This is a genomic window from Marseilla massiliensis (assembly GCF_016899855.1).
Lineage (GTDB): Bacteria > Bacteroidota > Bacteroidia > Bacteroidales > Bacteroidaceae > Prevotella.
Window position 1 is genome coordinate 1 of sequence record NZ_JACJJG010000004.1, and the last position, 57,671, is coordinate 57,671.

The 57,671-nt window shown below is 46.2% G+C and carries 44 protein-coding genes, 6 tRNA genes and 1 pseudogene (1 of these 51 running past the window's edge); 22 read left to right on the forward strand and 29 right to left on the reverse strand.

Annotated elements, in window-relative coordinates; all coding sequences use genetic code 11:
- The 4 genes from hisF to purU all read right to left on the reverse strand — a co-directional run.
- Window positions 1-694: imidazole glycerol phosphate synthase subunit HisF (gene hisF, locus H6A34_RS01755; protein ID WP_205103093.1), on the reverse strand; the 694-nt coding region annotated here is incomplete at its 3' end.
- A gap of 1 nt (window position 695) precedes the next feature.
- Window positions 696-1,412, reverse strand: a complete 717-nt coding sequence (gene hisA, locus H6A34_RS01760; protein ID WP_205103094.1) for a 1-(5-phosphoribosyl)-5-[(5-phosphoribosylamino)methylideneamino]imidazole-4-carboxamide isomerase — start codon at window positions 1,410-1,412, stop codon at window positions 696-698.
- 37 nt (window positions 1,413-1,449) lie between these two features.
- Window positions 1,450-2,043, reverse strand: coding sequence for an imidazole glycerol phosphate synthase subunit HisH (gene hisH / locus H6A34_RS01765; protein WP_205103095.1), 594 nt, complete (start codon window positions 2,041-2,043; stop codon window positions 1,450-1,452).
- Window positions 2,044-2,080: 37 nt separating this feature from the next.
- Window positions 2,081-2,944 (reverse strand): formyltetrahydrofolate deformylase, encoded by an 864-nt coding sequence (gene purU, locus H6A34_RS01770; protein ID WP_021947133.1) that lies wholly within the window; start codon window positions 2,942-2,944, stop codon window positions 2,081-2,083.
- 903 nt (window positions 2,945-3,847) lie between these two features.
- On the opposite strand from purU, the gene H6A34_RS01775 reads away from it, so the two are divergent.
- A complete protein-coding gene (locus H6A34_RS01775) occupies window positions 3,848-5,170 on the forward strand; it encodes a phenylacetate--CoA ligase family protein (protein ID WP_205103097.1) in 1,323 nt (440 codons plus the stop codon).
- A gap of 28 nt (window positions 5,171-5,198) precedes the next feature.
- On the forward strand, window positions 5,199-5,846 hold the full coding sequence (locus H6A34_RS01780; RefSeq protein WP_205103098.1) for a DUF3256 family protein: 648 nt from the start codon (window positions 5,199-5,201) through the stop codon (window positions 5,844-5,846).
- 163 nt (window positions 5,847-6,009) lie between these two features.
- Here the strand turns inward: H6A34_RS01780 and H6A34_RS01785 are convergent, their stop codons facing one another.
- From H6A34_RS01785 to H6A34_RS01810, 6 genes are all read right to left on the reverse strand, one after another.
- On the reverse strand, window positions 6,010-8,583 hold the full coding sequence (locus tag H6A34_RS01785; protein ID WP_239480720.1) for a hypothetical protein: 2,574 nt from the start codon (window positions 8,581-8,583) through the stop codon (window positions 6,010-6,012).
- A 13-nt stretch (window positions 8,584-8,596) separates the two neighbouring features.
- Window positions 8,597-8,992, reverse strand: coding sequence for a GLPGLI family protein (locus tag H6A34_RS01790; protein ID WP_205103170.1), 396 nt, complete (start codon window positions 8,990-8,992; stop codon window positions 8,597-8,599).
- A 299-nt stretch (window positions 8,993-9,291) separates the two neighbouring features.
- Window positions 9,292-9,363: transfer RNA gene (locus tag H6A34_RS01795), tRNA-Glu, on the reverse strand.
- Between the two features lie 32 nt (window positions 9,364-9,395).
- Window positions 9,396-9,483: transfer RNA gene (locus H6A34_RS01800), tRNA-Ser, on the reverse strand.
- 444 nt (window positions 9,484-9,927) lie between these two features.
- Complete coding sequence (glgP, locus tag H6A34_RS01805; protein ID WP_021948077.1) at window positions 9,928-12,483, reverse strand: alpha-glucan family phosphorylase; 2,556 nt, start codon at window positions 12,481-12,483, stop codon at window positions 9,928-9,930.
- A 115-nt stretch (window positions 12,484-12,598) separates the two neighbouring features.
- Window positions 12,599-14,266 (reverse strand): glycogen/starch synthase, encoded by a 1,668-nt coding sequence (locus H6A34_RS01810; RefSeq protein ID WP_205103099.1) that lies wholly within the window; start codon window positions 14,264-14,266, stop codon window positions 12,599-12,601.
- Between the two features lie 900 nt (window positions 14,267-15,166).
- Between H6A34_RS01810 and H6A34_RS01815 the strand changes: the two genes are divergently transcribed.
- Window positions 15,167-17,707, forward strand: coding sequence for an ATP-dependent Clp protease ATP-binding subunit (locus H6A34_RS01815; protein ID WP_021948074.1), 2,541 nt, complete (start codon window positions 15,167-15,169; stop codon window positions 17,705-17,707).
- Window positions 17,708-17,794: 87 nt separating this feature from the next.
- Here the strand turns inward: H6A34_RS01815 and H6A34_RS01820 are convergent, their stop codons facing one another.
- The gene (locus H6A34_RS01820) at window positions 17,795-18,676 is read right to left on the reverse strand and encodes a DUF5715 family protein (RefSeq protein WP_239480721.1); all 882 of its coding nucleotides are present in this window, start codon (window positions 18,674-18,676) and stop codon (window positions 17,795-17,797) included.
- Window positions 18,677-18,890: 214 nt separating this feature from the next.
- Between H6A34_RS01820 and H6A34_RS01825 the strand changes: the two genes are divergently transcribed.
- From H6A34_RS01825 to H6A34_RS01860, 8 genes are all read left to right on the forward strand, one after another.
- Window positions 18,891-19,907 carry a PhoH family protein gene (locus H6A34_RS01825; RefSeq protein WP_021948072.1) on the forward strand — a complete coding sequence of 339 codons (1,017 nt, stop codon included), beginning with the start codon at window positions 18,891-18,893 and terminating at the stop codon, window positions 19,905-19,907.
- Between the two features lie 51 nt (window positions 19,908-19,958).
- Window positions 19,959-20,921: a phosphoribosylaminoimidazolesuccinocarboxamide synthase gene (locus tag H6A34_RS01830; RefSeq protein ID WP_205103101.1), complete on the forward strand. Its 963-nt coding sequence runs from the start codon at window positions 19,959-19,961 to the stop codon at window positions 20,919-20,921.
- A 96-nt stretch (window positions 20,922-21,017) separates the two neighbouring features.
- Window positions 21,018-21,755 (forward strand): bifunctional demethylmenaquinone methyltransferase/2-methoxy-6-polyprenyl-1,4-benzoquinol methylase UbiE, encoded by a 738-nt coding sequence (ubiE, locus tag H6A34_RS01835; protein ID WP_205103102.1) that lies wholly within the window; start codon window positions 21,018-21,020, stop codon window positions 21,753-21,755.
- A 10-nt stretch (window positions 21,756-21,765) separates the two neighbouring features.
- Window positions 21,766-22,512 (forward strand): shikimate dehydrogenase family protein, encoded by a 747-nt coding sequence (locus H6A34_RS01840; protein WP_205103104.1) that lies wholly within the window; start codon window positions 21,766-21,768, stop codon window positions 22,510-22,512.
- An 83-nt stretch (window positions 22,513-22,595) separates the two neighbouring features.
- Entirely contained in the window at window positions 22,596-23,765 is a 1,170-nt protein-coding gene (locus H6A34_RS01845) for an AIR synthase-related protein (RefSeq protein WP_205103105.1), read from the forward strand.
- A gap of 21 nt (window positions 23,766-23,786) precedes the next feature.
- Entirely contained in the window at window positions 23,787-24,899 is a 1,113-nt protein-coding gene (gene prfA / locus H6A34_RS01850; RefSeq protein ID WP_205103106.1) for a peptide chain release factor 1, read from the forward strand.
- An 80-nt stretch (window positions 24,900-24,979) separates the two neighbouring features.
- Complete coding sequence (gene pyrF / locus H6A34_RS01855) at window positions 24,980-25,807, forward strand: orotidine-5'-phosphate decarboxylase (RefSeq protein ID WP_205103108.1); 828 nt, start codon at window positions 24,980-24,982, stop codon at window positions 25,805-25,807.
- Between the two features lie 5 nt (window positions 25,808-25,812).
- Entirely contained in the window at window positions 25,813-27,039 is a 1,227-nt protein-coding gene (locus H6A34_RS01860) for an HD domain-containing protein (RefSeq protein WP_205103110.1), read from the forward strand.
- A gap of 53 nt (window positions 27,040-27,092) precedes the next feature.
- Here H6A34_RS01860 and H6A34_RS01865 read toward each other — a convergent pair whose 3' ends face one another.
- The 3 genes from H6A34_RS01865 to H6A34_RS01875 all read right to left on the reverse strand — a co-directional run bounded on the left by H6A34_RS01865 (window position 27,093) and on the right by H6A34_RS01875 (window position 30,405).
- Window positions 27,093-27,893 (reverse strand): TrmH family RNA methyltransferase, encoded by an 801-nt coding sequence (locus H6A34_RS01865; protein WP_205103111.1) that lies wholly within the window; start codon window positions 27,891-27,893, stop codon window positions 27,093-27,095.
- A gap of 300 nt (window positions 27,894-28,193) precedes the next feature.
- Window positions 28,194-29,216 (reverse strand): alpha/beta hydrolase, encoded by a 1,023-nt coding sequence (locus tag H6A34_RS01870; protein WP_205103113.1) that lies wholly within the window; start codon window positions 29,214-29,216, stop codon window positions 28,194-28,196.
- A 1-nt stretch (window position 29,217) separates the two neighbouring features.
- Window positions 29,218-30,405: an aldo/keto reductase gene (locus tag H6A34_RS01875; protein ID WP_205103114.1), complete on the reverse strand. Its 1,188-nt coding sequence runs from the start codon at window positions 30,403-30,405 to the stop codon at window positions 29,218-29,220.
- A gap of 393 nt (window positions 30,406-30,798) precedes the next feature.
- On the opposite strand from H6A34_RS01875, the gene H6A34_RS01880 reads away from it, so the two are divergent.
- The 4 genes from H6A34_RS01880 to H6A34_RS01895 all read left to right on the forward strand — a co-directional run bounded on the left by H6A34_RS01880 (window position 30,799) and on the right by H6A34_RS01895 (window position 34,416).
- The gene (locus tag H6A34_RS01880; protein ID WP_205103115.1) at window positions 30,799-31,692 is read left to right on the forward strand and encodes a helix-turn-helix domain-containing protein; all 894 of its coding nucleotides are present in this window, start codon (window positions 30,799-30,801) and stop codon (window positions 31,690-31,692) included.
- A gap of 172 nt (window positions 31,693-31,864) precedes the next feature.
- Window positions 31,865-32,572 (forward strand): tRNA1(Val) (adenine(37)-N6)-methyltransferase, encoded by a 708-nt coding sequence (locus H6A34_RS01885; protein ID WP_205103116.1) that lies wholly within the window; start codon window positions 31,865-31,867, stop codon window positions 32,570-32,572.
- A 400-nt stretch (window positions 32,573-32,972) separates the two neighbouring features.
- A complete protein-coding gene (locus H6A34_RS01890; RefSeq protein WP_205103118.1) occupies window positions 32,973-33,830 on the forward strand; it encodes an AraC family transcriptional regulator in 858 nt (285 codons plus the stop codon).
- Window positions 33,823-34,416 carry a 4Fe-4S dicluster domain-containing protein gene (locus H6A34_RS01895; RefSeq protein ID WP_205103119.1) on the forward strand — a complete coding sequence of 198 codons (594 nt, stop codon included), beginning with the start codon at window positions 33,823-33,825 and terminating at the stop codon, window positions 34,414-34,416. The genes H6A34_RS01890 and H6A34_RS01895 overlap by 8 nt, the downstream gene beginning before the upstream one ends.
- Before the next feature lie 259 nt (window positions 34,417-34,675).
- Here the strand turns inward: H6A34_RS01895 and H6A34_RS01900 are convergent, their stop codons facing one another.
- The 6 genes from H6A34_RS01900 to lpxD form a co-directional block, all read right to left on the reverse strand.
- Entirely contained in the window at window positions 34,676-36,412 is a 1,737-nt protein-coding gene (locus tag H6A34_RS01900; protein WP_239480722.1) for an AAA family ATPase, read from the reverse strand.
- Window positions 36,413-36,530: 118 nt separating this feature from the next.
- Window positions 36,531-39,044 carry a transglycosylase domain-containing protein gene (locus H6A34_RS01905; protein WP_205103174.1) on the reverse strand — a complete coding sequence of 838 codons (2,514 nt, stop codon included), beginning with the start codon at window positions 39,042-39,044 and terminating at the stop codon, window positions 36,531-36,533.
- A 97-nt stretch (window positions 39,045-39,141) separates the two neighbouring features.
- Window positions 39,142-40,038, reverse strand: coding sequence for a tRNA (adenosine(37)-N6)-dimethylallyltransferase MiaA (gene miaA / locus H6A34_RS01910; RefSeq protein WP_021947125.1), 897 nt, complete (start codon window positions 40,036-40,038; stop codon window positions 39,142-39,144).
- A gap of 12 nt (window positions 40,039-40,050) precedes the next feature.
- Complete coding sequence (lpxA, locus tag H6A34_RS01915; RefSeq protein WP_021947124.1) at window positions 40,051-40,821, reverse strand: acyl-ACP--UDP-N-acetylglucosamine O-acyltransferase; 771 nt, start codon at window positions 40,819-40,821, stop codon at window positions 40,051-40,053.
- Window positions 40,822-40,877: 56 nt separating this feature from the next.
- The gene (locus H6A34_RS01920) at window positions 40,878-42,263 is read right to left on the reverse strand and encodes a bifunctional UDP-3-O-[3-hydroxymyristoyl] N-acetylglucosamine deacetylase/3-hydroxyacyl-ACP dehydratase (protein WP_021947123.1); all 1,386 of its coding nucleotides are present in this window, start codon (window positions 42,261-42,263) and stop codon (window positions 40,878-40,880) included.
- Between the two features lie 5 nt (window positions 42,264-42,268).
- The gene (gene lpxD, locus H6A34_RS01925) at window positions 42,269-43,309 is read right to left on the reverse strand and encodes a UDP-3-O-(3-hydroxymyristoyl)glucosamine N-acyltransferase (protein WP_205103122.1); all 1,041 of its coding nucleotides are present in this window, start codon (window positions 43,307-43,309) and stop codon (window positions 42,269-42,271) included.
- Window positions 43,310-44,374: 1,065 nt separating this feature from the next.
- On the opposite strand from lpxD, the gene lon reads away from it, so the two are divergent.
- From lon to H6A34_RS01945, 4 genes and pseudogenes are all read left to right on the forward strand, one after another.
- Window positions 44,375-46,822, forward strand: a complete 2,448-nt coding sequence (gene lon, locus H6A34_RS01930) for an endopeptidase La (protein WP_205103123.1) — start codon at window positions 44,375-44,377, stop codon at window positions 46,820-46,822.
- A gap of 4 nt (window positions 46,823-46,826) precedes the next feature.
- A complete protein-coding gene (gene tgt / locus H6A34_RS01935) occupies window positions 46,827-47,954 on the forward strand; it encodes a tRNA guanosine(34) transglycosylase Tgt (protein ID WP_205103125.1) in 1,128 nt (375 codons plus the stop codon).
- Between the two features lie 63 nt (window positions 47,955-48,017).
- A complete protein-coding gene (locus tag H6A34_RS01940) occupies window positions 48,018-49,193 on the forward strand; it encodes an LptF/LptG family permease (RefSeq protein ID WP_420870790.1) in 1,176 nt (391 codons plus the stop codon).
- 3 nt (window positions 49,194-49,196) lie between these two features.
- Window positions 49,197-50,352, forward strand: a pseudogene (locus tag H6A34_RS01945) (DEAD/DEAH box helicase); the annotation flags it as partial.
- 81 nt (window positions 50,353-50,433) lie between these two features.
- Here H6A34_RS01945 and H6A34_RS01950 read toward each other — a convergent pair.
- From H6A34_RS01950 to nspC, 8 genes are all read right to left on the reverse strand, one after another.
- Window positions 50,434-51,042 carry a 4'-phosphopantetheinyl transferase family protein gene (locus tag H6A34_RS01950; protein ID WP_205103129.1) on the reverse strand — a complete coding sequence of 203 codons (609 nt, stop codon included), beginning with the start codon at window positions 51,040-51,042 and terminating at the stop codon, window positions 50,434-50,436.
- 43 nt (window positions 51,043-51,085) lie between these two features.
- Window positions 51,086-51,490, reverse strand: a complete 405-nt coding sequence (locus H6A34_RS01955) for a single-stranded DNA-binding protein (RefSeq protein ID WP_021947241.1) — start codon at window positions 51,488-51,490, stop codon at window positions 51,086-51,088.
- A 66-nt stretch (window positions 51,491-51,556) separates the two neighbouring features.
- Complete coding sequence (locus tag H6A34_RS01960; RefSeq protein ID WP_021947242.1) at window positions 51,557-52,102, reverse strand: hypothetical protein; 546 nt, start codon at window positions 52,100-52,102, stop codon at window positions 51,557-51,559.
- 25 nt (window positions 52,103-52,127) lie between these two features.
- A tRNA-Gly gene (locus tag H6A34_RS01965) sits at window positions 52,128-52,200 on the reverse strand.
- A gap of 23 nt (window positions 52,201-52,223) precedes the next feature.
- Window positions 52,224-52,307 (reverse strand) — tRNA-Leu (locus H6A34_RS01970).
- Window positions 52,308-52,334: 27 nt separating this feature from the next.
- A tRNA-Leu gene (locus tag H6A34_RS01975) sits at window positions 52,335-52,416 on the reverse strand.
- Window positions 52,417-52,459: 43 nt separating this feature from the next.
- A tRNA-Gly gene (locus tag H6A34_RS01980) sits at window positions 52,460-52,532 on the reverse strand.
- Between the two features lie 110 nt (window positions 52,533-52,642).
- Window positions 52,643-53,815, reverse strand: a complete 1,173-nt coding sequence (gene nspC, locus H6A34_RS01985) for a carboxynorspermidine decarboxylase (RefSeq protein ID WP_205103131.1) — start codon at window positions 53,813-53,815, stop codon at window positions 52,643-52,645.
- Between the two features lie 499 nt (window positions 53,816-54,314).
- Between nspC and H6A34_RS01990 the strand changes: the two genes are divergently transcribed.
- Genes H6A34_RS01990 through H6A34_RS02000 form a run of 3 tightly spaced genes read left to right on the forward strand, consistent with a single transcriptional unit; the run spans window position 54,315 to window position 56,466 of the window.
- Window positions 54,315-54,902, forward strand: coding sequence for a thiamine phosphate synthase (locus H6A34_RS01990; protein WP_021948316.1), 588 nt, complete (start codon window positions 54,315-54,317; stop codon window positions 54,900-54,902).
- A gap of 32 nt (window positions 54,903-54,934) precedes the next feature.
- Entirely contained in the window at window positions 54,935-55,873 is a 939-nt protein-coding gene (locus H6A34_RS01995; RefSeq protein WP_021948317.1) for a ribose-phosphate pyrophosphokinase, read from the forward strand.
- An 11-nt stretch (window positions 55,874-55,884) separates the two neighbouring features.
- Window positions 55,885-56,466, forward strand: coding sequence for a TlpA family protein disulfide reductase (locus tag H6A34_RS02000; RefSeq protein ID WP_239480723.1), 582 nt, complete (start codon window positions 55,885-55,887; stop codon window positions 56,464-56,466).
- 89 nt (window positions 56,467-56,555) lie between these two features.
- Here the strand turns inward: H6A34_RS02000 and radA are convergent, their stop codons facing one another.
- A protein-coding gene (gene radA / locus H6A34_RS02005; protein ID WP_205103132.1) for a DNA repair protein RadA crosses the window boundary here: on the reverse strand, window positions 56,556-57,671 show its 3' portion. It continues 300 nt past the right edge of the window; only the last 1,116 of its 1,416 coding nucleotides appear in the window; its start codon lies off the right edge, out of view; it ends in the stop codon at window positions 56,556-56,558.

Below are 57,671 nucleotides of genomic sequence, written 5' to 3' on the forward strand. Positions count from 1 at the left end.
GGAATACACTTGCCGCTAACACCGCGTCGGCCTTTCCAACCGTGAATGCATCCCTGAAATGCTCACGTTTACCAGCACCTCCACTCGCGATGACAGGTATGCACAATTCATCCGCCAATTTTGCCAAAGCTTCATTAGCGTATCCACATTTCACTCCGTCATGGTTCATGCTGGTAAACAGAATTTCACCTGCGCCGCGGTCTTCAACTTCGTGAGCCCAATCGAACAAGTCTCGTTCTGTAGGTACACGTCCTCCATTAAGGAAGCATAACCAACGGCCGTCAACACACTTCGCATCAATAGCGCACACACACACCTGCGATCCGAAACGCCCCGTAATCTCATCTACAAGTGACGGCCGCCGCAACGCAGCGCTGTTCACGCTAATTTTGTCGGCGCCAGCCGCGAGCAACCGTTCGACATCTGAAATGTCATTTATCCCGCCACCTACGGTAAAGGGGATGTTTATTTCCTGAGCCACACGTGTAACCATTTCCGTAAAGGTCTTACGGCCCTCTACACTTGCCGTTATATCAAGAAACACAAGCTCGTCGGCTCCGGCAAGACTATAAGCCTTACCTAAGGCAACCGGGTCACCGGCATTCCTGAGATTTACGAAATTCGTACCCTTAACCGTCTGCCCGTCCTTAACGTCAAGACACGGTATTATTCTTTTGGCCAATCCTCCCGACATATCACAAGTTAATTAAAGAGCACAAATCTATCTTGCCTTCATATATTGCCTTACCAAAAACGACAGCAGGCACTCCGTCGCTCTCAAGACGGCGTATGTCGTCAATGCAAGAGACACCACCGCTTGCTATGAGATTTATTCCAGGAAAGGCGTTAAGTATTTCTTTGTATAAAGAGAACGCCGGCCCCTGCAAGGTTCCGTCCTTTGAGATGTCCGTACAAAGTACGTTAGTTACGCCCTTGCCTACATAATACTCCAAGAACGTTATTACATCTTCCGAAGTATCCTCACGCCATCCGTTTATACTTATTTTGCCATTACGTACATCAGCGCCAAGTATAAGCCTCTCAGGGCCAAATTTATCAAGCCAGCTAACGAACAGCTCTCTGTTCGTAACGGCTACAGAACCAACTGTCACCATTGCCGCCCCACTTTCAAAAGCCTTAATGATATCCTCCTCGGTCTTCACGCCTCCACCGAAATCTACCGTCAGCCCGGTTGTTTCCGTTATATTTCTGAGGGTCTCCAGATTCACGACATGCCTGGACTTAGCTCCGTCAAGGTCGACAACATGCAGGCGTCTGAACCCACAACGCTCGAACATTTGCGCCATTTCCGCCGGAGAGTCTCCGTATACGGTTTTAGCCGCATAATCACCTTTGGTCAGTCTGACGCATTTTCCGTCGATTATGTCTATCGCTGGTATAAGCTCTATCATTGTATTCGGTTTATGAGTAACGTTGTGCCAAGGCTCGCTACATTTCGAGGAAATTTCTCAATATAATCTCCCCCACGCTCCCGCTTTTCTCGGGATGAAACTGGGTTGCGTAAAAATTATCCTTGCCCATCGCAGCACTATATGGATGGATATAATCCGCCTTTGCCACTGTATCACCGCAAACGGGCACATAATAGCTATGCACGAAATAAACATACGCGCCTTCTGCAGGAAGCCCCTTAAACAAAGGCGAACGCAGGTCGTACAAAGAGTTCCATCCCATTGCCGGAACTTTATCCTCATGGCGCATGGGACAAAATCTCTTAACGTCTACATCGAATATTCCAAGACAATCGGTGTCGCCCTCTTCCGAATGACGGCAAAGTAGCTGTTGGCCGATGCAAATGCCGAGAACGGGCTGACTGAGGCTTTTTATCACAACGTCGAGTCCATGCGCACGCAAATACGCCATAGCGCTACCGGCCTCGCCCTGTCCGGGAAACACCACCTTGTCGGCTTTCCGGATAAGAGCAGGGTCATCGGTAAGCAAGGGGTCTACGCCCAAGCGGCGCAGCGCGTTGACAACACTGTAAACATTGCCCGCATTATATTTTACTACGACTACATCCATCTTTCATCATAAGTTGGAACGCCAATACAGCCATAAATCAGCTGAATATTATCGTCTTGTTATTGTAAGTCAGAATCTTCCGTTCTATATGTTTAGTAACAGCGCGGCTCAACACTATCTTCTCAAGGTCGCGCCCCTTAAGGACAAGGCTTTCGGGCGTATCCTTATGGGAAATGCGTACGACATCCTGCTCTATTATCGGACCGGCATCAAGCTCCATCGTCACGTAATGGCTGGTTGCCCCTACGATTTTCACTCCTCGCTCCCATGCCTGGTGATACGGCTTAGCGCCTATGAAGGCGGGCAGAAACGAGTGGTGTATGTTGATTATGTGGTGCGGATAAGCGCTGATCAGTTTCTCGCTTATAATCTGCATATAGCGCGCAAGCACAATAAACGTTACTTTCTCCTTTTTGAGCAACTCCATCTCCGCCTGCTCCACCTCGGCCTTGTTTGAGTGGTCTTTCTTTATCGACCACACATAATAAGGTATGCCAAACTGCTCTGCCACATAGCGTAAGTCTTCGTGGTTACTTACTATACACGGTATCTCAACATTCCATTCTCCGGCCTTGTAGCGTGCCAAAAGGTCGTAAAGGCAATGGCTCATCTTGCTCACGAAAATGGCCATACGCGGCTTTACGTCATTGAAATATAGATTGAAAGTCATGTCATACCTCACGGCATAAAGCGTCTGGATATAATCTTTCAGCTTCTCGCGCGGGATGATGAAGCCGTCAAGTTCCCACTCTATACGCATGAAGAACATTCCGTCCTGCCTGTCGACATACTGGTCAAGATATACGATGTTGCCGTTATTATCGGTAATGAATCGCGTAACCTCAGTGATAATGCCCTGACTGTCAGGACAATGTAGCAGTAATATAGCGGTTGGTTTCATTAGCTCAGTCTCTATATTTTACCTTAAAATGATACGTTTAAAGCGCAAATACGCACACACTTAGGCATGCAGAGCGCATAATCATTTGCAAAATTAGCTAAAAACTTCGGATTAGCAATCATCTTTTACCGATAAAATTAATAATCTTTGCAAAGTGGCACCAAAACGCTTTCAATTTGTATTCCAAAACGGCGATGAAGCAAAAAGTTGTGGCAAATATCCTCATTTGACTTACCAATATGTACTAACTGCGGCACTACAACCGTCAAGATGGTATAAAATTTGCGTCTCATGCCCTTCTTATATCTGGCTGACCGTGCGATGCGAGCGGAATGCCAAGTTATACGCCATGCCCCATCCTTTGACTATTTTTAACAAAACGGAGAACCTTTGTTTTTCCATTTACTTTACATTTATTTTTCATGAAATAGAAAGCGTCAAGGTATGTGCAGGCTAAACAAACACGGCTATACCCTATCATTAACACATTTGACGACCTTTAAACATGCCATTAACGGCCTTTGGACTGACAATCAACGGCATTTTACATTGCAAATAACGGCTAAACGAACAGCATAAAACATGCTTATTATGCCACGAAAAAGGCTTGTTTTACATAAAAAGCAGCTTATTTCAGTTTGCCATACTCGACAAGTCATTGACACACAGGCATTTATCTTAACGCCAAATAATTGGCGGATTTCTGTCAAAACTATTACATTTTTTCGGCAACGGCCATCCAGACACCTTAACCATTACATACAGGCTGATGCGCATTAACATTATTTTAATGTTTTACAATTATCTTTATTTGAATAAATTCCTGAAGATTTAATTGGCTATGTCGAAATAAAAGTGTAATATTGCAAGCTGAAAAAACATCAAAAAGAAAGGACAAGCAGCATGAACGGAGAATATTGGCAACCTGAAATAGAAACTATGCCACGCGAAAAGCTCAGGCAACTTCAAACGGAAAAACTCAGGCGAACCATCGAAACTGCGCTTAACTCTCCATTTTATGGACACAGGCTCGGCAAACTCGGTATAACCCCTCAATCCATAAACAGCGTTGACGACATCAGGAAAATACCGTTCACGACAAAACAAGACCTCAGGGACAATTACCCTTTCGGTCTCGTAGCAGGAAACATGAAAGACGCAATACGCATACATTCGTCAAGCGGAACAACCGGCCACCCCACTGTCGTTGTGTATTCACGTCACGACATTGACTCGTGGGCCAATATGATAGCACGCAACATGTACATGGTAGGCTGCCGAGATACCGACGTCTTCCAGAACAGTTCAGGCTACGGAATGTTTACCGGAGGACTTGGCTTCCAATACGGGGCCGAAAGGCTCGGGGCAACAACCGTACCGGCAGCCGCAGGAAACAGCAAAAGACAAATCATGTTCATATGCGACTTCGGCACAACATGCCTGCACGCCATCCCAAGCTATGCCGTAAGACTGGCTGAAGTGTTCAAGGATGAAGGCATCGACCCACGCTCGACCAGGCTCCACACCCTTTTTATTGGAGCCGAACCACACACGGACGAACAGCGCAGGCGCATAGAAAAACTGCTTGGCGTGAAAGCATACAACAGTTTCGGCATGACAGAAATGAACGGTCCGGGCGTAGCGTTCGAGTGCAAGCAACAAGACGGGATGCATCTATGGGAAGACAACTATATCGTGGAAATAGTTGACCCTGATACGCTTGAGCCTGTCCCTGACGGCGAATACGGCGAGATGGTGCTGACAACTCTTGACCGCACAATGATGCCTATACTGAGATACCGCACACGTGACCTTACAAGAATCATCCCGGGAAAATGCGCATGCGGACGCACCCACCGCCGCATAGACCGCATCAAAGGGCGTACGGACGATATGTTCATCATAAAAGGGGTAAACGTATTCCCCATGCAAGTAGAGAAAATATTGGCACAGTTCCCTGTGCTGGGAAGCAACTATCTCATCACGCTCGACACAGTGGACGACAATGACATTATGACCGTAGAAGTAGAGCTTGACGACATGCGCACGGACGTTTATCCCGAACTACAGAAAATCACAAGAAACATACAACGGACCCTGAAAGATGAAATATTGCTTACGCCAAAAATCAAGCTCGTAAACAAAGGCTCCATCCCCACAAGCGAAGGAAAAGCCGTAAGAGTAAAAGACCTGCGCGAAGGCCGCGGCCAAAACCACGCAGAATAAACACAAACCATAAACAGTATAAATCAACATGAGAAAAATATTTTTTATTACTACGCTACTATTAAGCCTGTCCTCGTCAATGGCGCAAACATCAATAAAGGATATACTTAAAACGATTCCGCAAGAAATCCTGCCATACGTAAACGATGACCAACGCAAGGAAATCAACGAGTTCGTAGGCCAAAAAGACACCATTGAAATAAAAAACGCACTCAATGGAACAACAAGAATCCACACTTCAGGCGACAACTTCGCACAGTTCGACCTAAACGAAACCACAAAACTGCAAATAAAATTACTGCCTGTAAACGACAGTACCAAGATAATATGCATTGCAAAAACAGTAATGCGGCCGATTTCAGACAGCAGCATAAGTTTCTTCTCAACAGACTGGGCTCCGATACACTCTAACTTCAATCTGCCGATTGACAATAGCGCAGAAACATTGCTCTCCATGTTTACGCAACGCCCTGACACGATGACAACAGCAAGATATAATGAACTGATAAAATGCATAGAGCCTGTGATCATAAGCGCAAACATCTCAAATAATGATTACACCATAACATTCAGGCTTGACGTACCTTTCGTACAAAAATCAGAAATTGATACATATAAGGCCATAACAAGGCAAAAAACATTTAAATGGGACGGACGTAGTTTTAAAATATGTTAGAAAATAAATATTTATCATCTGATATTTTGCAGAACAGAAAATAATCAATACCTTTGCACTGTGTTTTTCATGGTATTAGATTATTAAGGTTAATAAAAGATTGGTTGTCGTGAGACAATCAATTTTTGTTTTATATAAATCTTACAATTTATTTCACAAATAATCATAGCGTTACTGCAAGCGTGAATAATAATTCACGCCCACGTAATTTGTAATTATATGTGTAGGTATTGATTGAACTGTAAAGCGAATAACTATATGAATCTTGGTTTAACGCGTTTTGCAAACTTAGATTAAACCTGAAAGCATTTAGCAGCCAGGTTATGTCAAAATCCAATAAAGCCATCGTTTTACTCATGTTTTGGGTTAAGTCCTTTTTCACGATGTCTGATGAAGCGGAGAAAATAAGTGACTGTACCGGTGTGATTTTTAATGAGATTTTATGTACATGCGACCAATAATTCCTTTTAATGTTCTCATAACTCAAAAAAGTCTTGCTTATTTCGCCGGAATAGTTCAATTCAAAATACTTGCAGGGCTGTGAGGTCAATGTAGGTGAGATGCCGACGTTTTGCCAAATATATGTGGTAAGCAAACCGTTCTGCTCCGCCTGTTGCTGTCTCCATATATACAGTCCCTTCAATGAAATTTTTGTCTTAATTGATTCAATTTGTTTGGTAATACCCAGCTGCGCCGTTATGTTATTGGTATTGTTTGGCATGTATATAAAAGTCGATTGAATCAAGTCTGATGCCACATCTTGGGACGCCAACAGATTGTTATGCTCCCTTTGGTATATTATGTCTGCATTTACAAACCACATGTCCAATGGAATTTTATAGTCATAGTGCAGGTTTACCATCAACGATTTGTTGTCCTGCAAAATACCGGAGCTTATTTTCCGAGTCGTGTTATCAGTCTGCACAGGAAACGTCAAGAAATCCAATATGTCACCAGAGTCACGTGTATAAGCAACCCGCGCCCTAAGTACGGAACGGCTACTGGCTTTATAGTTGAAATAGATTTCAGGGCATACGGAAAAGAAACCGAAATTATCTTTAGCATTAAGAATGTGGTTATTGTTGTATATGTAATCTATCCGCATAGGCACATCGGCCCGAAAAACATATATGCGTCTCGGATGGGTGTATTCATACTTGGGAGCAAAAGCAATGCTAAGCTTGCCGCCCTTCATATCATTCTTGTTTCCAGTATTGCCCAAATCGGACTGCAATTCTGTTTGGATTTTATCTGCCGAGTAGTTCAGCGACAGTGGAAAATAAAAACGAGAATTATTGAAATCATAAACAGCAGACAAGACATTCTTGGTCAGGAGCCCCAAACTGTTTGCGCTTTGATGAATGTCATTTTCTCCGTTTGCCACAATAAGACTAACCTTGGGCGTATTGAATAACAGAACGGATGAAAACAGGCTCCAGCGCAGTTTCCCTTTGCGCCAGCTATATGAGAAATCATTTTCCACATAGTAGTCACGCATGGACTGTTGTTGCATAAGCTCTTGGCTGTTTTCCATTGTCGGCAATTCGTTTCTTAGGAACGTAGCCTTGCCAAATAAAGTGTTGTTAAGGTAGCTTGTCGCCGCATTGTTTTTATAAACGATTGAGAAACTTGGGGAATGACTTGTTGACAGTGAATTTATGCCTTGGTCGATGATTATATTCTCATAACCGTCATAAAAGTTGCGTTGGATGTCATAATCATAGCGGCTTTTGGAATAGCTGTAATCGACGTTTCCACGCAATGTGGCCGTTTCAGTTATTTTTTTGATGAAATTGACTGAAAAGAGGTGTTCATCAGGCGAGGCATACCGGTCTTTGTCTATCGGCGGAGCTGAAGCCGATATATTCCCTATAAGCTTTTCTGCCTTTGACTCTTCCTCAACGCCTCCAAAAAGAGAAGTTACTTCATTTGAAGCAAAGGATTGTATGTTTCCTATTTTCAATGTGGCAATGGTTTGGAACTTGGGCTTGAAAAGCATACCGGCTCCGCTAACTTTATACTGCCAGTCGTCACCATATCCGACAGAGCCTTCATAGGTTCCAATAGGTTTGAAACGTGCATTGTTACTCATGTTGATGTTTATAGCCACGTCATCGGAAAATATATCCTTATTCATGTTTACAGCCTGATGATTGTTCAAAACCTGAACAGAATTTACATATGAGGCAGGTATGTTTGTCGTCGCAATATTATATTTTCCGCCAAGCAAATCCAAACCGTCGATGTAAAAATTTGAGATTTCCTTTCCTAAATATTTGATATTGCCGGATTCTTCTACGTCTATGCCCGGGAGTTTTTTCAGGGCGTCTTTCAATGTATAGTCACTTTGGGTGATATATGAAGAAAGATTATATGACAGGGTGTCACCGTGCTGGTAGATAGCCGGGGCCTTCACTACGACTTCTTTTAATTCTGTCGCTTCTTCTTTCATTGTAATATTATAAGTCTGGGACACATTCATGATCTCATTTTCCACAGACTCGTATCCTATCGACTCAGCGATTAGCTTGACTTTTCTTGCATTTGTATTAAAGGCAACATTAAATTGACCCTTGTCGGAAATTGCATAGGCAATGACGGTGCTGTCAGCAGAGATTTTGACTATAGCACCGTCAATGCCTGCACCGGAAATATCTTTAAGCATTCCTTCTACACGGCTTTGAGAATAAGCAATGCTTACAATACAGAGAAACAAGATACTGAACAACAAACGCATAGTCAAAATTTTTTCATTCCAACTCCAGAGGAGTGTAACCGTTTGGACGAAGCCGCAACTGTACTCCGTTGATAAGGATAGAACCTTTCCCATTCTCATCCTTTTGCACAACCATTTCACTGATTGATTCAGGCGGAATGTTACCCATAGGGTTCTCTTCAAATTTGTTCTTGCTCTTTATAAACTTGCCCCTTTCCACTGTCACGATATTTGGTATATCAGGCAAAGCTATCGGCAATGTGCCTTTTCGGAAAGTAATGGCTTCAAAACGGTGTATGTTCTCTGTATCATAAGCCAGCATTACGAGACCGGGAAGACCGCAAAATTTCCAAGGCCCGAATGTTGTCGGTATTTCATGTGCGTACCATACGATCCATTTTCTTTCTCCGTATTCGCCCGAATTTTGAATTTGTCACCTTCGCTTAGAATAATATGAATTAGCCGTCAAAATATATTATAAACTTTTACAAGATTTTCATGAAACTGTAATATGCCACTAACGTTCCGAATGCAATGACAAAGAAATTCTCAAACGATATATATCAAGAAAGTTCAACCTACGCGATATTTTTCAATTTATTGTTTACCCCCTCTATGATTGCCATTCTTTTCAATATAAGCTTGTCAGATATACTCATAAACGCAGCCAACTGAAAATATATAAAAACAAAAGAGCTGCCTATAAGATAACTTATAGACAGCTCTTCGTAGTGGATAGGGGAATCGAACCCCTATGCCAAGATTGAGAATCTTGTATCCTAACCATTAGATGAATCCACCATATCTATCATCTTAATATTCAAGCACCTATGCGGAAGCTGGGGGATTCGAACCCCCGGTACGATAAACTCGCACGGCAGTTTAGCAAACTGCTGGTTTCAGCCACTCACCCAAACTTCCTTTCCGGTTTATTGTACCGAAGCATTATCGCTCAAATGCGGTTGCAAAGGTAAGCATATTTTTCTATACCTGCAAATTTTTCATGAGATATTTTCAAAAAAACATCTTTTTTGTTCATGTTTGCCTGTTTTCCTGCATTATATATTCCAATTAACGGCCATTTGGATTATAAAAGACGGCAAAACACATGATAAAATGCCGCATATTGCATGACAAATGGCGGCATTTCATAAACGATGAGATAAGGCTGTCAAATATAACATCCACCTATTATATATTACATTCTACTTGAATAAAGATAAAAACACATGAAATGCAAAGGAAAAAGATGTACAAAAACATAAAGAAACGGCGTACAGACGCAGATGGTCTGTACGCCGTTATAGAGAAGCGTGTTATCAACGGATACGTGATTACATTACATATATCCGTTAACCCAAAGCATTAAATCCACTTAACATAGCAGAAGTCTTGACGATGAGGCAGATTTTCGTTCTTAGGATACATCCTTATGCCTGTCTTGTATGTTCCGGCCTCTGAAGCCTCGACAACAGCCTCAAAAGTATAAAGGTTACCTTCGTTACCCAAAAGCTTGAACGGGAACACGTTTGAGATTCTCTCCTCACCGTTCTTGTCGGTTGTAACTGATACAAACTCTAATCCGATCGCATCATTGAGTCCCTGCTCGTCAACCACGATTCTGATCTTATACTCTACTCCAGTCTCCATACCCGTTGACGGCATCGTAGTCTCCTTTGATACTACTGTTATCGAATCCCAACGCTCTGCGACAGCCTCTTTCCACTGTGCAATGTCCTTAGCCAATCTGTTGTCATTAGCGGCAAGCTTCTTGAAGCGAAGCGCCTCCTTCGTGTAGAACTTGCTGTAATAATCATCAAGCTGGCGTTTCATCGTATAATGCGGGGCTATCTTTGCTATTGAATTCTTGATCACATTTATCCAGCCTTCGCTGTATCCCTTGTCATTCTTGTTATAATACAGAGGTATAATCTCGTTCTCAAGAAGTCCGTAGATTGTAGCTGCATCCAACTGGTCCTGATATCCCTGGTTCTTGTATGTACGTTTCTCGGTCAAAGCCCATCCGGCACCCTCACGGTATCCTTCAAGCCACCAGCCGTCAAGTACAGACAAATTGACCACGCCGTTCATTTCAGCCTTCTCACCAGACGTACCAGATGCCTCAAGAGGACGTGTCGGAGTATTCATCCAGATATCAACACCTGACACAAGTCGGCGTGCCAACTGCATGTCATAATCTTCAAGGAATATTATTTTGCCGAGGAACTCAGGACGTTGGCTTATCTCAAAGATCTTCTTGATAAGTCCCTGGCCTGCACCATCTGCGGGGTGTGCCTTACCGGCAAACAGGAATTGCACCGGATGTTCAGGATCGTTGACTATCTTAGAAAGACGGTCAAGATCCGTAAAGAGCAGGTGAGCTCTCTTATAAGTCGCGAAACGACGGCAGAAACCAATCATCAGCGCATTAGGATTGATTTTCTCAAGCAAGGAGACAACGCGTGCCGGGTCACCCTGATTCTTGAGCCATGTCTCACGGAACTTAACACGAATGTAGTCGGTAAGTTTCTTTTTCAATCCCATACGAGTATCCCAGATTACGTCATCCGGTACGTTATAGATGGCGTGCCAGATCTTCTCGTTGCTCTGGTCAGACATGAACGACTCGTCAAAATACTGGGCATAAAGCTTACGCCACTCGGTAGCAGCCCATGTTGGGAAGTGTACACCGTTGGTAACATATCCTACATGGTTCTCCTCCGGGTAATATCCCTTCCAAATACCGGAGAACATCTTTTGGCTAACCCATCCGTGCAGTTTGCTCACGCCGTTAACCTCCTGACAAGTGTTACATGCGAATGTCGACATGCAGAACTTCTCGTTATGGTCATCGGGGTTTGTACGACCCATACCGATGAATTCGTCCCAGCTGATTCCGAGTATGGAAGGATAACCGCCCATATACTTGCCGAACAAGCCTTCGTCAAAATAGTCATGGCCGGCAGGCACCGGAGTATGCACCGTGTAAAGAGAAGATGCACGCACAAGTTCGAGAGCCTGATTGAATGTAAGGCCTCCCTGAACATAGTCGCAAAGGCGCTGAAGGTTGCAAAGCGCAGCATGTCCCTCGTTGCAATGATATACATCTTTCTTTATTCCGAGCTTCTTCAGGGTAAGGATACCACCGATACCCAGCAGGATTTCCTGCTTCAGGCGGTTCTCCCAATCGCCTCCGTAAAGAGAGTGCGTAATAGGCTTGTCGAAGTCAGAGTTCATTTCATTGTCGGTATCGAGCAGATACAGTGAAATACGTCCAACGTTAACACGCCATACATATGCGTGAACAAGGTAATTTACGTAAGGAACATCAACGACAAGAGGATTACCATCGGCATCAAGCTGGCGCTCTATGGGCAGCGAGTTGAAATTCTGCGCCTCATAATTGGCAATCTGCTGGCCGTCCATACTGAGTGACTGCTTGAAATATCCATACCTGTAAAGGAAACCAACGGCGCACATATCCACATTGCTGTCCGAAGCCTCCTTAAGATAGTCACCGGCCAACATGCCAAGACCGCCTGAATATATTTTCAAGACCTGGTTGATACCATACTCCATGCTGAAATAAGCTACGGACGGGCGCTTGCTGTCAGGCTTTACGTCCATATATTTACGGAACATGCCGTAAACGTCCTTGACTCTCTTCATTATGGCCTTGTCGTGAACAATCTCTTCCTTGCGGTCATAACTGAGACGCTCAAGCAACAATACGGGATTGTGTCCTACTTCCTCGTACAGTTGTTCGTCAAGGCTTCTCCACAAATCTCTTGCCTCATAGTTCCAAGCCCACCACATATTATGCGCAAGCTCGTCCAGACATTTCAACTGTTCCGGCAATCTTGATTTCACGGTCAGCTCCTTCCATTGAGGGGCGTTGACATAATCAGCTTTAATCTTCATAATTTATTTTATGTTCAAGAATTATAGTTTTTGTAATTAAGAATTAAAAGTTAAGAATTAAGAGAACTGCCGCCTGGTCGTTTGCCATGCATATTTCCTTAATTCTTAACTTTTATCACTTAATTGTCTTTTTCCTCTCTTCCGCCTTTTTCAAGGCAAAATCGTAAGCCTGATAATAATATTTTATGAAATTACTCCAAAGGGCCTTATGCGATAGTTTATCAGCATTGTCACGCGACTTTTTCACATCCGCAGGCGTAAAGTTTGAATATTCAGCGACTGTATCCTTTATTTTATCAGCCACTTCGGAATAATTATAATCAGTGCGGTGTATTACCTTTACGCCATCGGTGATTTCACCGTATCTGCCGAGTTCTGAATTAACCCACAAGCCGAAACCGGCAAGGTCGGACGTTATACATGGCACCTTGAACGCTATCGCCTCAAGAGGCGTATATCCCCACGGTTCATAATATGACGGATATATACAAAGGTCGTTACCGAGCACAAGGTCATAATACTTCATGTTGAACACTCCGTCCTCTCCGTTCAGGTAGCATGGAAGGAAGATAAGTTTCACCTTGTCGTCCTTGCGATTCTGCATATCGAGGTACTTCATCATGTCAAGCACATTGTCGTGGCTCATATTATGGAGCCAATGTGTAAGCATTGGGACGTGCAATGGAGTGTCGTATTTACGTCCCGAGACAAGTCGGTCTATCAGGTCTTGCCGCGGTTCGCCAACCCATCCCGGCACCTCGATGAACGCAATAACATTCTTCTTTAGGCGATTGTCCCTCAACAGACGGTTCATCGCCTCGATATACACGTCCACGCCCTTGTTGCGGAATTCATACCTGCCGCTTGTTGATACTACAAGCGTATTCTCGTCGTCAATCTCCATTCCGAGCAAAGCGTTGGCAACATCGAAAATACGCTTGCGGGCAGCCTTGCGTTTACGTGTAAACTGCGCACCCTTTGGCACAAAATCATTCTCGAAACCATTGGGAAGTACAAAGTCCACAGGTTTGTCAAGCAGTTCTTTACACTCGTTTGCAGTAATCTCGCTTACCGTAGTGAAACAGTCAACATACTTCGCCGTCTGTTTCTCTATGGAGTGCTTGCTCTGCATGTTAAGTTCGCCGGCCATCTGGTCGCCGTTATAAGCGAACAGATAGTCATATAAAGGCTTATTGTTTCCGGCAATGCTACGGCCTATGCTCGTTGCATGCGTGGTAAACAACGTTGCCACTTGCGGTAACTTATGGTTGATATAGAGCAGTCCGAGCCCAGTCATCCATTCATTGCCGTGATATATAACTTTCTTTGTGTCGTCAAGATAATAGCCATAAAAGCTCTCCACCACCTTAGCCGCGGCATACGAGAACATCGATGCCTCGTCATAATCGCCATAGGCATGGAGGCTGTCTACGCCGTATAGTTCCCACAAGCGGGTATATATCTCGTTCTTGTCATTATAGTATTTGCTGAAATCCACGAGGACCGCCACCGGCTCTCCCGGCACCATCCACCGCCCTATCCTGACGGAGAGTCCGTCATGCTGCGCCTGCGCCTTCCAGTCATTGAAAAGCGCTTCATCTTCTTTGAAATATGGATTATCACCTTTAAAAACGTCCGGACCTATAAAAATAATTCTGTCTTTCAATACGGTTTGCAATGTCTTGGCCCTTGTCGAAAGGACCGTATATATACCTCCTACCTTATTGCAAACCTCCCAACTTGACTCAAATATATAGTCGGGCAATAAAACTCCTGTCGCCATCGTATATTTCTTAAAATAATGCGTGCAAAGATAATAATTTTTATTACAAAACAAAAAGTGCCTTATAAAAATTTTTATAAAACCCATGTTTTCTTGACATACATAAATTGCCATATCACAACTGTATAAAAGGGCGGTACATATGCCGCCACACACTCATCATGCCACAATGTCCGCATTGGGGCGGAAATGCTTTCTTTTTGATTTTCAACAAAGTCTCAGAATCGAGTTATTTTAAAAATAAAAACGACAGGACGCAAATAAGCGAAAATAGAGCGTGCACATGCTAATAGACTGCAATACAGTCCATTACATTACACAGCACAACATCTGTGCAATAAAAATCACCGTAAAAAGGGTGAAACATGACCGTTGCAAACACAAAAAGCCGTCCATTATCCCGGCAAAGACCGTAAACGACACGACAATAAACGGCCTTTTATTACTAAAAAACAACTCAATAAAGACAAAATTGACGGAAATACAGAACAAATACGGCAGCATCCAAACGTTAAAAAGAACAATCCACGGACTTTGTTTTTCCTGGTTCAGCCATTAAGGCAGACAAAGCCGATATGACAAAATGACAACAACAAGTGGCATAATGGATACAAAGTGACTACACAAAACATGCCCAAATAACGGTATCCAGCAAAACCGGCATATCCCAAAACGGCCCGTTAACCAGCAAGTAGCGCCATTCAAAAAAGCTAAATATTGACACAGCATAATAAAAATAGTCAATAATAATATTGGCACAATATTTGTATAGAATAAAATGTGTATCTTTGCACACGGGAAACGAATTACAAGCAGAAGGCGTACAAAAGCCGCCAAAAGGCGAGACAACTCCCGTAAAGGCAGGCACTATACGTAAAAAGATAAAAACAGGAGAAATACATGACCAGTCAATTTTCACCAAAAGTATCTCAAATACTGGCGTTCAGCCGCGAGGAAGCCGCACGGCTTGCCAGCAGGTCGGTAGGACCCGAGCACTTATTGCTTGGCATCCTGCGTGACAAGACAGGCCCTGTGCATGAATTATTCGTAAAATCAGACATCAATTTCCAATCAATAAAAGACGAGCTTGAGCAGAAGGTGCGTGAAGAGGACATTGCGCAACCTTTGCGCACGCATGAACTCGTACTGAACGAAAAAGCCAGCAACATCCTGAAACTGGCTGTGCTCGAAGCACGCATACAATCCAGGCAGATGGTAGACGAGCAGCATTTACTGCTCGCCATACTTCATGACCAAGTGAACAACGGCGCAAAAGAAGTACTTGAATTTAACAACATGAACTACGAGGACGCACTGACATATTTCCAGCAGGCGGCTAACATACCCAATGACGGAATCAGCATGCCCGACAAGGATGAAGATGACGAAGACGGTATGCTCAGCATAAACGGCGACAATTCACAAAAAGCAAGACAGCAAGGCACGACAACAAGCGTTCACCGCCCTACGGGCAAAACCCCCGTACTTGACAACTTCGGTACAGACCTGACAAAGGCTGCCTCGGAAGGGAAACTCGACCCCGTTGTAGGACGTGAACGCGAAATACAGCGAGTAACCGAAATCCTTTGCCGGCGCAAGAAAAACAATCCGGTATTAATTGGCGAGCCCGGCGTAGGAAAAAGCGCCATCGTAGAAGGATTGGCACAGCTGATATGCGCCCACCGCACGTCTCCGGTCCTGTTTAACAAAAGAATAATAAACCTCGACATGGCAGCCATCGTGGCAGGCACGAAATACCGAGGCCAATTCGAGGAGCGCATAAGGGCACTCGTCAAGGAAATAGAACAAAATCCGGATGTAATCATCTTCATAGACGAAATCCACACACTCGTAGGCGCAGGATCCACACCTGGCTCAATGGACGCAGCCAACATGCTGAAACCGGCACTCGCACGCGGCACCATACAGTGCATCGGCGCAACAACACTTGACGAATACAGGAATTCGATAGAGAAAGACGGAGCGCTGGAGAGACGCTTCCAGAAAGTAATGGTTGAACCGACCACCGCCGACGAGACTGTAGCCATACTCAGGAACATCAAAGACCGCTACGAACACCACCATCATGTGGAATACTCTGATGACGCCATTCTGGCGTGTGTCAAACTGACAGACAGATACGTGACAGACCGCGCCTTCCCTGACAAGGCCATCGATGCTCTCGACGAAGTCGGCGCACGCGTTCATCTTCAGCACGCCCAAATGCCTCCGGAAATAAGTGAAAAAGAGAAAGAAATCAGCTATGTCAAGGAAAAGAAGCAGGCGGCTGTGCGTAACCAGAACTTTGAATTGGCCGCAAGTTACCGCGACAAGCAGGTAGAACTTGAAAACGAGCTGAAAGAGCTGCAGGACAAATGGACTAATAACGAAATCGGCAGCCGCGACATCATTACTGACAAAGATGTAGCAGACGTCGTTTCGACGATAACAGGAGTCCCCGTACAACGCATTGCCGAGGCAGAGGGCACCCGACTGAAAAACATGGGTGAAGAACTGAAAAGCGCCGTCATAGCCCAAGACAAGGCCATTGAAAAAATGGTAAAAGCCATACAACGCAACCGCGTGGGGCTGAAAGAAGCAAACCACCCCATTGGGGCGTTCATGTTCCTTGGCCCTACAGGCGTAGGCAAAACGTATCTCGCAAAAAAGCTTGCTGAATGTATGTTTGGCAGCAGCGACGCTCTCATACGTATTGACATGAGCGAATACAGCGAGAGCTTCAACACGTCAAGGCTTGTCGGAGCGCCTCCGGGATATGTAGGATACGAGGAAGGCGGCCAACTTACGGAAAAGGTACGCCGTCACCCCTACTCTATCGTATTGCTTGACGAAATCGAGAAAGCTCACGGCAACGTGTTCAACATGCTGTTGCAAGTGCTTGACGAGGGTCGCCTTACCGACGGCAACGGACGTCTGATAGACTTCCGCAATACGGTAATCATAATGACCAGCAACGCCGGTACACGCCAACTAAAGGAATTCGGGCGTGGCGTTGGTTTCACGGCTGGCGGAAGCATGGGGCTGAGCCTGAACGAGAACGACAAGGAGTATGCACGCAGCATAATACAGAAGAGCCTGAGCAAACAATTCAGTCCAGAGTTCCTTAACCGCCTTGACGAAATAATCACGTTCGACCAGCTTGACCTCAACGCGATAAAGAAAATCATTGACCTTGAGCTTAATGGTTTGAATAAACGTGTAGAAGAGCTTGGATACAAACTCGATATAACTGACAAGGCAAAAGAGTTCGTGGCAATGAAAGGCTACGACGTGCAATTCGGCGCACGACCGTTGAAACGTGCCATCCAGAACTACATCGAGGACGGCGTATGCGAACTCCTGCTCGACGGCAAACTCACAGCCGGCGACATAATCAAAATTGACAAGAATCCGGAAAAAGAGGAACTTGTATTCAATTAAGGGTTAAGAATTAAGAGTTAAGAAAATATGACTTGGAGTTTTAATTGTAAGTGTATTTTTCTTAACTCTTAATTCTTGACTCTTAAATTATCTTACGGTTATGTGGAAGCACCCTTGCTTTACCTCGTATTTTATATAGCAACGCTTGTTCTCGCGCATATCACGCAACACTTCACTAAGCACCCATTTCAAGGTGTCATTACGTACGGCCCTACGTGGCTGGTCTGCGGAAGGGCTCACGGTTTTATAACGGTTATAACAAATATCAAAAGTCGTACCGTACATATGGCATGAGTTTTCCGTTGCGTTGCCATTATACTGTCTCAGATTTTTCACGTCTGCACGCGAGCGTAGCACGCTTGTTACTATTATCTGATGCAGAGGTATGCCCTTGATTTGCAGACTGTCATAATAAGCCCGGCCTATGTCGTTCAGCAAGACGGCCGCACGAGGTACAAGATAAGGAATACTGCTACGCAACGGATCTATATGAAAATACGGACTTGCCCCGACAAAAACCAGCTCCTTCTTACGGTGTTCGGCATCTTTTCTGTCCTCAACAGGCTTTACTCCGTAATAGTTCGCGGCCATAAGCTGTACGTCATTATTATCAGGAAAGGTACGACTAAAACCGGGCACGCTGTTTATACGGTGCTTAACAATATTGCCTTTGCCATCAAAAAACGACGGTAGAGGAAAACCAGTAGCTGCATTTACAGGCTTAATAGACACCGGAACGTGAAGAGCAGCAGTATCATCAGTTTTATCGTCAACAGACTTCCGCACTTCATTTGCCAACATCGCATTTTTAGTTCTGTCTTCTGCGACTGACGGAAAAATCAACCTGACAAACGCCAGGACAACTACAATTACGACGAAAGATGCCAAAAACTTATTCTTGGCTCCTTTTATACGAAAAGATGAAAAGCGAGCCTTCCACCGTAAAAAATCATTATAATTAAATATCATTTATTGAGTCCGCTTGAACAAATATATTGCAAAAGTAATGTAAACAAGCGGAATTTCAAAACAAATAAGGTGTTTTGTCACATTGACGAGATGATTTAATGAAATCAATATACTTATGAACAAGAACCATTCAACATTAAAAAAGAAAAGGAAAAACAGCGTAATATTAAAAATATTCAGTAATTTTGCACAATAATTTTAATTGTCGGTAAAATTGATAGAGAAGCATATCGTACTTGAAGATATTGACCCTGTTGTGTTATACGGGGCCAACAATTCACATCTGCAAATAATCAAGGCATTATATCCCAAACTTAGAATTGTTGCACGCGACAACGTGATGCGTGTACTTGGTGATGAAGAACAGATGGCTGTATTCGAGGAGAATATAGAAAAAATACGTTTGCATGTTCTGAAATACAACTCTATTAATGACGAGGATATACTGGATATCATAAAAGGGAAAAAGACCAAGGATGACACCGCAAAGGATGTTGTGGTATACAATATATCAGGAAAACCGATAAAAAGCCGTAGCGAAAATCAGCAAAAGCTTATCGATGCTTATGATAAAAACGACATGATATTCGCAATCGGGCCGGCCGGAACTGGTAAAACTTACCTTAGCATTGCTCTCGCAGTGAAAGCCCTGAAGGAAAAAACGGCGAAGAAAATCATATTGAGCCGTCCTGCTGTTGAAGCGGGGGAAAAACTGGGATTCCTGCCAGGAGACATGAAGGAAAAAATCGACCCATACCTCCAACCATTGTACGACTCTTTGGAAGACATGATTCCAGCCGTTAAGCTACAAGACATGATGGAAAAGCATGTCATACAAATAGCGCCGCTCGCATTCATGCGAGGACGGACGCTAAGTGATGCCGTAGTAATATTGGACGAAGCGCAAAACACTACCTCCGCACAGATACGCATGTTCCTTACAAGAATGGGATGGAACACCAAGATGATAATAACCGGAGACTTAACCCAGATAGACTTACCACACGGAACATTAAGCGGACTTCGTGAAGCCGTCGGCATTCTAAAAGGAGTGGAGGGAATATCATTCATAAACATGAACGAAAAAGACATTGTAAGACACAAGCTCGTAACACGAATAGTTCATGCGTATGAAAACGCGGACAAGTTGCATAACGGGAAAAGCCCCAACCATAATAAAGCCGAAAATTCAGAAGAAATACAAGTACCAGAGAAAGTGAGCGATAAATAGCCATCCATGACAATCTGTCGCCCCGCTGCTCACAAACAAAAATAAAAGACAATGAAAGCGTTAACAAGAACAGACTTCCATTTTGATGGACAAAAGAGCGTGTATCATGGTAAGGTACGCGATGTTTACAACATCAACGATGACATTATCGTTATGGTTGCAACCGACAGGATTTCGGCTTTTGACGTAATCCTGCCCAAAGGAATACCGTTCAAGGGACAAGTTCTGAACCAAATCGCATCTAAGTTCCTTGACCAGACAAAAGACATCTGTCCTAACTGGAAACTGGCAACTCCGGATCCGATGGTTACCGTTGGCTTGAAGTGCGAAGGTTTCCGTGTGGAAATGATTATCCGTTCAATCCTGACCGGCTCAGCATGGCGCGAGTATCAAAAAGGTTGCCGTGAAATTTGCGGTGTGAAATTACCTGATGGCATGAGGGAAAACCAACGCTTCCCGGAACCGATCATTACACCCACGACAAAGGCTGATGAAGGACATGACATGAATATCTCGAAAGAAGAAATCATTGCCCAGGGTATAGTCAGCAAGGAAGACTACGAAATAATGGAGGATTACACGCGCAAGATATTCGCACGAGGCCAGGAAATTGCAGCCCAGCATGGTCTAATTCTTGTTGATACAAAGTATGAATTCGGAAAGCGTGACGGTAAAGTTTACTTGATTGACGAGGTTCACACACCTGACAGTAGCCGTTATTTCTATGCTGACGGATACGAAGAAAAATTTGAGAAGGGCGAACCGCAGCGCCAGTTGTCTAAAGAGTTTGTACGTCAATGGCTTATTGAGCATAACTTCATGAATGAGCCTGGACAGGTAATGCCGGAAATAACCGACGAATACGCAGAGAGCGTAAGCGAACGTTACATTGAACTGTTCGAACACATTACTGGTGACAAATTCGACAAAGCAGCCGAAGAAGGCGATATTGCCGCACGCATAGAAAAGAATGTAAAAGAGTATCTCGAGAGTTACAAGAATACAGGCAAATAACCAACTAACCGACAAACATGGAGGGAGTATACATTTATAATACTGAGTTGGCCTCCATGTTTGTCACTTAATTATGTATTTTGCCAGCAAGCCACGATGTCATACAAGCAGGAACGCATAACCCCATACAGCAACGGGCAGGAAAAGAGCAAACAGGTAGAGGAAATGTTCGACAACATAGCCCATTCGTATGATGCCCTCAACCATCGCCTCTCATTCGGCATTGACTACTTTTGGAGAAATACGGCAATAAAACAACTAAGACGTTATAAACCGTCTTCTATATTAGACATTGCAACCGGAACGGGAGACTTTGCAATCATGTCGGCAAAAAAATTATGTCCAGAAAACATTGTCGGAATAGATATTTCTGAGGGCATGATGCGTATCGGAATGTTGAAAGTTAAAAAGGCAGGACTCGAAAATGTGATATCATTTGAAAAGGAAGATTGTGAACACCTTTCATTCAACGATAACAGTTTCGATGCCATAACAACGGCTTTCGGAATAAGAAATTTCCAAAACCTCGATGCATGCCTAAAGGAAATGTGCCGAGTATTGAAAAAGGGAGGCCATGTAAGTATTCTGGAATTAAGCAGTCCGCTACATTTCCCCATGAAACAACTCTTTTGGATATATTCACACACCCTGCTTCCTCTATATGGTAAACTTATATCAAAAGACAAAAATGCGTATAAGTACCTTATCAACACCATTGAATCATTCCCGCAAGGAGAAGAGATGGTAGGGATATTCAAGAAAGCCGGATTCTCGGAAGCCAGATTCAGGCGCCTTACATTCGGTATATGCACTTGTTATTTAGCTATCAAATAATTCAATAATTATGGATAAATACGGACTGATCGGTTACCCGCTGGGGCACTCATTCTCAATAAACTACTTCAACGAGAAATTCAAAAACGAGAATATCGATGCAGAATATATCAATTTCGAGATTCCTACCATCGATTCGCTACCAGAAGTATTAGCTTTAAACCCTGAATTAAGAGGCCTCAATGTCACAATTCCGTACAAGGAAAAAGTAATTAGCTTCCTCGACGCAGTAAGTCCCGAGGCGCGAGCCATCGGTGCCGTAAACGTAATCCGTGTAGAACACAAAGGCAACGCGACAAGACTGAAGGGATATAACAGTGACGTCATAGGTTTCACCAAGAGCATTGAACCTTTACTTGAGCGTTTTCACAAGAAAGCCCTGATACTCGGTACCGGAGGCGCATCAAAAGCAATTAATTACGGCCTTAAGTCGCTGGGGCTGGAAACGATTTTCGTCAGCAGGTATGAACGTCCTGGCACAATACAATACGACAAGATAACTCCTGATGTTGTAAAAGAATACAATGTCATCGTAAACTGCACTCCGTGCGGAATGTATCCGCACACTGACGAATGTCCTGAACTACCTTATGAGGCAATGGACAGCAAGAATCTTCTATACGACTTGTTATACAACCCTGACCAAACATTATTCATGAAAAGAGGGGCCGCCAGGGGTGCTACCGTAAAGAACGGTCTGGAAATGCTTTTATTACAAGCATTCGCAAGTTGGGAATTCTGGAATGAGGACAAATAATACAAAAAATAAGCCGTAAGCGACCGATTTAGCGCCCGGTATATACACCTGAACCGTAAACAACATAACCATAATTAAAGACAATGGACTCACATAACCGTTACATGATGCGTGGCGTCTCTGCAGCCAAGGAGGACGTCCACAACGCCATAAAGAATATAGATAAAGGAATATTCCCGCAAGCCTTCTGCAAAATAATACCTGACATACTTGGCGGCGACCCTGAATATTGCAATATCATGCATGCAGACGGCGCCGGTACAAAATCGTCATTGGCGTACACATACTGGAAAGAGACTGGTGACCTTAGTGTATGGAAAGGCATTGCGCAAGACGCGCTGATTATGAACACTGACGACTTACTGTGCGTCGGGGCTGTGGACAACATCCTGGTGTCAAGTACAATAGGGCGCAATAAAATGCTTGTTCCGGGAGAAGTAATATCAGCCATAATCAACGGAACAGACGAGCTTCTGGCCTCCATGCGGGATATGGGTATCGGTATATACGCAACTGGAGGAGAAACGGCGGACGTTGGCGACTTAGTCAGAACCATCATCGTTGACTCGACAGTAACATGTAGAATGAAACGCGCTGATGTCGTCAACAATGCCAACATACGTCCCGGGGATGTTATCGTCGGACTTGCTTCATTCGGCCAAGCTACCTATGAGCATTCTTACAATGGAGGAATGGGCAGTAATGGACTTACAAGCGCACGCCATGACGTATTTGCAAAATACATAGCTGAAAAATATCCCGAGAGCTATGACCACGCCGTTCCGGAAGAACTCGTGTACAGCGGTCATTACAAACTTACCGACCAATTGCCCGACGTACCGGTAAACGTAGGCCGGCTGGTGTTATCCCCCACCCGCACTTACGCCCCTGTTATCAAGAGAATGCTCGACAAGCTTAGGCCTGAGATACACGGCATGGTACATTGCACCGGCGGGGCTCAGACAAAAGTGCTCCACTTTGTCAACGACAATTGCCGCGTAGTCAAGGATAACATGTTCCCCGTACCTCCACTCTTCAGGATTATAAAGGAGCAGAGCGGTACTGACTGGCAGGAAATGTACAAGGTTTTCAACATGGGACACAGGATGGAAATATACGTCAGCCCAGAAACCGCGGATAAAGTGATAGAGATAAGCAACAGCTTCAACATAGCCGCCCAAGTGATAGGCCACATTGAAGAAGGCAACAAGAGCCTGACCATAAAATCAGAATTCGGAGAATTCAATTATTAAAAGTAAAGAGCAAAAGATAATATGCCCGACAACAACAGCATTCTTGAGAAACTCGAAGGGCTTGAAAGCCGATACGAGGAAATATCGACCCTGATAACCGACCCTTCAGTAATTGCCGACCAGGAAAGGTATGTCCGCCTTACACGTGAGTACAAGGACTTGGACGACATAATGAAGGCCCGTAAAAAATATATTGCTTGTCTTGAAGCAATCAAGGAAGCGAAGGATATACTTGCCAACGAGAGCGACCCCGACCTTAAGGACATGGCACGCGAGGAACTGCAGGCTAACGAGGCCTTGCAACCTAAGATAGAGGAGGAAATAAAAATCGCCCTTGTGCCGAAAGACCCAGAGGACGCAAAAAATGTGCAGATGGAGATTCGCGCCGGTACAGGAGGCGACGAGGCGGCCCTCTTCGCGGGAGACTTGTTCCAGATGTACAAAAAATTCTGCGACTCGATGGGATGGGTACTCTCCGTAACAAGCGTCAGTGAAGGGGCTGTAGGCGGATATAAGGAAATAGATTTTGCCGTAAGCGGCGACAACGTGTACGGCACGTTAAAATACGAATCGGGCGTGCACCGTGTACAACGCGTGCCAGCTACCGAGACACAGGGGCGAATGCACACAAGCGCCGCCACCGTGGCAGTACTGCCAGAAGCCGACAAGTTTGAAGTTAACATCAACGAAGGTGACATCAAATGGGACACGTTCCGCAGTTCCGGAGCTGGTGGCCAGAACGTCAACAAGGTAGAGTCTGGAGTACGCCTGCGCTATCCATGGAAAAATCCCAATACAGGCGAGGTAGAGGAAATACTAATCGAGTGTACCGAAACCCGCGACCAACCGAAGAATAAAGAGCGCGCTCTCTCACGCCTGCGCACTTTCATATATGACCGTGAACACCAAAAGTACGTCGACGACATAGCAAACAGGCGCAAGACTCTCGTCTCGACGGGCGACCGCAGCGCTAAAATCAGGACCTACAACTTTCAACAAGGTCGCGTGACCGACCACCGTATCGGATTCACCACACACGACCTGCAAGGCTTCCTCAACGGCGACATCAAGGACATGATCGACGCACTGACCGTAGCCGAGAACGCCGAAAGAATGAAGGAGGCCGAACTATAAGTACCTGACAACACAGACACAGTTACCACCTACGGTAACCGCCACTGTATAATCATTAACCACTATATCACCCACAAATCATGACAAGACAACAGCTCATCGAACACATCTTCACGAAAAAGACATTCCTCTGCGTCGGCCTCGACACAGACATCAAGAAGATACCCCAGCATTTGCTGGGTAACGACGACCCCATCTTCGACTTCAACAAAGCCATCATTGACGCTACCGCCAAATACTGCATAGCTTACAAGCCAAACCTCGCCTTTTACGAGTGCATGGGCACCAAAGGGCTGTCGGCGTTCGAGCGCACCGTAGAATATCTTAAAGAGACATATCCTGACCATCTAATCATAGCCGACGCCAAACGCGGCGACATTGGCAACACGTCGGCCATGTACGCAAGGACTTTCTTCGACGGATACGACATCGACGCGCTAACCGTAGCCCCCTACATGGGAGAGGACAGCGTAACGCCGTTCCTTGAGTACGAAAACAAATGGGTCATCCTGCTGGCACTGACGAGTAACAAGGGCTCGCACGATTTCCAGCTGACGACTGACCAGGACGGCGAGCGCTTGTTCGAGAAAGTAATACGCAAGTCGCAAGCATGGGGCACGCCCGACAACATGATGTACGTAGTCGGTGCCACCCAAGGCAAGATGTTCCAAGACATACGCATGCTCGCCCCAGACCACTTCCTCCTAGTGCCAGGCGTCGGGGCGCAAGGCGGCAGCCTGCAGGAAGTGTGCAAGTACGGCATGACCGACGACTGCGGACTTATAGTGAACAGCAGCCGCGGCATAATATACGCCTCGGGCGATACCGACTTCGCGCAAGTCGCAGCCATCAAGGCCATGGAACTGCAGCGGGAAATGGCAACCGAATTGGATAAGGTCAACAAATAGGCGGAATGGATGGAAGCAACACCGGCAAGATAATCAACGACCCCATCTTCGGGTTCATCAATATCCCTCATGGGCTGCTACTCGACATCGTCGAGCACCCGCTGATGCAGCGTCTCACGAGAATACGCCAACTCGGGCTGACGTCAATGGTCTACCCATCGGCCCAGCACACCCGCTTCCAGCATTCGCTCGGCGCCTACCACCTCATGAGCGAGGCCATCGCTACGCTGACGCAGAAAGGAGTGTTCATCTTCGACAGCGAGGCCGAGGCCGCAGGGGCAGCCATACTCATGCACGACATCGGCCATGGCCCATTCTCCCACGTGCTCGAGCGCACGCTCATAAGCGGAATAAGCCACGAGGAGATATCGCTGCTCTTGATGGAACAGGTCAACCGCGAAATGAACGGCCGACTGAACCTCGCCCTCAAGATATTCAAGGACGAATACCCCAAGAAGTACCTCCACCAGCTCATAAGTAGCCAGCTCGACATGGACCGCCTCGACTACCTGCGCCGCGACAGCTTCTTCACCGGCGTGACCGAAGGCAATATCGGCTGCGACCGCATAATAAAAATGCTCAACGTCAGCGGCGACAGGCTCGTGATAGACTCCAAGGGGCTTTACACCATCGAGAACTACCTCATGTCGCGCCGCCTTATGTACTGGCAGGTCTACCTCCACAAGACCACAGTGGCGAGCGAGAAAGTGCTCGTCAACGCCTTGCTGAGGGCCAAAAGCCTGGCCCGCCGCGGCGTAGACCTCTTTGCTACGCCCGCGCTGCGCCACTTCCTCTACAACAATGTCGACGCCGCCACTTTCCGCCATGACCCCGAGGCGCAACGCCATTACGCCCTGCTTGACGACAACGACGTATGGAGCTCGCTGAAAGCATGGACCAGCTGCAGCGACAAAGTACTGGCAACCCTCTCGGCGGACATTGTCAACCGCACACTCTTCAAGACGGAACTGACTGACACACCCGCCACACCCGCACGCATAGCCGACATTATAGCCGCCATAGCTGCCAGATACTGCATAAGTCGCGACGACGCAGCCTGCCTGACAAGCCACGGCGAAATACGCAAGGACATGTACGACGCCACACACGACCGCATAACCATGCTATATCCCAACGGGATGGAAAAAGACATATCCGAAGCCTCCGAGATATTCAACATAGCCATGCTGTCAAGAAAAATCAGGAAATACTACCTCTGCTACCAGCGGTAGCCACAGCCGGGAGAAAGGCTATGTACGGTGTATATATGGAGGAAGACGTTGGCCTAACGCACCCTTAGCTCCCAAAACGCCACGGCGGCGGCAGCCGCCGCGTTCAGCGAGTCAACACCGTGCGCCATCGGAATCCTGACCACATAGTCGGCCGCCGCGACAGTAGCGGGCGGTAGCCCGTCGCCCTCGTTGCCAATGATGATAGCCAGCCGCTCCTCGTTACGCAACAGCGGCGAGTCAAGAGGTACAGAGCTATCAGCCAAAGCCATCGCCACAGTCCTGAAACCCATCGCCCGCAAGGCATCGGGTCCCCCGTCGAACCGGGCCCATGGCACGAGAAACACCGCTCCCATCGACACCCTGACACTCCTGCGGCACAGAGGGTCACAAGCTCCTCCGGCCAGCAACACCGCATCGACTCCCAATGCCACAGCCGAACGGAATACGGCGCCGACATTCGTCGAGTCGACCACGCTATCCAGAACGGCCACACGGCGAGCCCCTCGGCACACTTCACACGCACTTCTCGCCTCAGGGCGGCGCATGGCGCAGAGCACGCCGCGCGTCAGGACATACCCCGTAAGAGCTGCCAGCACCTCCCTGTCGCCCGTATAGACCGGCACGCCGTCCAAACGGGCTATAATGCCCGCCGCCTGGCCAGCTATATGACGCCGCTCGCACAGCAGAGACACCGGCACGAGGCCGCTGTCGAGAGCCACACTAATCACCTTCGGGCTCTCTACTATAAAAATCTCGCCATCGCCGCGTAGGCCAGCCTCGGTCAGGCGGCTGTACACCTCAAGGCCAGGATGGTCCAACGACTCTATCTCTATACAGTTTACATTACCAATCATAACCTATACATTGGACGATCGAGGCCGGAATTTAACCCACCCCGCATACAAAAAATCAATACAGAACATACAAATATACTCAAAAGTGGGCGTAAATGAAAATGAAGAACGAAGTTTTTTATTGTTTTACCGAGCCACATCCTATATTCGTGAAACAATATACGGAAAATTCGGTAAAAAAGCCCATGAAATGGATATATAATTCATCTTTTCATAAACTACACCGGAAAATAAGTATTACAAAAATATAAGACTATACCTCTGCATGTTAAAAAGGACCTGTCAACCATTAATTCTACATTAGTCTAAACTCTTATCGCGTAGCCAGTCATACATCAATCTCGCCACATCGGCATTATTTAAATCAGACATAGGGAAATGGGTATTGCCCCGCAAACCTACGTCTGGCAAGTGAATAACTGTCACATCACCACCAAGACGGTTCAGCATTTCCGCCCAACGACGCATCAAATGCAGACGACGTGTCCATTCGTATATTTCAGGACGCTCGTCTGTATCAGGCAGATTGTCACCATAGAACACCACGATAGACACTTTCGTGTATTCCATAAAAACATTTGTCGGAACTTCAATTCCCTCCGTTTTATTTGAAAGGGTCAAAACACGGCCTTCTTCCGGCACTTGCCCTTCGGGAAAAGGAATACCTCCACCTGGCTCGTACGCAACTATACCTTTGATATTCTTTGTTTTTAATAATGTCTGCCAACCGACAGGGCCTCCTTGTGAATGTGTAACGAATACGGCTGGACCTATTTTGTCGAACAATGCGGCGTACGCATCGGAATATACATCAAAATCTACAGAGCCAAGCGTTGGCGTCATCTGTCTAAAGAATTGGTCCAATGCCTCCGGCGCCCGGCTAAACTGAACGCCATCAAAAAACTCAGGCCAAATCCCCAAACGAAAACGGTTAAACCACTGTTCTTCATCAAATGTTGGCGTTATGGTAACTTTTTCTGTGCCACGACCGGCATTACCGCGCCGTGGTTGGTCAACAAGATATACACTAAATCCTTTGCGTAAAAAAATGTTCTGAAATCCATCACGACCGTCAGGTGTAGTTTCCCATGTTTTTGAAAACTGGCCTACTCCATGAGCGAATACCAACGGATATTTACGTGTGCCAACAGGTTTTTGGTAGAAAACATAGGCATGGTCGCCATGATAAGTATGTCCTAATGAATCTTTCAATATTATTCCACCAACGGTAAAACTGCCTTGTTCGGCAATCTTTAATACGTTCTTGCCTGAACATCCCATGAGCAATAATGCAATGATTACAAATGCCGCCGTCCTTTCCATTCTATTTTTGTACTTTTGATTCCTGCAATGCGTCATAACGATTACCCATAACAGGAATTGATGAAATAATCTTTTCCAACTCTTTTACCTCATCATCTGTAAAAACTACATCCGTTGCACGCAAGTTTTCTTCAAGATGTGACAGTTTTGTTGTACCAGGTATGGGTACTATAAACGGTTTCTTGTTCATCAGCCAAGCCAATGCAATTTGGGCTGGGGTCAATCCTCTCGTACGTCCGAAAGCGTTAAGGACCTCCACTATACATGTATTAGCCCGGATAGCGTCTGGCTGAAAACGTGGCAGCGTCTGTCTGTTATCATTATCAGGGTCGAATTTTGTATACTCATTTATCATTCCACCGAGAAATCCACGGTTTAAAGGACTGTAAGGAACAAAACCTATACCCAATTCTTCACATACAGCCAGTACCCCATTTTCCTCAAAGGCGCGGTGCATAAAATGGTATTCGCTTTGGATAGCAGTCACCGGGCATACTCCATGAGCACGACGTATTGTTTCAGCATTCACCTCACACATTCCCCAATGAAGGATTTTACCCTCTTTAATAAGTTCGCCAACAGTCTCGGCAACAACCTCGATAGGCGTATTCGGATCTATACGATGCTGATAAAAGACACCCAATGTCTCCACTCCGAGATTACGCAATGAATTCTCGCACACACGACGAATGTTAGCAGGCGTACTGTCCTCCTCCGTTTTCATCTGTACTCCATTAACAAACTTATGTCCGAATTTGGATGAGACAAATACACGGTCGGTATAACCTCTCAATGCTTCGCCTACTAATTTTTCATTGACATGGTAGCCATAGCTTTCTGCCGTATCAAAAAGTGTTATGCCTCGTTCAACGGCTTCACGCACAAGGGCTATTTCCGCTTTACGATCCGGATGCCAACTGCGGTTGTGATTCAGCCCCATACAGCCATACCCTATTGCTGATACGGTAAAAGCCGCTTTTCCACTGCCTAACGTACGTTGACAACGTACCGCAGCCATACTGGGCGGAACGCTTCGGTTCGCCCAGTATGGCTGTATTCCAACAGCACTTCCGGCAGCTTTGACTTTCTCCAAAGATGGAGACATGCAAAATGCCATGCTGCTAATGGCTGCCGCCTTTAAAAATCCTCGACGGTCCATTTCAATACGATTTTCTTTCTCTTTCTTCATGATGTAATTGCCTTAATATTCCGTTATGTATAAATCCATAAATAAAGTATATTGCGAAATGCCATCTTTTGAATTGCCAGAGGCAGCATATTACGCATTAAAAGACGGCCTCTTGCCTGACAATAGGCCACCTTTTGAAAAACATATTGTTACCGACAACGGGTCTATTTCCACATATATGGTTCACTGACGCAAAATTACGGGATAATAATAATCAATCCTGTACCCGAACCACGGATATAACAACCAATTTCGCAGGTGACATAACCTATCGAAATCGCAACTCGCGGATTATGTCGAAGTTACGGGAGCACGGTATATCTTTTCTTATGGCATAACATCAACCATTACAAGAAAAAACTGTATATTTGCAAACATTAAGCAAACCTGTTTATGAATGAAATTACAAAGCTCAAAACAGTACAGGACTACTGTGACCTTTTCGGCATAGAAGCATTGCATCCGTTGATAAGCATTGTGAATTGCGACAAGATGAAACCGATTCGCCACGGCCGCAGGCTTTACAATATTTATGGAATTTTGCTGAAAGACAGCGATTGCGGAATAATGAATTACGGAAAAAGCGTTTACGATTATGAAAAGGGAACAGTTCTTTTTGCCGCACCCGGACAAGTCATGGGAATCAACGATGACGGACAGCTGCACCAACCGGCGGGATGGGCGTTAGTATTCCATCCGGAACTACTGCGCGGCACCCCATTGGCACACTCAATAAAAGACTATACATATTTTTCTTATAATACCAACGAAGCATTGCATCTTTCTGAGAACGAGAGACATACCATAACCGAGTGCAAGGAAAAAATAGAGGCGGAATTACAATATCCATCAGACAAACACAGTAAACCACTAATACTTGACAATGTAAAATTGCTTCTTGACTACTGCATCCGTTTCTATGACAGGCAGTTCACTACACGTGAAAACATGAACCGCGATATCCTCTCACGCCTTGAATCGTTGCTGGACGACTATTTCCGTTACGGCAAACCTGCCACAGAAGGCCTGCCCACCGTACAGTATTGTGCAGACAGACTCTGCCTATCACCCAACTACCTTAGCGACTTATTAAGAAATACGACTGAACTGTCTGCCCTGAAACACATCCAGCTAAAAGCTCTTGACGTGGCTAAAGCACGCATGTACGATACTGATACGTCAGTCAGCGAGATTGCCTACAGCCTTGGCTTTCAGTATCCTCAGCATTTCATCAGGTGGTTTAAGAGAATGACAGGATTCACTCCTGGCGAATACAGGGAGCAGTAATAACCGCAACCATTTTTCCATAAAAATCCGTATCTTTGCAGACATGCATACCGAAAGAGACCTGTAACGGTACAATCGCCAACAGGCACGCACGGATACGTCATCACAGGCGGGCTCTCCCGCATGGAGCGCGCCGCAAGTTTCGGACAGTAACAACAAAAAAATACATACTATGCCTAACGACTATTTTACGTTCAAGGGTTTTACGGTGCGCCAGGACAGGTGCGCCATGAAAGTGGGCACGGACGGCGTTCTGCTTGGTGCATGGGCCCGCTCGCCCGGCAGGCGCATTCTCGATATCGGCACGGGCACGGGCCTGATAGCCCTGATGATGGCCCAGCGATACACCGGTGCCCACATAACGGCCATCGACATTGAACCTGGCGCCTGCGCCCAGGCCCGCGAGAACGCCGTGGCAGCGGGGATGGCCGACAGGATAAGCGTTTCCAACTGCCGCCTGCAGGACTTCGACGGCGGCGGTGCCTGCTTCGACACAATAGTATGCAATCCGCCGTTTTACTCCGGCACGCCGAGGAGCAAGAGCCCCGAGCGCACGCTGGCGCGCAGCGCCTCGTCACTACCCGCTGGCGAGCTGTTCGACCATGCAGCACACCTGTTGACCGACGACGGCCAGATGTCGTTGATCGTCCCGGCTGCATGCTTCGGCACATTCGACGCCGAGGCCGCCATGGCGGGCCTGTGGCCGCACCGCGTATGCGCCCTGCGGACAGTGGCGCGCAAGCCCGTCAGCAGGTATTTACTTGCCTACGGCAAACAGAGGACCGATGGCGTTGAACGGTCCGAAGAGTGCATCATGGGTACCGACGGCGGTCGGTCGGCATGGTATGCGGCGCTAACGGAGGATTTCTATCTCGGCTGAACCGCCTCCACCCAACACGTGGGCGGGCACACATAATTTACCGGTACGGAAGGCAGTTACGGAAGACAGTCTCTTATCTTGAAAAAAGCGGCCATCCACAAGCTTATATACGGCATATCGCAAACCGGTTGGCGGCATATCACAACCAGGCAGAGCAGCCATACAGACTTCATGCTATCACGCTTGACGGACATCCGTCAGCTGGCGGACTAGCTTATCCCTAACGTTATGCATGACGGACATACGAAAGACAAAGAATCTCCATATTTACGCAAAGGCACAACAAAGCGTATCAAAAAGCGAAATCGGAGTGGCGAAAATAAAAAACGCCCTACTTCTTTTGATGTCCAATACCGTTTTTTATATAAAAGCACTATCTTTGTCTTGAAATTAGGAAAATATGCAAGAGCAACTTCCACAACACAAGGCTTACATGCTCTCTGACTTCGGCATACGTCTCAGAAAGATGATTTCCTCACAAGACGGGAATGCGCCTATGACGTATGCCCATCAAGACGATTACTATGTAATGGGATTGGTAGAAGGGGGAAGCGGACGCGGCTTAATAGACTTCAAGGAGGTTTGCGTATCCCGTGGAGACATGTTCGTCATCCAGCCGGGTCAGGTACACCGCTTCATAAGTTCAAATGATATAGAAGGTTGGCTGCTTTTTGTCGACAGTGGCTTTATCGGCCATGCTGAAAAGCGTATCTTTAACGGATTTCTGTTGTCAACCACATCTCCTTTATTCAAAATCGACAATAAACGGCATAATGAGCTTAGGCAAGTCATTGCCATGATTGCAAGCCGGATTGATACTGGCGATGACGATTTGACAAGAACGACAATAATACGGCTTACAGAAACATTCACGGGAATTGTTGTCGAAGCCATAAGGGAAACCGGAGCGTTGCAAGAGAAGCACGGCGGCAGACAGATGGAAATAGCATTGTCTTTTCTCCATCTTCTGGCCGAACATATTACCATAAACCGTTCGCCATCCTATTATGCATCATTGTTAAACATTTCGCCTGGTTACCTGAATGAGATTGTCAAGGAAGTAACCGGGATGAGCGTGACATTGTATATAAGGAATGAACTGATATTGCAAGCCAAGCGTTTGCTTGTTCATACGGGTCTCTCCATAAAGGAAATTTCCAACATGCTCGGCATAGACGACTATGCTTATTTCTCACGTATTTTCATGCAAACCACAGGTATCAGCCCAAGTGCATTCAGGCTGAAAAACCATGGATAATCCAAGTGTTGCCTTATTCTGTCCATACGCTTTTTTAACTGGAATACTTAATTTTGCAGCAAAAAAAGTAATGAAAACGAAAAAAACGACAACCGGATATGTCACAATGGATCTACGTCACTGCACGGCATGTTGGGAATGTATAAAGAAGTGTCCGAAAAAAGTGATAGGCAAGGCCGGTTTCCTTTGTCACAGGCATGCCGCATTCAAGAATGCCGCAGCCTGTATCGCCTGTGGCAAGTGTATAAAAACCTGTCCCAATGGCGTGTTCCTCAAGCCGGATGGAACTGTTTCCATCCACAAAGTAAACACAGGAATGTCATTCGGCATAGAACGGCTATTACCGATAGCATTCGCCGCATCGGCCGTTACCGGTATAGGTTTACATATTGCCGGGCATGGCGGTAACCATGAAACGTGGCACAATTGGGCAATTGCCCATATAGCGGCAACCTTCGTATGGGGCTGTTATCGGTTGCCGGTCACGTTAAACGCCACATATTATGGTATAGAACATTCATATCCAAAGGACTTGCCAAGAAAGATTGGATTACCTTTTCCGTATCAACGCTCTTTCTATCGGTGACGATCACCGGCTTATTATTGATTGCGTATATAGGGGGAGCAAACTCGGACATTGGATTATTGCATTATAAACTCGGCATATTATTATCGGCGGTTTCCTTAATTCATGCTATCTGCCGTAAATGATGTAATATGCAAGCATAAGGTATCATGTTTTTACTTCGGACGTACTGAAACACGAACTTGATACCTAAAAAACAGAGGCTCAACTTTAAAGCAATCCAATAGCCTCCAGGGTAATCCAAACAAGGGTGGCCGCCTTACCCGCCTTCGCCGCCATGCAGGCTGACGGCGGCAAGACGCCTGCGGGCCTCGTGAGCCTCGGGATACAGCTCAAGGGCCTTGCGGTAATTAGCGGCGGCAGCCTCGGGCATGCGCTCACGCTCGCACTCCTTGCCAAGCAGCGTGTATTCGGCGGCAAGCTTCTTCATGAATTCGCGTTGGCGGCGCAGCGTGTCCTCAAGTCGCTCGTTCTCCCGCCTCAACGTGTTCATCCTGTTAAGCTTCATGCGAATAAGGCGCCGTGCGGCTGGCTTCTCTATGTCGTAACGGTGGTGAATGGCCTTGAAGAAGCTGTCGAGAAAAGCGTCGAAATCGCCGCCGTCGAATGCCGCTGCGGCGTCGTGATACTCCCTGTCGGCCTTTGACTCGTTGAGGGCTGAGGCTATCAGCCGGCCGTCGTTGTAGCCTTGGGCAAAGCGGAGTATCTCGGGTCTTACGAACACGTCCTCACGCCTGACGGGAGTCTCTAGGCTTATCCCCTCAAGCGACGTACAGCGCGACAGGGCTACGTAGGCCTGACCTCCGGCAAACACGCCTCCGGTAAAGTCGATGTTGACCTGTCTGAAAGTAAGTCCCTGGCTCTTGTGCACCGTTATAGCCCACGCAAGGCGGATGGGGAACTGTACGTAACTGCCAATTTCCTCCTCATCTATTTTCTTCTCCTTGTCGTTGTACCTGTACTTCATGTTGCTCCAGCGCTCGCGATAGACGTCGTACCCGTTACCATCCTCGGTCACGACATAGAGAACGCCCTCGGCAGCGTCGAGTCCCTCGACGACGCCAAGAGTACCGTTGACCCATCGTCGGTCAATGTCGTTCTTGATGAAGATGACCTGGGCCCCGGGCTTTACTTCAAGCTCTACGGGAGTGGGAAGGCTGCTTTCGGGAAACTCACCTTTCACCTCGCCGCGGAACGTCACCGCTCTGCCTGGCAGCCGCTCGAGCTGACGAGCGTTGATATAGTCTACCGTGTCACGGCGGGTGGACAGGGTGATGGCAAGCCGGCCGCCTGTGGTGTCAAGCCGCCTGCCCACCCTGGCGTTAAGCGCCTGCAAATCAGACTGCTGCACGTCACCCGTGCGGATATGGTCGAGAATGGAGATGAATGCGGGGTCGCTCTGCCTGTACACCTTGCGCAGTTCAATGCAGACAAGGCGCATCTCGCGGAACACTCGGGCCCCGAAGAAGAAGCTCGTGGAATAAAAGGGGCGTAGCATTTTGCGCTCATCCTCTCTGACCACCGGCTCAAGTTGGTATATGTCACCCACGAGCAGCAGCTGCTTGCCGCCGAACGGCTCGCGCATGTTGCGCGAATAGACGCGCAGCACACGGTCGATGAAGTCGATTATGTCGGCCCTTACCATGCTTATCTCGTCGATAACCACCAGCTCAACCTCACGCAGTATCTTGCGCTTCTCCGAACTGTACTTCAGTGTGTTGCGAATGTTGCGCGGCGTATAACGCGAGTCATTGGGCAGCAGCGGATGGAATGGCAGCTTGAAGAAGCTGTGCAGGGTGGAGCCACCTGCGTTAATGGCCGAAATGCCTGTAGGCGCCAGCACGACATGCTTCTTCCTGACATTGGCGCAGATGTAGCGCAGGAATGTCGACTTGCCCGTACCGGCTTTGCCTGTCAGGAACAGCGAGCGCCTGGTATATTGTATTATCTGCAAAGCCTGCTGCAGCTCATTGTTCTCAATATCGATATCTGGCATATTATCCAAGTGCATAAAAAGGGAAAGAGGAGAAACCGTACTTCAACGATGGCCGCAGAACTGAACTGTCCGCTATCCGCACGGTATCTCCCCATTCCATTAATCACGTTACGGTGTACTATAAGTCATCGAACCTTATAACCTCTTCGCGTGGCTTGCCGTTGTCCTTCCTTTGCCCGCTCTTTCCGCCATGGGCGGCGTTGGCGTTCCCAACCTGACCGGCAGCAGGCTGCTTGGCGCCGCCTTGCCCCTGGACCTCCAGCGCGGGCACGGCGTTGCCTTCACCGTCAAGAAGTATTGAGTCTGCATTAACAGCCAGGCTATCAACAAGAGCGGTGTCTTTCTTCGCCGGATAATAGCTGTCACACATATACATGTCACGCGTGATGTCATCGTCCTGCGGCTTGTTAAAACGTCCGTGGTATCTGCCGAACTGCGGGTCGCCCATCAACGACTGGATGAAATATCCGCATATCGGCAAGGCAGTACGGCTGCCTTGTCCCAAAGCCCCCGTCCTGAAATGTATGCTGCGGTACTCACCGCCTACCCATGCCCCTACAACGATATTGGGACTGACGCACATGAACCACGCATCTGAATGGTTGTTGGACGTTCCTGTCTTGCCGCCGAAATCAGTGTCCTGGGCCTTGTTTATGTATCCCCACAGGCTTTGCGACGTCCCTCCAGGTTCACGAAGTCCGCCCATCAAGAGTTGCTGCATGAAAAAGGCGCTCTTATACGGTATCACCTGCTTCTCTTCCTCGGGTGCTGTATAAACCTCGTTGCCGTCACGGTCGACGATTCTCGTCACCAGCATTGGCGGTACATGCTTACCGTCGTTGGCTATAGTACAGTAAGCGTTAACCATCTCAAGAAGATTAACGTCAGAAGAACCTAAAGCCAACGAAGGCTGCTCGTCCAGCGGGCTTTCTATACCCATGTCGTGCGCCGTCTTGGCTATATTCTTAATTCCCATCTCCTGGCCGAGCCTGACGGCTATCGAATTGATACTCCGCGCAAATGCGCCTTTCAATGGTATAGAATCACCCGAGAAATGGCCGTTGGCATTAGTCGGCGTCCATGTCGTCATGCCGTGTTTGGCCTTGTCGTACACTTCCATACGGATATACTCGTCACGCCTCTTGTCACAAGGAGTCAGTCCTTGGTTCATGGCCTCGGTATATACGAACAGCTTAAATGTAGAGCCTGGCTGGCGCATCGCCGTGACCTTGTCATACTTCCACGAGTTGAAGTCAATATCGCCGACCCAAGCCTTGACGGCACCCGTCTGCGGCTCCATAGCAACGAATGAGCAATGCATGAACTTAACCATGTAGCGGATTGAGTCCATTGTGCTCATCTCCTTCTCCACCATGCCCTTATCATAGTCAAAGAGCTTCACCTTATGCGGCTTGTTCAGGTAAAACGTTATAGAGTCAGGACTGTCAGGATACTTTTGTTGCAAGAACTTGTAGTAGGGCTGACGCTTGGCTATATTTTCGATAAACCCGGGTATCACCTGGCGGTTCTCATCCCGCCATGGATCCTGTCCGCTCCAATGGCGGTCAAAATTACGCTGCACCTGTCGCATCTGCTTCCTCGCCGCCTCCTCGGCATATTTCTGCATCCTTGTGTCTATCGTCGTATAGATTTTCAAGCCGCTGCTGTACAGGTCGTACCCGTTCTCCTTGCACCAATCCTTCAAGTAATCGGCTATCGCCTCCCTGAAATACATCGCCTGGCCGTCATAGTTGCTCTCCACACTGTAATTGAGCTTTATCGGTATGGCGCTAATTGAGTCATACTCGGCAGCCGTAATGTCATTGTGTTCCAACATGTTGTGCAGGACGACATTACGCCTTTGCAGGCTGTTCTCCGGATTCGTTATCGGATTATAATATGTAGTGGCTTTCAGCATGCCGACCAACACTGCTGCCTGCTCGGCCGTTATCTTAGCCGGCGTAGTACCGAAATACGTCTTGCAAGCTGTCTTGATTCCGTAGGCGTTCGAGCCAAAGTCTACGGTGTTGGCGTACATCGTTAGAATATCCTTCTTGTCATAAAGCATTTCAAGCTTCGTGGCAATAATCCACTCCTTGCTTTTCATTATAAGAATGCGGATTCCCGGAATATATCCAAGCAATCCTGTAGAATACTGCGTCCTTACACGGAACATGTTTTTGGCCAACTGCTGCGTAATGGTAGAGGCGCCACGGGCTTCATGGCTGACAATGACGTCCTTGAGAACGGCAAACATACCATAAAAGTCAATTCCACGATGTTTGTAGAAGCGTTCGTCCTCAGTATCAATCAGAGCCTTCCAGAACACAGGATTCACATCCTCATACTTTACGGGCGTACGGTTCTCGCTAAAGAATTTACCTATCAACACACTGTCGGCGCTATATATCTCGGAAGCCTCGCTTGTCGATGGATTCTTTATTTGCGAGAATCCCGGAGACTTACCGAACAGCCAGAGGAAGTTGATGTCAACCATACCCAAATAAAGGATAAACGCAATGATTAAAGACACTATCACCGATAGCGTCTTAACATACCATCTGCGCCCCTTATACAGGCCGACATACCAATGGCCAAACGCCTTAGCCTTACGCAGGCATGTGCCTAACATCCTGCCTATAAACGAGTTTTTGAATCCTTCGAACATATTGAGTAAAATTATTTATTATCTCTGCTTATTTGTGCAAAAGTAGTGAAAAAGACACATATCACTTGCAAGAACGTATGTAATTTATGATTTCTTCAACATTATTCGGCGAAAACCAATGTATGTCCTTATCACGTTTAAACCAAGTAAGCTGTTTCCTACAATACTTATGCGTGTCACACTTTATCCTGAAAACGGCCTCCTCAAGCGTACACTTACCATCAAAATAATCAAAAAGCTCCTTATAGCCAACAGTGTTCAATGAATTAAGGTTACGATAAGGGTACATTTTTTCAGCCTCTTGAATCAATCCATCAGCCACCATACGGTCAACCCGTCCGTCTATGCGCTCATAGAGCTGTTCCCTATCAAGCGTAAGCCCCACCTTTATTATATTAAACGGCCTGTCCTTTTTAGCGTTAACCCGGAACGACGTATATGTCCTGCCGGTGGAAAGACATATTTCAACAGCATGGATTACACGTTTGGGATTGCGTTTGTCAACGATACTATAATACTCTGGATCTAGCTCCTCAAGCCTGCCACATATATAATCAAGGCCTTTCTCCTCGTATTCACGCATCACCTTACTGCGGGTTGCGGTATCAACGGTCGGAATATCATCAATGCCGTTACACACGGCATCAACATACATCATGCTGCCTCCCGACATTATGACATAATCTTTCTCCTTAAAAAGAGTATCCAACAACGCAATAACGTCATTCTCGAACATTGACGCATTATAATATTGGTCAATGTGCAAATTGCCGACAAAAAAATGCCTGATCCTTCGGCGCTCTGCTATAGTAGGCGCTGCCGTTCCTACAGGAATCTCCTTGAATATCTGCCTTGAGTCCGCATTGACAATCACTGTGCCGAACGCTTCAGCAACCTTCAGGCATAACTCGGTTTTCCCCACCCCGGTAGGGCCTACTATCACAATCAGAGTCTTCATAAGTAAAACAACTTACCTTATGATGCCTCGCTTCGAGTTCTCGACAAACCTTATTATATAGTTGATTTCCTCACAGTCAGGCAAATTCCTGCGTATCTCGTCTATACCTTCCTTAAGTACACCTTTAGAATAAAGAAGACGATAAGCCTCATGGATATTGTTAATCAACTCGTTGTTGAATCCCCTACGGCGAAGTCCTACAAGATTTATTCCGCAATACCTTGTAGGCTCCTTGCCTGCAATAATATACGGAGGAATGTCCTGGCTGAAGCGGCAGCCACCTTGAATCATTACGTACCCTCCGATGTGACAGAACTGATGTACAAGTACACTGCCGCTTATTATTGCACGGTCGTCAACAATAACCTCACCCGCGAATTTGGTAGAGTTACCTATGATACACTCGCTCCCGATTACACAGTCATGTGCGATGTGCAGACCTTCCATAAGCAGATTGTTCGACCCGACAGTGGTGGTTCCTTTTGAGGCTGTACCTCTTGATATCGTTACGTTTTCACGAATACTGTTATTATCGCCGACCACACATGTTGTTTCTTCGCCCTTAAACTTAAGGTCTTGCGGTTTTGTGCTTATACTTGCACCTGGAAAAATCTCGTTACCGTTGCCTATACGCGCCCCGAAGTTAATGGTTACACCATTTTGGAACACATTGTTGTCACCAATTACAGTATTTCGGTCAATATAGCAAAACGGCCCTATTATATTGTTGTCACCCAGCTTTGCTTCCGGATGTACATACGCTAGCGGACTTATTTGGTTCATATATTTTTATTTGAAAAAGGGCAGACCTATACTCTGCCCTTCCGGTTATTCCGATATTACTTATTCTTTACGATTTGTGCCGTAAACGTTGCCTCAGACACAATCTTGTCCCCGACAAATACGTATCCTTTCATTGATGATACTCCATGGCGTACCGGCGCAAGAAGATCCACCTTAAACAGTAAAGTGTCACCTGGCACTACCTTCTGCCTGAACTTAACGTCATCTATCTTCATGAAATAAGTTGACCATCTCTCTGGCTCCTCTACGGTGTTAAGCACAAGCAGTCCGCCGCATTGTGCCATTGCCTCAACCTGCAATACTCCCGGCATTACAGGCTCCTGCGGAAAATGTCCTTGGAAGAAAGGTTCGTTGCTTGTAACATTCTTCACTCCTACGATACTGCTCGGTCCCAAGGCTATAACCTTGTCGACAAGCTGCATGGGATAACGGTGCGGAAGAAGCTCGCGAATGCGGTTAACATCCATTATCGGGGCTTCGTTGCAATTATATATCGGAGCCTGAACCTCATGCTTGCGTATCTCACGGCGTATCAAACGGGCAAACTTGTTGTTTATCGTATGGCCCGGACGGGTCGCTATGATACGGCCTTTGAGAGGCTTTCCGATAAGCGCCATATCACCTACGATGTCAAGTAGCTTGTGGCGTGTACATTCATTTTCCCACACCAATGGCTTATTCTGAATGTAGCCGAGTTTAGTCGCGTCAAGATGAGGTACGTTCAGGAAATCGGCAAGCTTATCGAGCTGTTCCTGTGATGTCTGCCTCTCGTAGATTACGATGGCATTATCCATATCGCCACCCTTTATCAGGTTAGCCTTAAGCAGCGGCTCAATGTCCCTCACGAAAACGAAAGTACGCGCAGGAGATATCTCCTTGGCAAAATCCTCCATGTGGTCAAGTGTAGCGAACTGGCTGTTTATGAACTTCGAGTCGAACGAGCACATAGCCGTAATACTGAACTCCTCGTCAGGAAGAATGGTTATGCACGAGCCGGTCTCCTCATCCTTGGCCTCAATCTTATGGCGAATTACGTAATAATCTTTCGGCGCGTTCTGCTCCTCAATGCCTATCTCCTGAATTTTCTTTATATACTGGGCAGCAGAGCCGTCAAGTATCGGAAATTCCGGTCCGTTTACCTGTATAAGGCAGTTGTCGATACCGAGAGCATAGAGAGCTGCCAGTCCGTGCTCTACCGTAGAGACTTTTACGTCGCCACGTCCAAGTACCGTCCCGCGCTGTGTATCCACAACATTTTCGGCTACCGCGTCGATTACCGGCTGTCCGTCAAGGTCAATCCTCTGTATCTTATATCCTGTGTTTTCAGCTGCCGGATTAAAAGTCACGGTAAGACTCAACCCGGTGTGTAGTCCTTTTCCACATAAGGCAAAGCTACCCTTTAAGGTGTTCTGTTTAGACATGTCCTTTATTTATTATTTGTGTTTTTTAATTCTTCAACTTGTTTCTGCAATTCTCCGAGCTGCTTGTATATCTCCGGCAGCTTGCGTGTTATGGCTATCGACTTAAAGTAAGCCTTAGGTTCCATTGGCGGTGTGCCGATAAGCGTTGTGTTACCCTTGATATTGCCAGGCACTCCCGACTGCGCTCCAAGGAACGTCTTGTCGCCGATGTTGATGTGTCCGGATATGCCCACTTGCCCTCCAAACATACACCACTTGCCAATCTTGGTGCTGCCGGCTACTCCTACCTGGGCCGACATTACCGTGTTCTCGCCCACTTCAACATTGTGCGCTATCTGTACAAGATTGTCAAGCTTAACACCCTTGCGTATTATCGTAGTGCCCATGGTCGAACGGTCAACACAAGTATTGGCGCCTATTTCGACATTATCCTCAATCGTGACTATGCCGATTTGCGGTATCTTGTCGTACCCCTCGGTGTTGGGCGCAAAACCAAAGCCGTCGGCACCTATCACAGAGCCGGCATGTATGGTCACGTTGTTGCCCAGCTTACATCCGTCATAAATCGTGACATTCGGATAAATGATACATCCCGAGCCTATTGTCACCCCATCCTCAACCACGGCATGAGGGTGAATCTGCGTATTATCGCCTATCACCGTACCATCGCCAACGTAAGCGAACGCCCCTATATAACAGTCCTTGCCTATCTTGGCCCTTTCAGAAACGAAAGCCTGCGGACTTATGCCCGTTTTCTTCGGCAGTGAAGCCTGGTATAGCTGTAACAGTTTAGCCACGCATTCATAAGCGTTTTTAACCCTTATCAACGTAGCCTCAACAGGCTGGGCCAACTCTACGTCGTCGTTTATGAGGACTATGCTCGATTTCGTATTATAAATATAATGTGTATATTTCGGGTTCGACAGAAACGATATTGCCCCGGGCGTACCCTCCTCGATCTTGGCAAAAGTATGTACCGTGGCATTTTCGTCACCCTCAACCTTGCCTCCGATGAAACTTGCTATCTGTTTTGCGGTAAATTCCATTGCAATATAATTACATTTAAATGCAAAGATAGTGTAAAATTTCGATTAAGCGAAATAAAAGGGAAAAAGTTTTTATTTTTGCAAGTGCGTAAAACGTATTTTGGCCGTAATCGCAACGAATACAATACTATACAGCCTCAACGGCACATCATTTAGCAAACCGCGAAACATAACATGACAACTAGCTGTACATCATTGCATAATCGCGAAGGCATATATAATTCCGGGCAATGAATATGGCAGCTCCACACTCAATTACGCCAAAGCGGCAAAAAACGCTAAAAAACAGACATTTACCTGTTTACGCCAACATACTCGCCGTCACACTTTTCAAATAACAAAATGTAAGGCTTAAAAAGTTTTCTGCAACATAACGGCACAGCAAAAACATCAACAAAAAGTAGCGAAATAGAATTTCCAGAGCACGAATACAGACTGGTTAACAACCGAAAGACGGCCCTTTCGACTGCAAAAGACCGCTCTTAGCAAGACAATAAGCGGTCTTTTGCACAAGAAAAAACCGACTTTTCATGGACATAAACATGCGATATTAAGAGATTTCAGCCGCAATATGCCCATCATTCAGTCACTTTTTATTGCACATATGCATAGTTTTACATATATCTTACTGATACACAACCGATTATATTTGCACACATTTTCATGCGATATTTCAGCAAAATGGTTTCACTGTGAAAAATAACACAAAACCAGAACGCCTACAAAATCCAGAAAGAAAGTAAAAACAAAGAAACGCTTACTTTATGTAAAATGTCATTACCGACGCACCCGCATACCACGTAATCAGACTTCCTATCCTCGGGAAACATGCCGGTTATCATGCACAGCCACGGCAACACCCGTACATGCCTTGTCCGCCTTCATTTAAATAGTACTTAATTAAATGAAAATAATTAAGCACCGCCGACATTATGTCGATTAAAATAAGTAACTTTGCACCCCAATAGTGTATTTTTGAAACGATATTACGGGCTAAAGGTTGTTTACGACGGATATGCTGCCGGTTACAGCCTCATGCGCAAGTCCGCAACAATTAAAGACAATATGAAAAAAGATTCTAACGGTGCCTTTTCGATGATAGCCGATTACGAAGGAGACATAACTAAACTGTTCGAGGGTAACAAAGACGGCGACATGCCCGTACTTGCGACACGCAACCTCATACTTTTCCCCGGCGTTGTGTCGCCGGTACTTATAGGACGCACTGCGAGCCTCAGTCTGGTAAACCGTCTTAAGGAACTACCCGACGAGCCCTTTGCCGTATTCTGCCAGAAAAACGCAGACGAAGACAATCCCACGAAGAAAGAGGATTTGTACGAATACGGCGTATACGCGAAAATAATAAGAGTGCTCGAAATGCCCGGCGGCAACAACAACCTGACCGTCATACTGCAAGGTCTGGGCCGATGCCGGCTTACGGCGATTAAAAGTACAGAGCCATACCTTATGGGCTCGGTAGAGGTCGCACCGGAGAAGATACCCGATACAAAAGACAAAGAATTCATGACGGCCGTAGAGGATCTGCGGAACGTCACAATCGATTACGTAAAGAAGAACGACGAAATACCTGACGAGGCACAATTTGCCCTGCAAAACATTAACAACGCAGTAATTCTGCTTAACTTCGTGTGCACAAGCCTACCGTTCGAGACGGCGGAAAAAATCAAGCTGCTTAAGGCCAACTCGCTTAAGGACCGCCTGTTCAAACTGCTCAAGATTCTGCACCGTGAGATGCAACTGCTCGAGATAAAACACGATATCAGGACAAAAACACGCGAGGATATTGACGAACAGCAGCGCGAATACTTCCTGCAACAGCAAATTAAGAACATCAAGGAAGAGCTGTCAGGCGGCGAAAGCTGTCCGGAAAAGAAGGAACTTCTTGACGAGGCCAAAAAGAAGAAATGGCCTGAAGACATAGCAAGGACATTCAACAAGGAACTCGACAAACTTGACATCCTTAACCCGCAGAGCCCAGAGTTCAGCGTTCAGCTGACTTACTTGCAGACTATGGTCAACCTTCCATGGGAAAGCTATACCCAAGACGACTTAAACCTGGCACGCGCCGAGAAAATACTCGACAAGGACCATTATGGCATGAAGAAGGTCAAGGAGCGTATTTTGGAATACATGGCTGTGTTGAGTTTAAGGAAAGACCTGAAATCACCTATCATCTGTCTGTATGGCCCTCCGGGAGTTGGTAAGACAAGCCTCGGCAAGAGTATCGCGGCGGCAATGAAACGCAAATACGCACGCATATCCCTCGGAGGACTGCATGACGAAGCCGAAATACGCGGTCACCGCAGGACATACATCGGCGCAATGCCAGGACGAATAATAAAGAGCATACAAAAGGCCGGCTCGTCCAACCCCGTATTCATACTTGACGAGATAGACAAAGTAACACAGAATACGGTTAACGGCGACCCTGCATCTGCTTTGCTTGAAGTTCTTGACCCGGAACAGAACCATGCATTCCACGATAACTATCTTGACGTGGACTACGACTTGTCAAAAGTTCTATTCATCGCAACAGCCAACGACCTGAACACCATTCCGCGGCCATTGCTCGACCGTATGGAACTGATTGAGGTAAGTGGTTATATTACCGAAGAAAAAGTAGAAATAGCCAAACGCCACTTAATACCGAAAGAAAAAGGCAACACAGGACTTAGCGATGAAAAGCGACTGATGTTCAACAAGCAGGCCATCGAGAAAATTATTGAGCAATATACACGGGAAAGCGGAGTACGCCAACTGGAAAAACAAATAAACAAGGCTTTGCGAAAACTGGCATACATGAAAGCCAAGGAAGGCGCACTGCCATACACGCGGATTACTCCCAACGAAATACTCGAATTGCTTGGCAATCCACCATTCTACCGCGACATATACCAAGGTAATGAGTACGCCGGAGTGGTAACTGGACTTGCATGGACAAGTGTTGGAGGCGAGATTCTCTTCATAGAGACGAGCTTAAGCAAGGGTAAAGGCTCGAAACTCACCCTTACCGGTAATCTCGGCGACGTAATGAAAGAGTCTGCCATACTTGCGCTTGAATACGTAAAGGCACATGCCGGTATATTGAAAATAGATTATCGAATCTTTGACCACTGGAATATCCACATACACGTTCCCGAAGGCGCTACACCAAAAGACGGTCCATCGGCAGGTATAACCATCGCCACGTCAATAGCATCCGCACTGACACAACGCAAGGTACGCGCAAAAACGGCCATGACGGGAGAAATCACACTACGTGGGAAAGTGCTCCCTGTTGGTGGAATAAAGGAAAAGATACTTGCAGCCAAACGTGCCGGAATAACCGAGATCGTGATGTGCAAGGACAACAAGAAAGACATTGACGAAATATCACAGGAATATATTGACGGCGTTAATTTCCACTACGTTGAAAACATCCAAGAGGTATGGGATTTCGCGTTGACGGACGAAATGGTCAAAAATCCGGTAACATTCGACATTGAAGACTGAAAACATGTTTTTTGAACTCTTACATACAGACAACGCAAGCGACGCACGCACTGGTATAATCACAACCGGGCACGGGAAAATACGCACGCCGATATTCATGCCCGTTGGAACATGCGGAAGTGTAAAAGGCGTACATTTCAGCGAACTGCGTGAACAGGTTAAGGCCCAGATCATATTGGGAAATACATACCACCTGTATCTTCGTCCTGGCCTTGAGGTCCTTAATGCCGCAGGCGGACTGCATAAGTTCAACACTTGGGACAGACCGATACTGACCGACAGCGGAGGTTTCCAAGTTTTTTCACTCACAGGCATAAGGAAACTTAGGGAGGAGGGATGTGAATTCCGGTCACATATAGATGGTTCAAAACACTTCTTTACCCCAGAAAACGTTATTGATACGGAACGGACAATCGGGGCTGACATCATAATGGCATTCGACGAATGCCCTCCAGGACAAAGCGACTACCAATACGCGAAGAAAAGTCTTACGCTAACACAGCATTGGCTTGACCGGTGTATTAAAAGATTCAACGAGACAGAACCACTTTACGGTTATGACCAGACACTTTTCCCAATCGTACAAGGATGTACATATAAGGATTTAAGACGTGAAGCGGCAAAGTTTGTAGCAGATAAAGGCGCTGACGGTAACGCCATAGGAGGTTTGGCTGTAGGCGAGCCTACAGAAATCATGTATGAAATGATTGAAGTAGTCAACGAAATATTGCCAAAGGATAAACCACGCTACTTGATGGGGGTTGGCACACCTCAAAACATACTTGAAGCAATCGAGCGTGGTGTAGACATGTTTGACTGTGTTATGCCGACACGTAACGGACGCAACGCCATGCTGTTCACATACAATGGAACGATGAACATGCGCAACAAAAAATGGGAAAAAGACTTCTCGCCCATTGACCCTGATGGCTGTGACGTAGATAAAATATATTCAAAGGCATACCTCCATCATCTATTCAAAGCCCAGGAGCTGCTCGCCATGCAGATTGCCAGCATACACAATCTGGCGTTCTACCTTAGGCTCGTCGACGACGCACGCACGCATATCGAAGCCGGTGATTTTGTTAAATGGAAATCTTCAGTTATCGACCAACTTGGTAAAAGAATATAACGTAATAGCATGAAAGCTAAAAATATAAGACGATTCAGGAGGATTCTAAAATTTAACAGGCGGATGAGAAACCGTCTTAACTGGCTTTTCGTGTCATTTTCATGGCTCGGGAAAAAAATGAAATGGATGAAATTCATTAATCCATTCAGATACTTGAAAATTCTCGACTGGTATATAATAAAGAAATTCATAGGCACCTATTTTTATTCGATTGCCTTGATTATCTCAATCTCGATCGTATTCGACATCAATGAGAACCTCGCAAAATTCACGCAATATCATGCGCCGTTAAGGGCTATCGTAGTAGACTATTACATGAATTTCGTGCCATATTTTGCCAACCTGTTCAGTCCGCTATTCGTATTCATTGCCGTAATATTCTTCACTTCGAAACTTGCAGGCAACTCTGAAATAATATCCATGCTGGCTGCTGGAGTAAGTTTTAAACGGCTCATGAGGCCGTATATGATTTCGGCGGCAATAATCTCAGTTATGACTTTCCTGCTCGGAGCTTATGTTATACCTAAAGGTACAATAATAAGGCAGAATTTCGAAACGATGTATAAGAACAAGAAAAAAAATACATCGGCTGAAAACGTGCAATTGCAAGTAGGTCAAGGCGTCATCGCTTACATACAACACTACGACAACAACACGAAAAAAGGCTACGGCTTTTGTCTTGACAAGTTTGAAGACAAAAAGCTCGTAAGCCACATGACAGCCTCCGAAGTGCAATACGATACAATTTCAGATTCAAAATACCATTGGAAAGCAAGGAACTGGAGAATAAGACAACTGCGTGGAATGAAGGAAACAATAACCAGCGGTTCAATCAAAGACACGGTAGTAATGATGGAACCAACGGATCTTGTCTATTCAAAGGGTCAGCAGGAAACATTCACAAGTCCACAGCTCAAAGACTACATAAACAAACAAATTGACCGTGGTTCCGGTAATGTTGTGCAATATGAAGTTGAATACCACAAACGTATCGCAACATCATTTGCATCATTCATCCTTACGACCATTGGCCTGTCACTCTCATCCAGAAAAAGAAAAGGCGGTATGGGGCTATACCTCGGTATTGGCCTTGCGCTAAGTTTCACGTACATAATGCTGCAAACAGTATCATCAACATTTGCAATAAACGCTGATACTCCGCCTATATTGGCCGCATGGATACCGAACATTATTTTTACAATCGTAGCATACTTCTGCTACCGCAAAGCACCAAATTAACATATGGATTTTTACGATTTAGACTTAAGCGACAATACTCTTGACGCAATTGACGATATGGGATGGACTTCATGTACTCCTGTACAGGAAAAATGTATCCCCGAAATACTTGACGGTAAGGATGTTCTTGGAATAGCGCAGACTGGAACCGGTAAAACAGCGGCCTATCTTCTGCCTATTTTAAGCATGCTCGATGACGGAGGGTTTCCAGAAGAGTCAATAAATTGCGTAATAATGAGCCCAACCCGTGAGCTGGCACAGCAGATAGACCAAGCCATGCAAGGTTTTTCTTATTACATGAGAAACGTCAGTAGTGTTGCAGTTTATGGAGGAAACGACGGCAACCGTTACGACCAAGAATACAAGAGCATGAAACTTGGTGCAGATATCATAATAGCCACTCCTGGACGATTGATAAGCCATATAACAATGGGCAACGTCGACTTAAGTTCCGTTTCCTTCTTTGTTCTTGATGAAGCCGACCGCATGCTTGACATGGGTTTTAATGAAGACATATTGTCCATAGCCAAACTGCTGCCAGAGAATTGTCAGACAATTATGTTCTCGGCAACAATGCCAGATAAAATAGAGGAACTTGCAAGAACAATCCTTAAGTCGCCGTCTGTCGTAAAACTTGCAGTAAGCAAACCTGCGGAAAAAATAAAGCAGTTGGCATGTGTTTGTCACGACAACCAGAAAAACGGAGTACTAAAAGATATCTTCAAGAAATACGGACAAAAAAGAGTTATCATCTTCTCAAGCTCCAAACTCAAGGTAAAGGAAATAAACAAATATCTGATAGGCTCCAAAGTAAATAGTGGAGAGATGCATTCGGATCTATTGCAAAGTCAAAGAGATGATGTAATGTACCGTTTCAAAAGCGGGCAGATCGATGTACTTGTGGCAACCGACATCGTAGCGCGTGGCATTGACATAGACGACATATCGATGGTTATCAACTATGATGTTCCACATGATTCAGAAGACTACGTTCACCGTATAGGAAGAACCGCGCGCGCAGACCATGACGGAATAGCTATTACGCTTGTACGCGGCAAGGAAATAGGCAAGTTTATGCAGATTGAGAAATTTCTCGGTTACGAAGTTGAGAAAATACCGTTGCCAAAAGGTTTAGGTAAGGCACCGGAATATAAACTAACAAAATCTGCAAAAGAAAAGAGCGGCAAAAAAGACCGCCGTTACCATGGCAAAAAGAAGAATAACAGAAAAAACAACAAGACTAAAGAGCCACGTAAGTAAGCGCAAAACCGTCAAACAAACGGTAATGTACGTTTGCCGTTGCATTGCGCCTTATATTCCTTGCAGTTATTATTCCATTATGTTCATTACCATCAATGGATAATAACTGCATTTCAGATAAAGACAAACTATCTTCTGAATACAACTTATACAAAGTTTCCTTCGTGCACCAATGAAGTAATTTTTCAACTAAAGAAACGGCATTTTCGTCTGTTCTTAACAACCGTTGCGCTACCCGCCCTACTCTTTCACTGATATATTCCACGTCTACCGACACCCTATTACTGGGTGACATTATGACTGCGGCGCATCCATGCGTATGGCTGATACCAATATTCACGCCATTGGAAAGAAACGGTTTCCCGGATTTATCATGATACAACTCGACACTGCTTGCAGTCATACAATACAACAGCTCACGCACCGCGAGCACTTCAAGACGACGTTGAACAGAGCCGTAGCCGTCAATTTCGCCCTTTAGGACCTCTAAATCCGGATATAATGAAAAAAAAGTATTGACGCTTTCTTCTATTCTCCATAATCCCAAACGCACGTTTGGCAAAACTTCTTCAACAGAAATCAGCGGCATATATCAATTATACAAAAACAAACTGTACGTTTACCGACAATGTTTAAAATGGTGCCTCATTGTCTGTCTGGACATTATCTTCAGCCACCGTTCCCTGCTCTTGCGTGGAAGTACGAACTGGTTTTGGAGACAACAACTCCATATTTTCAGCATAAACTTCGGTAACATAATGGCGTATTCCCTTCTGGTCGTCATACGACCGATAATGGATACGCCCCTCTATGTACAACTTATCCCCTTTATGAACGTATCTTTCCACGATCTTAGCCAATCCCCTATAAAGCACGATATTATGCCAATCAGTCCTGTCGGGCACCTGAGTTCCGTTCTGCAATGTATATCCACGCTCAGTCGTTGCCAGCGATAGAGTCGCTACAGCTTGGTCGTGGTCATAATAGCGAACCACCGGCTCCTTGCCTACATTGCCGATTAACATTATCTTATTCATGAAGATAGCAGTTTTATGTGTTCATAAGTTCACGCCGGCTATGCAAATATATAGCCAAGTTAAAATCTACTTCCAGAGTCCAAGATACTTGAACTTGAAATTCTTGCCTTTCGCAGAGGGGAACTGGCTTCTACTATCTACACGGCCTCGCAAATGCTCTACCATACGGTTATAACAGTCAAGACCTGACATAGCCTTACAGTTTACCACAAAATGGGTATCGCGGTACTCATGTTTACCTGTGATAGGAACGAGCACTACCCGCTTGAAATCAAGAGTTCCTTCATACCACCCTGGCCGTTCCTCTGTCAGCCGGGCCAATGCAGGAGAAACTTCGTCACGCTGTTCTCCTGCATGCAGGTTGGAACGCAGGGCCTTCTTCTGCTTAAAGTCAAGCATAGTGGCAGCCTCGGTCTTTATTATGATAAAATAAACACGAGGACGTATCTTGTAACGCTTAGGATAATATACGCTGCTTGCAACATATTCCCTGATGTCACGCTCCAAGTCAGGGTTCATTCCTATCTCATCAATCGAATATAAAAAAGCAATAGCGTCTTCGACATTGGTTACCAATGTCTCTTTATCAAAGTATCTTAAATATAAGTTCATGATTGTATTTTTCGATTTGAAGAAGAGCGGCAAACGGGACTCGGACCCGCGACCTCGACCTTGGCAAGGTCGCGCTCTACCAACTGAGCTATTGCCGCCTAAAACAATAAAATATAATGTGTGAAGAGGAGGAGACTCGAACTCCCACGAAACAATTTTCACTACCCCCTCAAAGTAGCGCGTCTACCAATTCCGCCACCTCTCCAACATAAAATTCATTCTGAATAAATAGTGCCCAGAACAGGACTCGAACCTGCACGTCGTGAAACACACGCACCTGAAACGTGCGCGTCTACCAATTCCGCCACCTGGGCATAGAAGCAATAGCTCCACCACGCTGTTTATTCAGAATGTCTGAGCGGCAAACGGGACTCGGACCCGCGACCTCGACCTTGGCAAGGTCGCGCTCTACCAACTGAGCTATTGCCGCTTATTTCCTGTTCAAAGGAGCATTTCTCTAAATGCGGTGCAAAGATACGGCTTTTTTCTAAACCTGCAAAACTTTTGCGATATTTTTTTCATTTTTGATGAAAAAATCTTTCAATCCATACGATTTTTATAATCTTCATAAGCATATACTTTCAACATTTCGAGCGTTCCGTCATCATGCGCCAAAGCAATAGAAGGGTGTGTTATGCCATTAAACATATTCGTTTTTACCGTCGTATAATGTAACATATCCTCAAATATCACATTGTCTCCAATTTTTAATTCTGCCGGAAAACGCCACAAGCCCATGAAGTCGCCAGAAAGACAACTATTGCCGCCAAGCCTGTACACACATGGCTCCGCAGCCTCAGCGCCACAGCCTCCTTCGATAGCTTCGGCACCCCTCACAGCCGGCATGTACGGCATTTCCAGACAGTCAGGCATGTGGCACGTAAAACTTACGTTCAGGATTGCCGTCTTTATGCCACGGTCTTCCACCACGTCCACCACCTGCGACACCAACGAACCTGTCTGCCATGCAAATGCGCTGCCGGGTTCCAGTATTATATTAAGGTGAGGATAATCCCGGTGCAGGTCGTTCAGTGTTTTTACCAACAAAGGTATGTCATAATCCTTACGGGTCATAAGGTGTCCGCCGCCAAAGTTTATCCACTTCAACTGTCCGAACCACTTTGAGAACTTTTCCTTTATATGGGCCAATGTCCTTACGAATACGTCGGCCCCACTTTCACAATGGCAATGGCAATGAAAACCGTCTATATCGTCAGGCAGCCGGTCGGGCAGCTTGTCGGCAGTAACCCCGAAACGCGTACCGGGAGCGCACGGATTGTAAAGAGCGGTGCCCACCTCCGAATACTCAGGATTCACCCTAAGGCCAAAGCTCACCGAGTCATTCGCCAGTCTCGCCCTGTCGTGCAACCTGGCGTACTGCGACAATGAATTGAACGTAAGATGGCTTGAGCAACGGGCTATATCGTCAATCTCATAATCGGTATATGCCGGCGAGAAGGTATGCGCCTTGCTGCCGAACTCTTCGCTGGCGAGCCTCGCCTCATACAGCGAACTTGCCGTTGTCGAACAGATATATTCCCTGAATATCGGAAATGTTTTCCATAAAGCATAAGCCTTGAATGCCAATATTATTTCAACGTCAGCCGCTTTTGCCACGCTTTTTATCAATTCAAGATTGCGCCGTAGGCGTCTTTCCTCAAGAACGTAACACGGAGTGGCAAGTCCATCAAATGTATTCAAGTTTACTTTCATTGTCTGCAATTGTATTTTCTCAGTGCAAACTTACACATTTTTTTATTATTACGGCATAAAACGGAAATAAGATTTCCATAACACTTGGTAAAAGACATAACATAACACACCGCACGGCTTCATACTTTTACAAACGCCTGGCGTGCCGAAAGATGGCAAAATGTAAACCGAAAGGCCGTCAATCATCCTATAAAACGCCATGTTTTGCAGTGTAAAAGACGGAATTTCACAACACGCTAAGTATCAATATGTTACAAAGAACGGCATTAAGCCTCTTTACGTACAGGCCTACCGACGCACCGGCAAGTCATACTACAGTGCCAAAATAAAAAGCGTAAACACACCGCCAAACAACAAAAAACGTTACACTACACTGTAAAACAAAGATGAAACAACATCTTTTCCCCATTTTAAGGCATACGAAACAACTTTTATTAGCTAATAGATTGTACGTTTATCATTTTTTTTATACATTTGCATTTGGAAAAAGAAAAAAGCGATGAAGCTCGTTATAATTACCCAACCTACATTCTTTGTAGAAGAAGACAAGATTTTGACGGCTCTTTTCGAGGAGGGCATGGACAACCTGCACCTTTACAAGCCCGGAGCTTCACCAATGTATTCAGAACGCCTGCTGTCACTTATTCCTGAAATATCATACGGCAAGATAACAGTACACGACCATTATTATTTAAAGAACGAATACGGACTGGCAGGAATACACATCGACGACAGCGGTAAAGAATTACCCAAAGACTATAAAGGAAAGTTCAGCCGCACATGCCATAACATAAACGAGCTGGGCGCAATGAAGAAAAAGGCGGAATATGTATTCCTTGACAATGTGTTCGGGCAGAACGCCCGCGGCCGTGAAGAACTGGAATACGCTGCCAGTCAAGGACTGATAGACAAACACGTCTATGCCTTTGGCGGCGTAAGCATGGACAATATCAGGGAGGCGCGCGAGCTCGGATTCGGTGGAGTGGTCGTAGGGAAAGACCTGTGGAGCAGATTCGACATACATAACGAGCAGGACTACAAAAACCTGATAAGCCACTTCGAGAAACTTAGGAAAGCAGTATCATAAAAAAACAAATAACAAAACAACAATAAGCCAAAATGAGTGAAAAAAACTCTTTCATGGTATTCTCGGGCACAAACACGAGATACCTTGCGGAAAAGATCTGCAACAGTCTGGGTTGCCAGTTGGGCAATCTGCTAATAACGAAGTTCTCTGACGGCGAGTTCGCCGTGTCCTACGAGGAGTCAATCCGCGGACGCGACGTGTTCCTCGTACAGAGTACTTTCCCTAATTCTGACAACCTTATGGAACTCCTGTTGATGATTGACGCCGCCAAACGTGCGTCCGCCAAGAGTATCAACGCTGTGATTCCTTATTTTGGTTGGGCACGTCAGGACCGCAAGGACAAGCCACGCGTAAGCATAGGTGCCAAGCTCGTTGCCGATCTGCTTAGGGTAGCAGGTATCGACCGCCTTATCACCATGGACCTGCATGCTGACCAAATCCAGGGATTCTTTGACGTTCCCGTAGACCATCTCTACGCTTCAGGCGTAATACTGCCGTATCTCCTCAGCCTGAAACTCGACGACATTGTCATTGCCTCTCCCGACGTTGGCGGCAGTAAACGTGCAAATACATACGCTAAGTACCTGGGTTGTCCGCTTGTACTTTGCAACAAGACACGCGCCCGCGCAAATGTAGTCGAAAGCATGCAGATAATCGGCGACGTTAAGGGAAAGAATGTTGTCATCATAGACGACATGGTAGATACGGCCGGAACGATAACCAAAGCTGCAGACATCATGAAACAGGCTGGCGCCCAGAGCGTAAGGGCATGCGCCTCACATTGCGTAATGAGTGGCCCGGCAAGCGAGAGAATACAGAACTCGGCCCTTGAAGAGATGGTATTCACGGACTCCATCCCCTACTCCAACCGCTGCGCAAAGGTTAAGCAACTGTCCGTAGCCGACATGTTTGCCGAGACAATACGCCGCGTTGTAAACAACGAGAGCATAAGCTCGCAATACCTCGTATAAAATCATCAGACATGAAGATACGCCACGCATTAGCCTTGGCGGCCGTAACGTTAGCTTTGACATCGGCATGCCAACAGGGCAAGACAAAAAGCCAGAACACTACCGGTACGACACAAGCCGACACGGCGCAACGCTCCGCAAACAACGAACAGGAGTTAAGGATAAGCTTCACCATGCCCGACATCAACGGCAATGACGTATCCGTAACTGACGAGTTCGCAAAACACAAGATTACCGTTGTAGACTTTTGGGCCAGTTGGTGCGGCCCGTGTCGACAGGAGATGCCCAACCTTGTAAAGACATACAACGATTACAAAGATAAAGGGCTGGGCATTATCGGCGTATCCCTTGACGAGCATAAGGAACAATGGGCTGACGCAGTAAGCACGATGAACATGACGTGGACACAACTGTCCGACCTGCAAGGATGGAACAACAGCGCCGCGAAAATGTACGGCATACAGGCCATTCCGTTCACAATTATCGTTGACAATACGGGCAAAGTTATCGCTGCCGGACTCAGGGGAGACGACCTAACGACATTCATCGCAAGCCGTCTCGGCCATTCAGGCACAACAGATACGCAACGTTAAAACTTTTGGACACGCCATGACGGCATCAAGAAAACGCCGTGTTACGCATTATTCGACATCCAGCCGAAATACGTGACACGGCGTTTCATTTATCCGAACAAAGCCCTTAGCGCTTCCTCCACCTTGCGTACGGGCACGAGATTTATGTTGAACTTACTGCGGGAGAGCCCTTGCAGGTTGTATTTAGGTATTATTATATTCGAGAAACCGAGTTTCTCGGCTTCGGCTATGCGTTGTTCAATACGGCTGACAGGGCGTACTTCACCACTCAGTCCAACTTCTCCAGCCATGCACCATCCGGCCTCTATCGCCGTGTCAACGTTACTCGAAAGCACCGCTGCAATGACACTCAGGTCCATGGCCATGTCCGTAACACGCAACCCTCCCGCTATATTGAGGAATACGTCCTTCTGCATTAACTTAAATCCAACGCGTTTTTCAAGTACTGCGAGCAACATATTGAGCCGTCGCTGGTCAAAGCCCGTGGCACTGCGCTGCGGCGTTCCGTAAGCGGCCGAAGAGACAAGCGCCTGCGTCTCGACAAGAAACGGGCGTACGCCCTCAATCGCCGAGGATATAGCCACGCCACTAAGCCCTTCATGATCCTGTGTCAACAGCAGCTCCGAAGGGTTGGACACTTCACGCAGTCCGTCCTGTTCCATTTCGTAAATGCCCAGCTCCGAGGTACTGCCGAAACGGTTTTTGGTTGAGCGAAGAATGCGGTACATATAGTGCTGGTCGCCCTCAAACTGAATTACAGTATCCACGATATGCTCAAGAATCTTAGGCCCTGCCAATGTTCCTTCCTTATTTATATGCCCTATAAGGATTACAGGTATGCCGCTCGACTTGGCAAAACGCAGCAGTGCCGACGCACATTCGCGCACTTGTGTCACGCTGCCCGGCGAGCTGTCAACGGTCTCCGTGCTGATTGTCTGTATCGAATCTATGACCACGATGTCAGGAGTTGCCTCCTGTATCGTGGCAAAAATATTTTCAAGCGACGTATCGCAAAGAATCAGGCAGCGCCCGTCAGTGCTGCCGACATCATTGTTAACCCTCTTGCCTATACGTTCCGCGCGCATTTTCAGCTGGTGGGCACTCTCCTCTCCGCTGACATACAACACACGGCGGTCGGTCATGCGCAACACCGTCTGTAGCGTTAGCGTGCTCTTTCCTATACCAGGCTCACCGCCAAGCAGAAC

Coding starts and splice junctions, on each gene's coding strand:
- H6A34_RS01815 (WP_021948074.1), top strand. CDS start 15,167: ATGACCAGTCAATTTTCACCAAAAGTATCTCAAATACTGGCGTTCAGC.
- ubiE (WP_205103102.1), top strand. CDS start 21,018: ATGTCATACAAGCAGGAACGCATAACCCCATACAGCAACGGGCAGGAA.
- H6A34_RS01875 (WP_205103114.1), bottom strand. CDS start 30,405: ATGAAGAAAGAGAAAGAAAATCGTATTGAAATGGACCGTCGAGGATTT.
- H6A34_RS01950 (WP_205103129.1), bottom strand. CDS start 51,042: ATGCCGCTGATTTCTGTTGAAGAAGTTTTGCCAAACGTGCGTTTGGGA.
- lpxD (WP_205103122.1), bottom strand. CDS start 43,309: ATGGAATTTACCGCAAAACAGATAGCAAGTTTCATCGGAGGCAAGGTT.
- hisA (WP_205103094.1), bottom strand. CDS start 1,412: ATGATAGAGCTTATACCAGCGATAGACATAATCGACGGAAAATGCGTC.
- lon (WP_205103123.1), top strand. CDS start 44,375: ATGAAAAAAGATTCTAACGGTGCCTTTTCGATGATAGCCGATTACGAA.
- nspC (WP_205103131.1), bottom strand. CDS start 53,815: ATGAAAGTAAACTTGAATACATTTGATGGACTTGCCACTCCGTGTTAC.
- tgt (WP_205103125.1), top strand. CDS start 46,827: ATGTTTTTTGAACTCTTACATACAGACAACGCAAGCGACGCACGCACT.
- H6A34_RS01780 (WP_205103098.1), top strand. CDS start 5,199: ATGAGAAAAATATTTTTTATTACTACGCTACTATTAAGCCTGTCCTCG.
- H6A34_RS02000 (WP_239480723.1), top strand. CDS start 55,885: ATGAAGATACGCCACGCATTAGCCTTGGCGGCCGTAACGTTAGCTTTG.
- H6A34_RS01870 (WP_205103113.1), bottom strand. CDS start 29,216: ATGGAAAGGACGGCGGCATTTGTAATCATTGCATTATTGCTCATGGGA.
- H6A34_RS01890 (WP_205103118.1), top strand. CDS start 32,973: ATGCAAGAGCAACTTCCACAACACAAGGCTTACATGCTCTCTGACTTC.
- H6A34_RS01995 (WP_021948317.1), top strand. CDS start 54,935: ATGAGTGAAAAAAACTCTTTCATGGTATTCTCGGGCACAAACACGAGA.
- H6A34_RS01900 (WP_239480722.1), bottom strand. CDS start 36,412: ATGCCAGATATCGATATTGAGAACAATGAGCTGCAGCAGGCTTTGCAG.
- H6A34_RS01865 (WP_205103111.1), bottom strand. CDS start 27,893: ATGATTGGTAATGTAAACTGTATAGAGATAGAGTCGTTGGACCATCCT.
- pyrF (WP_205103108.1), top strand. CDS start 24,980: ATGACAAGACAACAGCTCATCGAACACATCTTCACGAAAAAGACATTC.
- H6A34_RS01830 (WP_205103101.1), top strand. CDS start 19,959: ATGAAAGCGTTAACAAGAACAGACTTCCATTTTGATGGACAAAAGAGC.
- H6A34_RS01840 (WP_205103104.1), top strand. CDS start 21,766: ATGGATAAATACGGACTGATCGGTTACCCGCTGGGGCACTCATTCTCA.
- H6A34_RS01880 (WP_205103115.1), top strand. CDS start 30,799: ATGAATGAAATTACAAAGCTCAAAACAGTACAGGACTACTGTGACCTT.
- H6A34_RS01960 (WP_021947242.1), bottom strand. CDS start 52,102: ATGAACTTATATTTAAGATACTTTGATAAAGAGACATTGGTAACCAAT.
- H6A34_RS01810 (WP_205103099.1), bottom strand. CDS start 14,266: ATGGCGACAGGAGTTTTATTGCCCGACTATATATTTGAGTCAAGTTGG.
- H6A34_RS01905 (WP_205103174.1), bottom strand. CDS start 39,044: ATGTTAGGCACATGCCTGCGTAAGGCTAAGGCGTTTGGCCATTGGTAT.
- hisH (WP_205103095.1), bottom strand. CDS start 2,043: ATGGATGTAGTCGTAGTAAAATATAATGCGGGCAATGTTTACAGTGTT.
- H6A34_RS01895 (WP_205103119.1), top strand. CDS start 33,823: ATGGATAATCCAAGTGTTGCCTTATTCTGTCCATACGCTTTTTTAACT.
- H6A34_RS01940 (WP_420870790.1), top strand. CDS start 48,018: ATGAGAAACCGTCTTAACTGGCTTTTCGTGTCATTTTCATGGCTCGGG.
- H6A34_RS01845 (WP_205103105.1), top strand. CDS start 22,596: ATGGACTCACATAACCGTTACATGATGCGTGGCGTCTCTGCAGCCAAG.
- miaA (WP_021947125.1), bottom strand. CDS start 40,038: ATGAAGACTCTGATTGTGATAGTAGGCCCTACCGGGGTGGGGAAAACC.
- H6A34_RS01920 (WP_021947123.1), bottom strand. CDS start 42,263: ATGTCTAAACAGAACACCTTAAAGGGTAGCTTTGCCTTATGTGGAAAA.
- H6A34_RS01820 (WP_239480721.1), bottom strand. CDS start 18,676: ATGATATTTAATTATAATGATTTTTTACGGTGGAAGGCTCGCTTTTCA.
- purU (WP_021947133.1), bottom strand. CDS start 2,944: ATGAAACCAACCGCTATATTACTGCTACATTGTCCTGACAGTCAGGGC.
- lpxA (WP_021947124.1), bottom strand. CDS start 40,821: ATGAACCAAATAAGTCCGCTAGCGTATGTACATCCGGAAGCAAAGCTG.
- H6A34_RS01885 (WP_205103116.1), top strand. CDS start 31,865: ATGCCTAACGACTATTTTACGTTCAAGGGTTTTACGGTGCGCCAGGAC.
- H6A34_RS01955 (WP_021947241.1), bottom strand. CDS start 51,490: ATGAATAAGATAATGTTAATCGGCAATGTAGGCAAGGAGCCGGTGGTT.
- H6A34_RS01860 (WP_205103110.1), top strand. CDS start 25,813: ATGGATGGAAGCAACACCGGCAAGATAATCAACGACCCCATCTTCGGG.
- H6A34_RS01990 (WP_021948316.1), top strand. CDS start 54,315: ATGAAGCTCGTTATAATTACCCAACCTACATTCTTTGTAGAAGAAGAC.
- H6A34_RS01785 (WP_239480720.1), bottom strand. CDS start 8,583: ATGCGTTTGTTGTTCAGTATCTTGTTTCTCTGTATTGTAAGCATTGCT.
- glgP (WP_021948077.1), bottom strand. CDS start 12,483: ATGAAGATTAAAGCTGATTATGTCAACGCCCCTCAATGGAAGGAGCTG.
- prfA (WP_205103106.1), top strand. CDS start 23,787: ATGCCCGACAACAACAGCATTCTTGAGAAACTCGAAGGGCTTGAAAGC.
- H6A34_RS01775 (WP_205103097.1), top strand. CDS start 3,848: ATGAACGGAGAATATTGGCAACCTGAAATAGAAACTATGCCACGCGAA.